The following is a 57,500-nucleotide window of genomic DNA, read 5'->3' as shown; positions in this document are numbered from 1 at the left end:
GCTGCCCACCATGAACGTGATCTCCGGCAAGAAACCCAATGAGTTCGCGCAATGCCTGAGCAAAAAACTCGCTGACAGTCGCGGCGCCTTGCAAATCGAACCCCAGAAGCACGGCGTGCGGGTGATCGTGCCGCAAAAACTGTCATCGGGGCCGGCGGCGGTGTTCGATATCGACGAGCGCTCAGGAGGCAGCAGTATCAAACTCCACGAAAGCATGTCCAATGTGCCGGTGCGCCCTCGGGACGTGCAAAATGCCGCGAATGAGTGCATTTCCGGCTGATAGACTACCGATATTCAATACCAGTGCCGTCGAAGCCAAGCTTTGGCGGCATTGTCATTTCTGGAGTCTGGCATGAAGCGAGAGCGGGTACGGGAGCGGCACGCAGAGGGACAGATCTGTGCGACCCACGTGATTCAAAATCCGGCGAATCTTGGCGAGTGGATCGTGTTTTTCAAGAAAAGCGCAGGCCGCAGTTTTTTTCTGGTGGACGAAAACGACGAAGTCGAATCCTTCGAACGCCTTGATGACCTGATCGAAACCTTGCGTGGCCTGGGCATCAAATTCGCCGAAATCCATATGTAGGGCAGGGTGCCTTACTTGCAGATCACCACCACGCTGCGGTTTTTGTAGTTGCCGACGTCAATGCCCAGGGTCTTGTCGCTTTCCTCGGGCGCAGGGCTACCGTCGGTGCCAACGATGCGATAACCGGTGCCTGCACAAGAGGCATCGGCCTTCTCATAACACGTTGCCCAGGAATTGGCTTCCCCCGAGCAATCGATGGACAGGCCTTGTTCGCCATTGTTCAAGTAGGTGGTCTCGGTTGTCGCGCAGCCACTCAGGGCCAATACCGCAATCAATGGCAAAAATCTGGTCATGTCGTTGTCGTCGTCATAGTGGTGGGCAAAGCCTGTGACAGCGCCGCGGGGCAAAGGTTATAGCCAAAGGCCACTTTCTGTACACGGTCACAAAAAAGCCCTGCACAATGGCAGGGCTTGGGGTGCGTCAATTCTTGTCTTTACCGCGTCGTTTCGGCTCGGGGTGCTCCAGTTCCAGCACCGCCGCCACTTCGGTCGCCATGGCTTCAGTCGGAAACGGGCCGACGATATTCTCGCCAGCGGCGTTACCGATCCACCATTGGCCGTCTTTTGCTTTGTTGATCAGGTACCCGTTGACGCTTTTTGCTGCCGACATCTATTTGCCTCGTTGGCTGGGTTCAATGGCGCCATGATAGCGCCAAATAACGCGACGAGTGTCGATGGATGCGGGGCGGTGTGATTGTTTGTCAGCAGACAAAGCGTGCAAAGCTGGCGGTCTCTGCTATCAATTACAGGTTGCCGAAGGGCGAACGCCGCCTCGCGCGGAACTATCGGCAAGAATATTTCTCCTATGATGGCATCGGTTAGCCAGCGCGGGGCATTGTAAGGTGCGTGCCGCCTGATTAGACTGCGCCGAAACTCGTACACACAGCCCTTTCAAGGACTTATATGATCAAGAAATGCTTGTTCCCAGCAGCCGGTTACGGTACTCGCTTCCTGCCAGCGACTAAAGCCATGCCCAAGGAAATGCTGCCGGTGGTAAACAAGCCACTGATCCAGTACGGCGTCGAAGAAGCACTGGACGCGGGTTTGAACGAAATCTCCATCGTCACCGGCCGTGGTAAGCGCGCCCTGGAAGACCACTTCGACATCAGCTACGAGCTGGAAAACCAGATCAAGGGCACCGACAAGGAGAAATACCTGGTCGGCATCCGCAAACTACTGGACGAGTGCTCGTTCTCTTACACTCGCCAGACCGAAATGAAAGGTCTGGGCCACGCGATCCTGACCGGCCGTCCACTGATCGGCGACGAACCTTTCGCCGTGGTACTGGCGGATGACCTGTGCGTCAACCTCGAAGGCGACGGCGTACTGACCCAGATGGTCAAGCTGTACAAGCAGTTCCGCTGCTCGATCGTGGCCATCCAGGAAGTCGATCCGCAAGAGACCAACAAGTACGGCGTGATCGCCGGCGAGATGATCCGCGACGACATCTATCGTGTGCACAGCATGGTCGAGAAGCCAAAGCCGGAAGATGCGCCGTCGAACCTGGCCATCATCGGTCGCTACATCCTGACCCCGGACATTTTCGACCTGATCGAACAAACTGAGCCAGGCAAGGGCGGTGAAATCCAGATCACCGACGCCCTGATGAAGCAAGCCCAGAACGGCTGCGTGATGGCCTACAAGTTCAAGGGCAAGCGTTTCGACTGCGGTGGCGCTGAAGGCTACATCGACGCGACCAACTTCTGCTTCGAAAACTTCTACAAGACGGGCAAGGCGTACTGATAGCGCGCTCGACTTGCTTGTTCTGAAAAGCCACCCCTTGGGGTGGCTTTTTCATTTCTGACGCTTGCCCGACGAGCGTCCGCGGGTATGCTGTTCACCTGCCGAGGAGATAGACAATGGCCTACGATTTTGACCTTTATGTGATTGGCGCCGGTTCCGGCGGTGTACGGGCGGCGCGGTTTGCCGCTGGTTTCGGTGCGAAAGTGGCCGTGGCCGAGAGCCGTTATCTGGGCGGCACCTGTGTCAATGTCGGCTGTGTGCCGAAGAAATTGCTGGTCTACGGTGCGCACTTTGCCGAGGACTTCGAGCAGGCATCCGGTTTCGGTTGGAGCTTGGACGAGGCGCAATTCGACTGGGCAACGTTGATCGCAAACAAGGACCGCGAGATCAATCGCCTGAATGCCATCTATCGCAACCTGCTGGTCAACAGCGGTGTGACCTTGCACGAGGCCCACGCCAAAATCGTCGACCCTCATACCGTCGAGGTCAACGGCGAGCGCTTCACTGCAAAAAACATCCTGATCGCCACGGGTGGCTGGCCGCAGATCCCGGAGATTCCGGGGCATGAACATGCGATCAGTTCCAACCAGGCATTTTTCCTCAAGGAACTGCCCAAGCGCGTGCTGGTGGTGGGCGGTGGTTACATCGCCGTCGAGTTCGCCGGGATTTTCCACGGTCTCGGCGCGCAAACGACGCTGCTCTATCGCGGTGAATTGTTCCTGCGTGGTTTCGACGGTTCGGTACGCAAGCATTTGCAGGAGGAGCTGACCAAGCGTGGCATGGACCTGCAATTCAACGCCGACATCGAGCGTATTGACAAACAGGCCGACGGTAGCCTGAAAGTGACGCTCAAGGATGGTCGTCAATTGGAAGCTGACTGCGTGTTCTACGCCACCGGCCGGCGTCCGATGCTGGACAATCTTGGGCTGGAAAACACCGGGGTCAAGCTCGACAAGAAGGGTTTCGTCGAGGTCGATGATCAGTACCAGACTGCCGAACCGTCGATCCTGGCGCTGGGCGATGTGATTGGGCGTGTTCAGCTGACGCCGGTTGCACTGGCCGAAGGCATGGCGGTTGCGCGGCGTTTGTTCAAGCCTGAGCAATATCGCCCGGTGGATTACAAAATGATCCCGACGGCAGTGTTCAGCTTGCCGAACATTGGCACTGTCGGTTTGACCGAAGAAGAAGCACGCGATGCCGGGCATGAAGTGGTGATCTTCGAAAGCCGTTTCCGGCCGATGAAGCTGACCCTGACCGAATGCCAGGAGCGCACGCTGATGAAATTGGTGGTAGATGCAAAGACCGACAAGGTGTTGGGTTGCCACATGGTTGGGCCTGAGGCCGGTGAAATCGTCCAGGGTCTGGCCATCGCCTTGAAGGCAGGCGCGACCAAGCGCGACTTCGACGAGACCATCGGCGTACACCCGACGGCCGCCGAAGAATTCGTGACCATGCGCACGCCGGTCGCCGGTTAAACACCTCTGTAGGAGCGAGCACGCTCGCGAAAAACGTCCAGGCGCCGCGTTCATTCAGGCGGGGCGCGTTATCGTTGACGTCCATCGCGAGCGTGCTCGCTCCTACAGGGTTCACCAGTCGCGCGGTCTGTAGGAGCGAGCACGCTCGCGAAAAACATCCAGGCACCGCGATCATTAAGGCAGGACGTTTTATCGTTGACGTTCATCGCGAGCGAACTCGTTCCTGCGTTGGATGCTTTCTTCAAGGCTCGTCTGGGCTTTGGTCAATTCGAGTTCCAGCGCCTTGTTGATCTGCGAGTGCTCCTCGATATCTTGTTTCAGTGACTGACTTTCCAGCAGGGCGACACGCAAGCGTTCCTGGAGGAGGGTGCGTTCGCCGTCAACCCGCGTTGCTTGCTCCAGCAGTTGATCCTGACGGCTGTTGCTCTGCTTGAGTTGTTCCTGCAACAGGCTCAGCTCGCGCAACGTTCCACGGTTTTCGGTCAGCAGCCGTTCGTTGTCGCGATGTAGCTGGGTGATTTCATCCTGACGCACCATCGCGCTTTGCTGCGCCTGACGCAGCTCCATCTGCAGTTGTTGTACCTGGTTTTCGTGACGGCTGTGTTCCTGCTCACGTTGCTCCTTGACCGCATTGCGGTAGTGCTCCAGTGCATCGCGCGCATGCAGGTGCTTTTCTTCTAGCGAGCGGATCTGCTCGTCCTTGTCCTTCAAGCGCAATTCGAAATCCGACAGCGCCTGTTTCAGCCCCGCATTGCGGGTTTGTTCGGACTGTAGGGCGGTGCGGGTTTCTTGCAGTGCTTCGGATTCTTGAGTCAGCGCCAGGCTCTGAATTTCGTATTGCTGTTGCAGCTCGGTGTTGGCTTCCTGGGCCTCTGCCAACTGCTCGTCCAGTGTTTTGCGCTGCGATTCGAATTGTTCGCGGGCCTGATCGATCGGTTCCTGTGCTTGTTCCTTCAAGCGTTGCGCCAGGCGCGATACCAGTGCCAGCAACTCATCGTCTATGGGCTCGGACGGCTCTGTTTGTGCCGGTTGAGGGTCGCTGCCGAGTTCTTTCAGGTACCGGTGAATCGTGGTTTTCGAGCCGGTATTGCCCATTTCGATGCGTATTGCATCGATGCTGGGGTTCTCGCCTCGGGCGAGGATCGCCAAACGCGCAGCCTGTACTACTGCCTTATTTACACCGCCACGGGCCATGACTGCTCCTACAATTTCGTGATGTGGTACGTATTACGTAAATACACATTGTACCATTGATAATTTAAAGTTAAATACAGCATGTTACTCACGCGGGATATACTGGTATTACCCAATGTCAAAGCGATTTCGAGGCCTCTCGTACGTGATTGCCCTGTACAACCCCCCTGTAGGAGCAAGCTTGCTCGCGAAAAAACCGAGAGCGCCACGGAGCAACTGCCGATCAGCGTTATCGTTGGCGTCCATCGCGAGCGTGCTCGCTCCTACAGGTCATTGCCATGAGTGATCTGGATCGCTATCTGCAAGCCGCCACGCGCGACAACACTCGCCGCAGCTATCGCGCGGCCATCGAGCACTTTGAGGTGACTTGGGGTGGTTTCCTGCCGGCCACCAGCGACAGCGTGGCGCGTTATCTGGTTGCCCATGCGGGCGTGCTGTCGATCAATACCTTGAAGCTGCGATTGTCGGCGCTGGCGCAATGGCACAACAGCCAAGGCTTCGCTGATCCGACGAAAGCACCCGTGGTGCGCAAGGTGTTCAAGGGGATTCGGGCGTTGCATCCAGCTCAGGAAAAGCAGGCCGAGCCTTTGCAGCTTCAGCATCTTGAGCAAGTGATCGCGTGGCTGGAGCAGGAGGCGCGCACGGCAATCGCTGAACAAGACCGACCCGCGCTGCTGCGAGCCAGGCGTGATAGCGCGCTGATCCTGCTGGGCTTCTGGCGCGGATTTCGGAGCGACGAGCTGTGCCATTTGCAGATCGAACATGTGCAAGCGATTGCCGGCTCCGGCATTACCTTGTACTTGCCGCGCAGCAAGAGTGATCGGGAAAACCTCGGCAAGACCTACCAGACGCCAGCCTTGCAGCGGTTATGTCCGGTGCAGGCCTATATCGCCTGGATCACTGAAGCGGCTCTGGTACGTGGGCCGGTCTTTCGCGGCATCGATCGCTGGGGCCACCTGAGCGAGGAGAGATTGCACGCCAACAGTGTGATTCCGTTGTTGCGTCAGGCGCTTGAGCGCGCAGGGATTGCGGCTGAGCAATACACCAGCCACTCCTTGCGCCGCGGCTTCGCCTCGTGGGCGCATCAGAGCGGCTGGGATTTGAAATCATTGATGAGTTATGTGGGCTGGAAGGATATGAAGTCGGCCATGCGCTATATCGAGGCCAGCCCGTTCCTCGGCATGACCCAAATCTCGGAAAAAGACACGAACCCTGACCTGTAGGAGCTGCCGAAGGCTGCGATCTTTTTAACAGGTTAAAAGATCGCAGCCTCGTTGCACTCGACAGCTCCTACAGAAGAAATCGTAGAGATCGTTTTCTTCTATTAATACCGTTGGCTAATAGCGAAAGCCAATCAGCGGCATCAGGTTTGCCAATGAGCCAACCGTCCGTCGAGTGGGTAAAGTTCTCTCCATCAACTTCTTAACCCCTGACGGAGAGTCAACGATGCCTATCATCAACAGCCAAGTTAAACCTTTCAAAGCTGATGCATTCAAAAATGGCGACTTCGTAAAAGTCTCGGACGCTGACCTGAAAGGCAAGTGGTCGGTCGTGTTCTTCTACCCAGCTGACTTCACCTTCGTTTGCCCAACCGAGCTGGAAGACCTGGCCGACAACTACGACGCATTCCAGAAACTGGGCGTCGAGATCTACAGCGTCTCCACCGACACTCACTTCGCTCACGCTGCCTGGCACAACACTTCGCCAGCCATCGGCAAAATCCAGTACACCATGATCGGCGATCCGACCCACGCGATCTCCCGCAACTTCGACGTGCTGATCGAAGAAGCTGGTCTGGCCGACCGTGGCACCTTCGTGATCAACCCTGAAGGCCAGATCAAAATCGTTGAGCTGAACGACGGCGGCGTTGGTCGTGACGCGTCCGAGCTGCTGCGCAAGATCAAGGCTGCCCAGTACGTCGCCGCTCACCCAGGCCAGGTTTGCCCAGCCAAGTGGAAAGAAGGCGAAGCCACTCTGGCTCCGTCCCTGGACCTGGTCGGCAAGATCTAAGTCCGTGACACGCTCCACAGGGCGGAACTCCGCGCCTACTCAGTAAGCTGCACCGCCCAATAAAAACGCCCGGGCGAGATTCGCTCGGGCGTTTTTTATGCAAGAAATTCAATAAAGGAAATCGCCCGTATGTTGGACGCCAATCTTAAAGCCCAGTTGAAATCGTACCTGGAACGGGTCACCCAACCGATCGAGATCGTTGCCTCCCTCGATGACGGTGCGAAATCCCGGGAAATGCTCGAACTGTTGAAAGACGTTGCAAGTCTTTGCGCCCAAATTACTTTGCTCGACAACGGTGAAGATGCGCGCAAGCCATCGTTCTCGATCAATCGACCCGGTCAGGACATCGGCCTGCGATTCGCCGGCATCCCGATGGGGCACGAATTCACCTCGTTGGTGCTGGCCCTGCTGCAAGTCGGCGGCCACCCTTCGAAAGCCAGTGCGGAAGTGCTCGAACAGATCCGCTCGCTCAAGGGTCAGTTCAGCTTCGAGACATACTTCTCGCTCTCCTGCCAGAACTGCCCGGACGTGGTCCAAGCGTTGAATTTGATGTCGGTGCTGAACCCGAATATCCGCCACGTCGCCATCGACGGCGCGCTGTTCCAGGCCGAAGTCGATGAGCGCAAGATCATGGCTGTGCCAAGTATCTACCTCAACGGCGAAGTGTTCGGCCAGGGCCGCATGGGGCTGGAAGAAATCCTTGCCAAGATCGACACCAGTGGCGCCGAGCGCCAGGCCGAGAAAATCAGCGCCAAGGACGCCTTTGACGTGCTGGTGGTTGGCGGTGGCCCGGCCGGTGCTTCGGCAGCGATTTACGCTGCACGTAAAGGCATTCGCACCGGTGTGGCGGCTGAGCGTTTCGGTGGCCAGGTGCTCGACACCATGGCCATCGAGAACTTCATCTCCGTGCAAGAAACCGAAGGGCCGAAACTGGCCAGTGCACTGGAAGAACACGTCAAGCAGTACGACGTCGACATCATGAACTTGCAGCGGGCCACCTCGCTGATCCCGGCGAAGAATCCCGGCGAGTTGCACGAAGTTCGATTCGAAAGCGGAGCCAGCCTGAAAACCAGGGCGCTGATTCTTGCCACCGGCGCCCGCTGGCGTGAAATGGGTGTGCCGGGAGAGCAGGAATACAAGGCCAAGGGCGTTTGCTTCTGCCCGCATTGCGACGGCCCGTTGTTCAGGGGCAAGCGCGTAGCGGTCATCGGCGGCGGCAACTCCGGCGTTGAAGCGGCAATTGACCTGGCGGGCATCGTCAGCCACGTCACGCTGCTGGAATTCGACAGCAAGCTGCGCGCCGATGCGGTGCTGCAACGCAAACTGTTCAGCTTGCCCAACGTCGATGTCATCACCAGCGCGCTGACCAGCGAAGTGAAGGGTGACGGCGAGAAGGTGAGTGGTCTGGCCTACAAGGATCGCGACTCAGGCGAGTTCAAAACGATCAACCTCGAAGGCATCTTCGTGCAGATCGGTTTGCTGCCCAATACTGACTGGCTCAAGGGCACTGTCGAGTTGTCGCCCCGTGGCGAGATCATCGTCGATGCGCGTGGCGAGACTTCGCTGCCGGGCGTATTTGCTGCCGGCGACGTGACCACCGTGCCGTACAAGCAGATCGTGATCGCAGTGGGCGAGGGCGCCAAGGCTTCTTTGAGTGCATTCGATCACCTGATCCGCACCTCCGCCCCGGCATAAAACACAAAACCCCATGAGCGATCATGGGGTTTTTTGTGGATCGAAAGATCGCAGCCTGCGGCAGCTCCTACACCGATCAATGTAGGAGCTGCCGCAGGCTGCGATCTTTTGATTTTGTTTACAGCGGCGCAGGCTGGATGATTTCGACCCAGTAGTTATCCGGATCCTTAATGAACGCCAGGCTCTTCATGCGGCCATCGGTCAGGCGTTTCTGGAAATCGCAGCCCAATGCTTCGAAGCGCTCGCACGCAGCGACGACATCCGGCACCGAAATGCAGATGTGGCCGAAACCGCGCGGGTCGGTGTTGCCGTTGTGGTAGGCGAACTCCGGATCGTTTTCGGTGCCGTGGTTGTGGGTCAGTTCCAGAATGCCGGGGATGGATTTCATCCACTCGGTACGCGCGGCGGCATCGGCCGGGACTTGGTTTTTATCCACGAGAGCGAGGAAGTACAGGCTGAATTCGGCTTCCGGGAAATCGCGTTTTTCTACCAGTGTGAAGCCCAGGATTCGGGTGTAGAAATCCAGGGATTTGGTGATGTCCTTGACCCGCAACATGGTGTGGTTGAAGACGAATTTCTGGGTGGCGGTGTCAGGCTGTGCGGTGACGCCGGGGAAAGTGCTTAGTTCGTGCAGGCTCATGGGCCCTCCGGAAAATAAGTGGGGCTGACGATTGGCGACCATGATACGCAAGGGTTAGGACATCACCAACCGAAAGCGTCGGCTATTGCCTGGCAGCCGCACTGGGCTCAGACTTCACGGCTCAAAATCTGAGTGCTTATTGCAATGATTCGATTCGGTAAATCGGTGTTCATCCTGATGGGCGTTCTGTCCGGTATCGCCTGTGCTTACGCCGAAGCACCGGTCATGACCTGGCCTGCCGGATGGCAGGTCGAAGCGATTGATCAGGGCGCCGCCACTACCGGCGTTTCCCGTCAGCGTGCGGTGAAAATCGATCAAAGCGGCACACCGGTCATGGTGATGGAGTTGACCATCTCGCAAGTGGAAAGCGGGCACCAGGTCAACCTCGAAGGCGTGTTGCTGGAGATGCGTAAGTCGGTGCAGAAAGACTTTTTCCAGGGCGGCTATCAAAGTGTCTGTAACCGGATTCATCCGGCCACGTTAAGTCGGTTATCGGCGCTGGAAACCACCTGCACCATCACGCAAAACGGCCGGCATGTGCTTTCTCAAACTTTGGTCGCGGCTGTGGATGCCGATAAAGCCTACGTTCTTTCCTACGCGGGGCAGGCCGAGGCTTATAAGGCCAGTCAGGATGAAATAGAGGCGGCGCGTAACGCCTTGAAACTTTAATAGAAGACTTTAGTAACTGCAGGCTTTGGCTCTGCCTCGAAATATTTAGATACCCAAAGGGATTAAGCACAAAGTTAATCCGCAAGTTGAGAGTTGACCGTTCAAGATCGTTGAATGTAGAAGGCACACATGAAAAAGCCCTGCATTGGCAGGGCTTTTTTATAGCGCGTGTGCTTATCCACGCAGCCAGGAGTCAACGGTGGCTGCACCGTATTGTTCCTTCCAGGCCTTGAGGCCGCGATGGTTGCCGCCCTTGGTTTCAATCAGCTCACCGGTGTGTGGATTCTGATAAACCTTGACCACACGAGCGCGGCGGGTTTTAGGCGCTGCGGTATGTTGAAGGCCAGATTTTGCCGGGTTCGGATCGAGAATGGCGATGATGTCGCGCAGGCTCTTGCCGTAGGTTTTCATCAGCCCCTGGAGCTTCTCTTCGAATTCGATTTCTTTCTTGAGCCCGGCGTCGTTCTTCAGGGATTCCAGCTGTTTGAGCTGCTCTTGAAGGGCCTTTTCAGCTGCACGAAATTCAGCGAGTCTGGACAATATCTTTACTCCAATAGTGTGTTTGGCTGATACCAACCGCAAACAAAGCTATAAGCCAAGAGCCTTGAAGCGACTCGGTGATTAAATGGCTCACCTGCCCAATTACCGCAGGCATGAAAAATTGTAGTAGTTAATGAGCCAAGAGTAAATCATGTCTTTTTTTTCATGTAACGAGAGTAGGCTTTTGATTCAAATTGGTGCGCTGTAATGCCGTCCAGACGCTAAAAACTACTAATTAATGCCTACTTAATGCACTAATGAACTCCGCGCCAGGCATCGGTCGCCCGTACAGATAGCCTTGCAGGAAGTTAACGTTATGGGCGGTCAGGTAATCACTTTGTTCCTGGGTCTCCACGCCTTCGGCAACCATCGCCAAGTCGAGCTTGGCGGCCAGTTCCATGATGCTGTCCAGTATGTGGCTGGACAGCGAGTCTATGCCGATCATGGCGACGAAACTCTGGTCGAGTTTCAAGTAATCGACATTGAACTGACGCAGATAACCGAGGCTGGAATGGCCGGTGCCGAAGTCGTCGATGGCGATCTTCACCCCCAGTTCATGCAATTGCTCGAACAGTTGATGGGTAATCGCCGTGGGTTCGATCAGTTCGCGTTCGGTCAGCTCAAGCACCAGATGAATGGAGCCCGGGGCAAAATTCGCGAGAAATTGTCGGCAATCCTCGACCAGTTCCAGGTCATGGCAGTGGCTGGCGGTGATGTTAATACCAATATGAAAGGGCTCCTCAAACGACGCGGACAACGGCGCGAGCAAGGCGGCAGTCTGTTGCATCAATGAGCGGGTCATCGGCACGATCAGCCCGGAGTGTTCGGCGAACGGAATGAATAGATCGGGACGCACCAGGCCTTCTTTTGGGTGGTTCCAGCGCATCAACACTTCAACGCCCGAGAGCTTTTTACTGTCGCCATGCACAACGGCCTGGAAATAAGGAACGAACTCCGCCGCGTCCAGCGCACGCTTCATTTCATGGGTCGGTGACGATGTACGTTTCTGCAGAACATAGCCGATCAGCCCCGACACAACGCCAAAGAACATCAGCAGGCTGAACAGCGGCGGGTATTGGCTGCTCATGTAGCGCCAGGTTTCGCCCTCGGGAAACCCGGCCTGAACGCCAAAGGCATAACGTGAAGAGTCGAGCCTGGTTTGCGCCACCGGGAAGGCGTGGAGAGGGCCGTTATGAAACTGGCCATCGGCGGTCAACCAACTGGGGCCGACCCGCAGGGCCAGCATCGTATGACGGCCGATCAGGCTCAGTACGTTGCTCAGGTGGTAGCCATCGAGTGTGCTCAGCGCGCCTCGTTTGCCTTCGCCGAGTCGATACACCAGCAATGAGGTATCGGGTGTGATCGGATTGCCCTTCATCAATAGCAGGCGGCCTGCGGAGTAGTCCCCTGGCTCGATTTTCTCGTGATAGTCACCAAACAAGGAGCTGCAATAAATGGCGTCGTCCCACACCAGATTGGTCGAGCGTACAAACGGACGGCGAGTGACTTGCTCGCGCAAGGCGAGGTTGACGTCGATGCAACTTTGTCCGGCCAGCGGCAGCAGTTCCCGAGCCGCTTGCGCCGTGTTGTCGAGCATCAGCTCGAACTGGCGAATGGCTTCTTCGGCGGTTTGTTGCGTACTTCGCTGGAGCGTGCGCTCAGCCTGCACATAAAGAATGGCGGCGCCGAGCAATACCGGGAGCAATCCGCTGGCTAGGGTGATCGCAATTCTGATGCCGCGGCTGCGGGTCTTGGCTTTGAGGGGCATTTGCGAAACCTGTGACGATCAAATAGGGCTCCCAAATGCTGGCGGGGCGAAACACCCTGCAAAAAGAGATCAAGTTCGAACCATGATAGTTGGCCCATGGCATTTATGCCGCTCATCGATAATCCAGGTGCTGGGCGAGTTAAATAAGATCTGTAGCCGCCGGTCATGCCAATGCCGGGGGTGGCGCTCTCGCTCTGTTGTTGAGCGAACAGCTGACGCTGGCGATGTATCTGGGAGGAGGGCTGATTCTGGCGGGCATTTTCCTGTGCAACAAACCCCTTGCGTCCGTGGGGGAAAAGGGGATTTTATACAGAAGGCGGACAAACTGATTTACGCTGTGTAGAATCAAGTTACGCATACAAGAATACGTCTCCTGGCAACAGGAGCTTCGCCCGCAAGAGCCTTGGGTCGACCATGAAGTTATTAGGGTTTCAATTGATCTACGGTGATTTTCTCGCCCGCAGCGTGCGGGGCATCTCCTGCGCGCCACCCTCAGGTCTCAGCATCGCTAGTCACTAACGTTCCGTTAATTTCTAAACGCATGATGAGGCGCCAACCATGGCAGATTTATACGAAAACCCAATGGGCCTGATGGGCTTTGAGTTCATCGAATTCGCATCGCCAACACCCAATACCCTGGAGCCGATCTTCGAGATCATGGGCTTCACCAAGGTCGCGACACACCGCTCCAAGGACGTGCACCTGTATCGCCAGGGCGCGATCAACCTGATCCTCAACAACGAACCCCACAGCGTCGCTTCGTACTTCGCCGCCGAGCACGGCCCGTCGGTGTGCGGCATGGCGTTTCGCGTCAAGGATTCGCAAAAAGCCTACAAGCGCGCCCTGGAACTCGGCGCCCAGCCGATCCACATCGAAACCGGCCCGATGGAGCTGCACTTGCCGGCGATCAAAGGCATCGGCGGCGCGCCGCTGTACCTGATCGACCGTTTCGGCGAAGGCAGCTCGATCTACGACATCGACTTCGTGTACCTGGAAGGTGTCGACCGTCACCCGGTGGGAGCGGGCCTCAAGATCATCGACCACCTGACCCACAACGTGTACCGCGGCCGCATGGCCTACTGGGCGAACTTCTACGAGAAGCTGTTCAATTTCCGCGAGATCCGCTACTTCGACATCAAGGGCGAATACACCGGCCTGACCTCCAAGGCCATGACCGCCCCGGACGGCATGATCCGTATCCCGCTGAACGAAGAATCGTCCAAGGGCGCAGGGCAGATCGAAGAGTTCCTGATGCAGTTCAACGGCGAAGGCATCCAGCACGTGGCCTTCCTGTCCAATGATCTGGTCAAGACCTGGGATCACCTGAAAAGCATTGGCATGCGCTTCATGACCGCGCCGCCGGACACCTACTACGAAATGCTCGAAGGCCGTTTGCCGAACCACGGCGAGCCGGTCGGTGAACTGCAGGCGCGGGGTATCTTGCTGGACGGTTCGTCCGAGGCGGGTGACAAGCGTCTGCTGCTGCAGATCTTCTCGGAAACCCTGATGGGGCCGGTGTTCTTCGAATTCATCCAGCGTAAAGGCGATGATGGTTTCGGCGAGGGCAACTTCAAGGCGTTGTTCGAATCGATCGAGCGTGATCAGGTTCGTCGAGGCGTGTTGTCCACTGATTAAGCTGTAGGAGCGAGGCTTGCCCGCGATGACGCCTGCACATCCAACATCAGTGTTGGCTGACATTCCGTCATCGCGGGCAAGCCTCGCTCCTACATCGGTTTGCGTTTCTGACGCACCAGATGCTTGAACCCTTCAAACACCAACACCAGCACCGCCATCCAGATCGGGATATAGGTCAGCCATTCACCGGCCTTGATGCTTTCCCCCAGAATCAGCGCGACGCAAAGCAACAGCACCGGCTCGACGTAGCTCAACAACCCGAACAGACTGAACGGCAGCAAGCGACTGGCGATGATATAGATCACCAGCGCCGAAGCACTGATCACCCCTAGCAACGGGATCAACAGCGAAAGCCACGGGTGCTGATCGAACACAGTGAAACCCTGTTCACCACTCTGAACGAACCAGAATGCCACCGGCAGCGTCAGGGTCATGTCCAGCCACAAGCCACCGAGATTGTCTGTCGCCAGACGTTTGCGCACCACAAAATAGGTGGGGTAGCCAATGCACACCAGCAAGGTCGCCCAGGAAAACCCACCCACCTGATACACCTCATTGATCACGCCGAGGCAGGCAAAAAACACCGCTATTTTTTGCAGATAGGAAAGGCGCTCGCCATAAGCCAACCGGCCAGTCAGGACCATGGTCAGCGGCAACAGGAAATAACCCAGCGACACATCCAGGCTGTAGCCGTTGAGCGGGGCCCACATGAACAGCCAAAGTTGCACGCTGAGCAGGGCCGAAGAGGCGATCAGGGCGATGAACAAGAGCGGTTGAGCGCCCACGCGTCGCAGAATCTCCACCACGCGCTTCCATTCCCCCGACACCACCATGAACACCGTCATGCACGGCACGGTCAACAGCATGCGCCAGCCAAAAATCTCCACGCCGCTCAAGGGCGTGAGCAGCGACGTGTAGTAATACATGACGGCAAACAGCACCGAGGCTGAAACCGATAGAGCGATACCTTTAGACAAGCTGTCCTCGCGAGGTTGAACGTAAAACGGGGTGCGGAGGATACGCGGTTTTTGTGTTGAATATTGGCCGGGTGATCGGAATTTTCAACATTGCGTGGGCACGCTAAACCCTGTAGGAGCCGGCTTGCTGGCGATGATGTGTCTGTTACACAGGTATTGACTGACACGCCATCGCCAGCAAGCCGGCGCCTACAGTGATTTTGAGTTTCTTCAGTTGTTGCGGGATTTACGCCCTGACACGAAATGGCTCACATCATTGAACCCAGGCGTCGACGCATGCCCCGGCGTCACCAGCGAATCGATGAACGCCTCGTCCTCAACCGTTATCTTCACCGCCTGCGCCTTAGTGTAGGCATCCCACTGGTCTTCAGTACGCGGACCGACAATGGCCGAGGTGACCGCGCTGTTGTTCAGCACCCAGGCAATCGCGAACTCGACGATGCCCACGCCACGATCCTGCGTGTACTGCTGGATCTGTTGGGCGATACGCAAAGATTCCATGCGCCATTCGGTTTCAAGAATGCGTTTGTCCGCACGGCCAGCGCGGCTGTCGGCATCGGGTTTAACATCTGGCGCGTACTTGCCACTGAGCACGCCACGGGCCAGCGGGCTGTAAGGCACCACGCCCAGACCATAGTTTTGCGCGGCGGTGATCTGCTCGGTTTCAGCCTGGCGGTTGACGATGTTGTACAGCGGCTGGCTGATCACAGGCCGGTCGACACCCAGCTTATCGGCCACGCGAATGATTTCGGCGATGCGCCAGCCTCGATAATTCGACAATCCCCAATAGCGGATCTTGCCTTGGCGAATCAGATCGCCGATGGCCGACACCGTGGTCTCCAGCGGTGTGTTGTGGTCCTCTCGGTGCAGGTAATAGATATCGAGATAGTCGGTGCCCAAACGCGTCAGGCTGGCATCGATGCCATTGAAGATGTGCTTGCGACTCAGGCCACTGCGGTTGGGCACGCCATCCACCGGACCGAAGCCGACCTTGGTGGCCAACACCCACTCATGGCGGCGGCTGGCGATGGCTTCGCCGACGATTTCCTCGGAACGGCCGTTGGTGTAGACGTTGGCGGTGTCGATGAAATTGATGCCCTGGTCCCAAGCCTTGTCGATGATCCGCAGGGAGTCTTCGGTGTTGGTTTGTTCACCGAACATCATGGTGCCCAGGGTCAGGGTGGAGACCTGCAAACCCGAATGACCCAGCGTGCGGTAGCTCATGTCGAAATCCTTTTGCCAGTGGGAAAGGCCTAATCAAATACCAGAAACATCCTGCGTATCAAAATGAATTATCGGCTCGTTCAAGGGCAGGGTGGTCAGCCAGGCAGGGGGTGTCGGGTGCGCCGCATAGAATCCGCGCATTTTGTTCATGTCTCGCACAAACCAACTGTTCATCCAGTGACGATACTGGCTCTGGAACTGTTGGCGCTGGGTGGCGTGATCAAGGCTTTTAACCACGGCATGGGCGGCCATCATTCCCGACATGATCGCCTTGAGCACGCCATGGGCGCTGCCGGGGTCGAGGATGCAGGCGGCGTCACCGACGATGAAATACCCGGCCCCGGCACATTGGCGACAGGCTCGCCAAGTCACGTCCGCCCCGCGTGTTCTGGAAAGATCATGCAGGTGTACGAATTCCAAGGGGGGATGTCGATGGGATTGCCGCGGGTCGAACCGTAATCGGGTCCACGCATAGACGTCGATGCCGATGTTGGCGAGCCAGTACCAGCCGCCTTCATCGGCAATGATATGGGGGGCGTCCTCACAGGTGGCGCACTGGCCATTCCCGTAGCCATACAGGGCAAGCAACGACCCGGAGAACGCAGGACGGCCCAATGGCAGTTGGCGAGCGAGCCAGCCCCTGGCACCACTGGCGTCAATCAAATGCGAGCAATGGAACGCACCCAGATCGGTTTGAACGCCGATCACGCGGTTATCTTGCAGGATGACCTCGTTGGCGCGGCAAGGTCTTACGGCAGACACACCCAAGGCTTGCACGCGATCGAGCAACAGAGTGTCGAGCAGGCGTCGGGGAATCTGAAAGCCACGCCACGGATCCTCCACGCCACCGCCAAACTTATTGAAATGGCGAGCCGCCCCCCATTGCACCCAGTGTCCGGCATGTCGAATAACATCCCCCGGCAACACTACACCCAATTGCTGCAACAACGGCTCGATGCCCGGTGGCAAGGTTTCGCCAGGACGATCACGGCAAACCGCTGACTGCTCCAGCAAGGCCACGCTCAAACCTTGTAGTGCGCAGTAAATCGCGGCGGCGCAACCTGCCGGGCCGCCGCCAATAATCACCACATCATGGTTGGGCAATGTCCTGCGCCTGCCATTGGCCGTGTTCGCGTTTAATCAACAACACTGTCGGGCCGACAAACAGATCAACCATTTCAAGCACCACGGCATGCCGCTTGGTGAAGTCATGGGGCGGTGTCGTTGTGTTCGGAATGTCGTTTTTATAGATTCGATAGCCATGTACAGGCGCTTGCAGCACGGCTCCCGTGGCTGATTCCGCCAGTGCCAGATCAGCGTCGGGGCGTTCGACTTTGCGAAAAGACAACACTGACCACGCCGCTTTTTCCACGCGTTCGACAGCGCCCAGAGACTTGTAGGCATTGTGCAAGGATAAGATGCGCGACTGATAATCGTCGGTCGTGGTTTGTGCCAGGTGGTACACCGAGATCAGGCCGGCGAGGGCGTTTTTTGTGAGATCGACGTGATCGAAACTCATGTACTCCACGACGCGCTTTCCCGCAGCGTCGATCAACTGCGGGGAAGGGACGCCATCCCATGAATCATGCGGATTTTTGTCATCCGTCAACGGGATGATCGCGATCCAGTCGGCCCTGGGTTCATAGGTCCTCGATGCGTCTGGGGACACCGCGGGCCAATAGCCACCGATCGAAGCGCAGATCTTCACATCGTCGGTAAAGGGGCTGCCTAATTCATAGGCACACAAGGATTCGGGACGAAACCCGCCATCGTGGGGAATACCGATGTCCCAGCCTGGACTGAAGGTGCCAGCGGCGGCATCGGGTAAGCATGCCTGGCGTTGCCCGTGGGTGACGGTTGCGCTGGCTGCCTGCTCTGATGGGTCTGTTGGTTGCGAGACGATGGCGGTGACGCTCTTATCATTCTTATCAAAATGCTCACCCGGCAAGTCGAGGTTACCGGCGGCTCGGGTGTCGGCCAGAACCCTCAGGGTTTGCCCGAAAAACACCTGAGGAAATGTTTGTTGAACACTCCAGTCGAGCAAGCGACGTTGAGTACACAGAGGGTAAAAACTCGGCGGGGCAATCACTGAGTAAGCGGCAACGCAGTGCGAAACGTCGCTGTCGAGTGGTGGGCAATGGGCGAGCACCCAGCCGTCGGCAGTGAAGTCGATGAAGTGCAAAGCGTGATAGCCGCCGTCCTCTACGATTTTCGCGACATCGGGATGCACATTCAGATCCTCGACCGAGCCATCGTCGCGCTGTTTGAAGCGTCGGTTAATGATGTAGCCACCATAATTTGGCTTGCTCGGAATCGAAAAGAACACCTTTTTACCGTTGTAAACGGCTTCTTCCACCAGTCGAGCCTTGGGTGTGGGGGTTAGCAAGCCTTTACCGAACGCCTGTTCATCTGCCCATTGCGCAAGGCCCTCGGTAATGACGAACGGAGGGTTGTTTATGTCCGGCACGTCCCAACCGCTACCGGGGAACCGGCGATGAAAGCGGCGAAGTTTTTCATTGATTTGAAAGCACCTCATGTTCACCTGCAGGTCGCGACCGGCGATGCACTCGGGGCCGTCAAACAGCTTATGCAGGGGAACCCAGAAATCCCGCGCATCATCGCCCGCTTGAAACGGATGTGGCCCAAAAGACAATTCATCGCCTTTTTTCTGCATGGCGATGTAGGCGCTGTACCGCGCCGGCGTGACACAAATCGACTGGGGGTCGTATTCCATCCAGGGCAAAAAGCCGCGCCGTGCAGCGTCGTACCCCGCCGGCGCGGTCCCGACACGAGCAATGCCCGTGCGGGAAAAACAAAGGTCGGCATGCTTTTTATGACCGGTGTCCGACCCGGGTCGGTACTCAACCGAAAACACAACAATGCCCAGTAGTGCTCCAGCTCCCGCTTGCTGTTGCAGCGCTGCCAGTGTTGGCGGTTGCACCCCATAAACGTAGTTCAACACATGCTCGATTTCGGCGGCCGTCGGGTACAGCGACAATGCGCTGCCACCAGGGTCGGTGGTGACATTGGGCGAGGCGAGGGCGTGATACAAAAGACTGCGCGAAGGGATACCCGCTTCGATGCCACGTCGGCCCTTCAAGGCGAAGTCCTCGAAGCCGCTGAGCGTTCGATCCACCGACAAGGGTCTTTTTAATTCTGCCGCCAACGGGCGCGCCTTGATATCCAGCCCATGGTGCAACATCAACGCGTGCCAACCGCTGTCGGTTGCCAGACGCGTGCAGACGGCTTCGACGCTATCGATCAATCCCATGATGCGGCCCTGCCCGAGTGAATGTGGTTGCACAAAACCGGGGCTGGCTTAAAGGCAGGAAAGCCGATCCGATACCGAGTGTGGCGCTGTGGATCAGCCTAGTTCAAGGCGATGGTCGCGCAACAAGGACTATCAGAACTGATAGGCGCCGGGGCAAAAGCCTGCGGCGCCCGGGGATCACTGGTTACGCAACGTACGCGTCATGCGCAACGCCAGCACACTACCGCCAACAGTCACCCCCGCCAGCCAATACAACGCCGCATCCGTCGAGCCCGTGCTGTCCTTGACCCAACCCACCAGGTACGGGCTGAGGAAACCCGCCATCTGCCCCATGGAGTTGATCAACGCCAGCCCACCGGCGGCAGCTCCCGCGCTGAGCATCGCTGTCGGCACCGGCCAGAACATTGGCAAGCCGGTGAGGGCGCCCATGGTGGCCAGGGTCAGGCCGAGGATGGCAATGGCCGGGTTGGCGGCAAAGTTCACCGCAATCAACAGGCCCAGCGCGCCCATCAGCATCGGCACCACCAAATGCCAGCGACGTTCATTACGCAGGTCCGCCGAGCGACCGACCATCAGCATGAACAGCGCGGCCAGCAGGTAGGGAATCGCACTCAGCCAGCCGATCACCAGGTTATCGCTGAAACCCAGGTTCTTGATGATCGAGGGCAGCCAGAAGTTGATCGCATACACACCGCTCTGGATACAGAAGTAGATCAAGCCGAAAGCCCAGATCGCCGGGTTCTTGAACACCGCCAGCAGCGAATCGGAAGTGGTTTTCGGCTTGTTCGCCAGGTCCTCGGCGTGATCGGCTTCCAGCACCGAGCGCTCGAACGACGTGAGCCATTTCGCATTGGCATAGCTGTCGCTGAGCAGGAACCAGGCGAGGGCGCCGAGGATGACCGTTGGAATGCCTTGCAGCAAAAACATCCACTGCCAGCCCGCCAGGCCACCTTGGCCGGCGGCGAAGTGGTTGAGAATCCAACCGGAAAACGGACTGCCCAGCAAGCCCGAAACAGGAATCGCCGACATGAACAGCGCCATGATCCGGCCGCGGCGGAACGTCGGGAACCACTGCGAGAGGTACAGCACCACACCGGGGAAGAACCCGGCTTCGGCGGCACCGGTGAACAGGCGCAGGGTGTAGAACTCGGTGGGCGTGGTGACGAACAACAGGCAGGTCGACAGCGCGCCCCAGGTGATCATCATCAGCGCGATCCAGCGCCGTGGGCCGAATTTAGTCAGCGCCAGGTTGCTCGGCACACCACACAGCACGTAGCCGATGAAGAAGATCCCGGCCCCGAGGCCGTACACGGTTTCGCTGAACTTCAGCGCATCGAGCATCTGCAACTTGGCGAAGCCAACGTTGACCCGGTCGAGGTAGTTGAACAGGTAGCAGATGAAAATGAAGGGGATCAAACGCAGGGTAATGCGTTTGTAGACGGCGTTTTTTTCGTCAGCGATGGCCTGTGTGGCAGCGGCGCTCTGTGACATGGCGGCTCTCTCTTTTTTATGATTTTTTGCGATGCAAAGGGTAACGTTGATCGCCCTGCGAGTCTCGGCCACCGTCCCCGGGCTTGTCTTTGTGCCCGCGCACAGGGTTTGCCACCCAGCCCTGTGCGGGCGAACAATGCCCCCTCATGCATTCAAGGAACACCGTCATGTTCGAACTCGATCACGACCTGGCCCAGGACATCGTCGACCGGGCGATGGCCATCCTGCCGTACAACGTCAACGTCATGGACAGCCAGGGGTTGATCCTCGGCAGCGGCGAGCCCGAGCGGGTCAACACCCGGCATGAAGGTGCGCAACTGGTGTTGGCCAATGGACGCGTGGTGGAGATCGACGCGCAAACCGCGATGCATCTGAAGGGCGTGCAGCCGGGGATCAATTTGCCGTTGATGCTCGACCAGCGCCTGATCGGCGTGCTGGGCATCACTGGCGAACCCGAGCAGTTGCGCACCTACGCCGAACTGGTTCGGATGACCGCCGAGATGCTGGTGGGTCAGCGTAACCAACAAGTGGAACAGCAATGGCGACGCCAGCGATGCGATGATTTGCTGGCGTTGCTGCTCAGCGATGCGGGGGACTCGCCACGGCTGATTGACGAAGCGCAACAGCTGGGGCTCAAGCCGCAGATGACCCGTGTGCCGTATTTGTTCGAGCTGGGCCTGGAACACGGGCCGGGGCAAACCGTCGACGCGCTCAGCGCTTGGCTTACCTCGCGTTATCCCGACAGTTGGTGCGTGAGTTCGGCCAAGTCATCGTTGTTGTGGTGTCGCCCGGCGAACCAGAACGTCGAGAACGAGCGCTTGCTGGAAAAGCTCGATGCCCAAGGCTGGAACATCCTGCGCATTGCCGTGGGTGGGCAAGCCGATGGTCTCACAGGACTGCGCCGCTGCTATCGGCGGGTCGGCGACCTGCTGGCCTATGGACGTGAGGTCTTGCCTCAAACGCGCATGCTGATTCTTAACCGCTATCGATTGCCAGTGATGCTCTGGCGCCACCGCAACGACGATGCCCTGGATGAATTGCTTAATCCCTTGCGCAAAGTCATCGCCAAGGACAGCAATGGCCAACTGTTGGCAACGCTGCGCAGCTGGTGCGACCACGACGGCCAGAGTCAGGCCTGTGCCGATGCACTGGGCATTCACCGCAACAGCCTGCGTTACCGCATGGAGCGAATTGCCGAACTCAGCGGCGTCGACCCGCTGAAGCTCGATGGCATGCTCGCCCTCTACCTCGGCGTGCAATTGCTCCCCCAGACCGATGCAAATATGTGACATACACAACCCCCTTGTAGGAGCACGGCTTGCCGGCGATGGCGTATTCAAGATCGCCATCGCCGGCAAGCCGTGCTCCTACAGAGGGTTGTGTGAATCTGCGGTTTTGTGGAAATGAACAATAATCCCCATGACCGCTTGTGCAGCGGAACGGCGTCACCGCGCTTGCCGGCTGGCAGCATGGGCGCATTGGAACTGGAGAATTCCCATGAAAATCGTGATTGCCCCCGATTCGTTCAAAGACAGCCTCGGTGCCCAAGGCGTGGCGGATGCCATCGCCCTGGGGCTGTTGGAAGTCTGGCCCGATGCGCAGTTGATCAGATGCCCGATGGCCGACGGCGGGGAGGGCACCATCACCGCCGTGCTGGCGGCGTGCGGCGGGGAACACCACCATTGCGAGGTACGCGGCCCCCTCGGTGATACAGCCCACGCGAGGATGGGCTGGTTGCCTGAAAGCCGTACCGCAATCATCGAAATGGCCGAAGCCAGCGGTTTGCAATTGGTACCGGTCAATCAACGTGACGCCTGCAACACCAGCACTTTCGGCACTGGCCAATTGATCGGTTTCGCCCTCGACGCAGGCGCCCAGCGCATCATTCTGGCCATCGGCGGCAGCGCCACCAATGACGGTGGTGCCGGCGCCATGCAGGCCCTGGGTATGAAGCTGTTCGATGCACAAGGGCAGCTTCTGCCGCCAGGCGGCCTGGCCTTGGGCAAGCTGTTTCGCATCGATCTGAGCGAACTCGATCCGCGCCTTAAGGGCGTGCGCTTCGACATCGCCGCCGATGTCGATAACCCGTTGTGCGGTCCCCAGGGTGCGTCGGCGGTATTCGGGCCGCAAAAAGGTGCCACGCCGGAACAGGTTCAACTGCTCGATCATGCCCTGGGGCACTTTGCCGATCATTGCGCAAAGGTATTGGGTAAAGACGTGCGCGACGAGCCGGGCAGTGGTGCGGCGGGCGGGTTGGGTTTTGCTGCCAAGGCGTTTCTCGGTGCGCAGTTCATGCCGGGAGTCGAAGTGGTTGCCGAATTGGTTGGGCTGGCCGAAGCCATCGAAGGCGCCGATCTGGTGATCACCGGAGAAGGGCGATTCGATGCACAGACCTTGCGCGGGAAAACGCCGTTTGGTGTGGCTCGCGTTGCCAGGCAGTACGGCGTGCCAGTCATTGTGATCGCCGGCACCTTGGGCGAGGATTATCAGGCGCTGTACGACCACGGCATCGATGCCGCATTCTCCCTGACGAGCGGGCCCATGCCACTGGATGAGGCGTGCATGAATGCACCGCGGCTTCTGCGCGAGCGGGCCAGTGATATTGCGCGGGTATGGCGGCTGGCCGCTAAACGCAATCCCGCGTAGAAGCTGCCGAAGGCTGCGATCTTTTGATCTTGATCTTCATTGAAAATCAACATAAAAAGATCGCAGCCTCGTTTCACTCGACAGCTCCTACAGCTCCTACGTCGGTGGATCGATCTGATCCAGCACCCGATTTGCCGTAATCTCCGCCAGCATCACACTGTTGGAAATCCCCAACAGCGCATGGCGGTCGCCACCTTCCAGATGATCCACTAACTGATGGACCATCACATCCACCGACGCCAGTGTCTCCACCAGATACACCATCAGCGTTTCGCTCGTGGCCTCGGGGTCGACGGTAAACAGTGTGCTGGGCGCACGCGGCGTGGCCTTGATGTCGGCCGAGAAAGGGAGGTGAAAATCGAGCGCGCGCTCGGCAGCGTCGTTGAGTTTGTTTGAGTCGGATTCGTAGGGGGAGGTCGGATCTGTGTCCGGGGAATTGGGTGTGACTTTGAACATAGCTAAATTCCCTCATTGGGTGCCAACCCTCTTGCTGCTAAACGAGAGGGGAGGCAGCTGTGCGCAGGTTAGCAGACCGAGGAATTTAGCAAAGCCGGCGCCCCCGAAGGTGCCCTGCGCACAACCACCATCTTGTTTGTTTAAACAGTGCCGGGCGTTTGAATGTCGAGACGATGCCGTCGGGGCGCTGTTGGGTGAGGGGGCGTTACTGTGCCTCGAGAGGGGGCGATTCCAGGAGGCACGTGGGGGAGGGAATATGAGAGAACTCTCAGTTTCGGATTGTATAGAGTTTGATGTTGAACAGTAGGTAGAGTTGTGTGTTTTTGAGCGCGCGCTTCGTTGCTTGTTCGGGAAGTGCTAAAAAGCCAAGTGCGCACTTTTGAAGATTGCGCACTTGGAAGAGGGGGTTTAAGAATTAACTAAAGAATTTAATAATGGGAACTTCACTTTGATTTTTGTATGTTTATGCCCAGGTTTTAAGTTCTTGTATCAAACTCTCGGTTTGATTGTTGTAGCGGCGTCTCTTTTGATTTTGAGTGATATTTACAGGTGGGCTTGGCGTGCTTTGGATTGAACCTGTAATGCCGGTACTTTCTCCGCTAGGAGCATAATAACGTCGAACATTGTCATTGGATTGAGAGTCATTATCGATGGCAGGCTCAAGTCCTCTCAGGTCTTGCTGGGATGATGTGTCACCTCGATAATTTAAGTCAGAGCTATCGGGTGTTACCCTGTTCGTTCTTGAGTTATCGGACGAAAAATCACTACGTGCCCTACTAGAACTTCCCGATGCACTCGACCGAGACGTAGTGGCCTTGGGTGTCGCCACATCTCCTTTAGGCTTCATCCCCATCGCAGCGCCACTGATCAATCCGCCGACCACTGTCAAAATAGGTGGCCCTCAGCGCCTTTGACGAACACGGCAACCAGACCGAACAGGTCGAGCCCAACGGCCTCAAGACCAGTTACAGCTACTACGCCAAGGCGGGCGAGGATGGCTGCCCCCCGGACCGTTTCGTGCGCAACCTCAAGACCACCACCGTCACGCCGTCGCCCGACGGCGAACCGGGTGCACCGACCCTGCTCACGCGTTTGCGCTACGCCGCGCACAAACCTTTGACCGACAGTGGCCTGCAGGACTGGCTGGCGATCGAGAGCGAAACGCTGGTGCAAATCGAAGGTGGCAGTGAAACCACCTTGCAAGTGACGCAACGCACTTACCATGAGCTGCCGGGGGATGGTTTTTTGCATGGGCGTCCACTGGCCGAACGAATGACCATGAACGGCAACACCAGCACCAGCGAATACTCGTATCGCATACTCAATAGCATTCTGGCCGGCGAAACCGTGCTGGAAACCAATGAAACCTTCAAAGGGTTTGATTATGTTGAAGGGGCTGGAGAAGACTTAAAAAAAATCGTTTTCACTGAAGACTCGATTCTTCATGGCAAACCACTGCTGACCCGTGAGGAAAACGGCGACAAAAATGTAAAAATTCGCTACACCTATGACGTTTTGCTCCGGGTACTGACAGAAACCGTATCGCCAGACAATCCGAAGTTAATTGCCACACGCAGTTATGAGTACTGGCTGACATCGATGGACGGTCAGCAGGCCAGTCAGATTGTGACGGATGTCAAGGGCGTGAAGACCCGCTCGCTCGTCGATGGGCTCAATCGCCCGGTTTACGAGGAGCGTCAGAACGCCGACAGCAGCGTCAAGGCGAATGAGTTTCGTCCCACCTGGTCGGCGAAATACGATGTGCTGGGCAACCTGATCGAAACCACGGAAGAAGATTGGGAGGGCGAGCAGCAAGTGCGCCTGACTAGCCGATTCGAGTTCGACTCGTGGGGTGAGCAACGGTGCACGATTGGTCCGGATGGCGTCAGGACCTATGAGGAAACCGATCCGATCGGCACGGTCGAGTGGCAGGGACCGGTCAAGCGTGAGTGGCGCGAGGGCACGGGCATCCAGCCACGGATCAGCGGCACCACCGTAACTTGGCTCAACCTGTTTGAAAAGCCGGTTCAACTGGAGCGATTTGGGGCCAACGGCAGTCGCGTCAGCAAACAACGCTATGTTTATGACGGCCTGGGGCAAACCGTTGAAGAGGTCGATGCACGCGAAGCCTCCACCCAATATCGCTACGACGCATATGGCCGTATGACCACCAACATCTTGCCGGGTGGTGCCACCGTCCGACGCAACTATGCGGTGCACAGCAGCGAAGATTTGCCAATTGAGATCAGCGTCGACAACAAAGTGTTGGGCCTGCAGGAGTTCGATGGCCTGAATCGTATGAAAAAATCCATCACCGGTGGTCGAGAGCAACGCTTCACCTATGCGCCAGGACAAACCCGGCCAGCGACAGTTCTGACCCCGAGCCAGCAGGAAATACATTACGAGTACGAGTTCCAGCTCGGAGAAGAACCGAATCAGCGGCGGCTATCGGGCAGTGTCACCGCTGACTATGAGTTCGACCCCAAGAATGCTCGGCTCCTCAATTGTACCGAGCAGGGGCTGACGCTATCGCGCGAGTATTTCAGCACCGGGGAGCTGAAAACCGAGCAGCGTCAGCAGGATGGCCAGGTCTTCAGCATGACCTATGACTACAGCTTGAAGGGACGCTTGCTGAATTACACCGATGTGCTCGATCAGGTGCAGTCCTATACCTATGACTGCGCCGCACGCCTGATCCAGACCCGACTTGGTTCTACGTGTTCGACTTTTACCTATGACAGCCTGGGGCAAGCTTGCACGATCAGCACCGAAGACAGTGGCAGCGGCCAGCACGTCACCATCAGCCTGGAGTACGACGATTTTGGTCGGGAGATCAAACGCACTTTTGACCTCGATGGCACTGAACAGACGCTGACGCAGGTGTACAACGAAGTCGATCAATTGGTGCAGCGTACGCTGCGCGAAGGCTCGACGCTGTTGCGTGATGAAATCTACAACTATGACCCTCGCGGGCGCCTGGTGATGTATGAATGCGATGGCAGTCAACCGCCGCTGGACCCGTATGGAAAAGCCATCATCAACCAGATTTTCCGCTTCGATGCGTTGGATAACATCACCCGGGTCACCACGACGTATCCGGGGCCAGGGGGTACCCGAAGCACAAACATCGCGACCTACAGCTACACAGGCGTCGACCCGGCGCAATTGTCCCAAGTGAGCAACAGCGCCACAGGGGATGGATACCCGGCGGTCATCGATCTTGAATATAACGAAGATGGTCATCTGACTTGTGATGAACAGGGGAGGATTCTCGACTACGACCCACTGGGCCGCCTGATCAGTGTCAGTGCCTTGCCGGGCGAGGCGCCAGGCAGTTATCGCTATGACCCGCTGGACTCGCTCGCGGGGAGCGAGGGTGCAGAGGGGAAGGAGCAGCGGTTTTATCAGAATGGGGAATTGGCCAACCTGGTTCGGGGCGGCACGAGTAGCACGTTTATGAAAGGTGATGGAGTTGTGCTCGCTGAGCAGCAGGTTGGTGCTGGCCCAAAGTCGTTGTTGTTGGTCAGTGATTATAAAAATACGTGATTGAATGAGGTAGAAAATGGCCAGGTCAATGGCGTAGCACATACGGCCTATGGTCATCTCAGTGCGCAGCAGCCAGTCAGTGCGCAACTGGGGTACAACGGAGAATTTCACGAGCTCTTGGGCGACGGGAACTCCTGAAAACTAGGTAATTCGGTCAGATGGTTATCCAGAAACGGATCACCACTCACTTCGTTGATAAGCTAAGTAAGCAAATGTATCGAATTCATCCCAATCCACTCACTCGCGCAAACTCCAGCAACCCACCGTCATGGCCAAGTCCCAACTTGTCCATGGCGGTTCTTTTTTGTCGGCTGATGGTTTTCTCGCTTCGATTCAATCGCGCGGCAATCTGTCGGCCGGGCAAACCCTGCACAAACAATCGAACCACTTCCAGTTCCCGTTCGGAGAGGCTTGTCGCTCGAGTACCTCACAGAAAGTGACCATGGCCTGAGCATCGATCACTGTGGCAAAGGTCGGGCAAAGATAGCGACGGCCCCTGGCAACTGTGAGTGCTGTTTGCTTCAACTCAGTCAAGGGACTGCATTTGTCGAACAACCCGCGAGCGCCTGTGTTGAGCAGTGCCTGAAGCAGCGCAGGATTGTGCATCATGGTCATCACGATCAGCGGAATATGGCGGAAGTGACGTTGCAGGTAGCCCATCAACGCCAGGCCATCGGGAAAATCACCGCAAGGCATCGAGTAACCACGGATCAACAAGTCGCAGGGTGTGCATTCGAGATGAGCGATCAGTTCATCGGCACTGTTGGCACAGCCAACAATCAAGAAGGAGGAGCCAGGCACTGCACACAAGGCCACTTCGGCTCCCTTCAGCACCACGGGATGGTCGCCGGCGAGGATGATGCGCAGTGGCCTGTTACTGCGGTGCCCGTACGATAATGGCGTATCGTCACAGGCACTCTCGCGGCAGAGTTTTAGCAAAGAACGATGAGGCGTCTGATGCAGGTTCATGAAATTTTCAACAGGGATCGATGACACGCCGATCTCTGTGGTGACACGGGTTCAAGGCATACGGATCAAACCTTGCTCCAGCGCCATGGCCATGGCGATCCAGCGCGACCTCACACCAAATTTTCGGCGGATATTGCAAAAGTGGTAGTTCACGCCCGCTTCACTGCATTCGCAGATTCGGGCGATTTCCCAGGACGACTTACCGGCCACGCACCATTTCAAGACTTCTTTTTCCCTGGTCGTCAGCGTGATCGCTTCCGGCTTTGAGAATGACTGAGACTGGGCGTTGATCGGGGCGGGCGATGATCGAACTGAAGCAGTTGTAGAGCGATACATATACGAATCTCCCATTCATCATCATTGACGGCGTGGGCGCGGCAGAATCTTCCTACTTCGTAATGGCATGGTTCGCGCGACCGTCCTTCAGGCACCTGAAACGGGCTGTAGGAACGGTTTCCTTATAGCGCGATTGATCTGTCTTGGAACCTGTCACAAATTACAGGGGCGGCACTTTAACCAGGCATTTTAAGAGGGTCTGTCAGCGGATGCGTCCATGGTTGTATGAGAAATCCCTGGTTTTTCTGCCCAGATTGGTGAGCGCTAATATTTTGATTAATCGGCTTTTTGTTTTCTGTGAATAGGAGAGGCGGTGAACAATGCACGCTGGCAACGCACATGAGTACAGCCGGCTTTCCACTCAAGGGGACCGTGTCCGTCCGTCGATCTAAATACCCCGCTGGCGAGTTTCGTGATTTGAGATAGGGTAGAGGCTGGATCCCGCGCGAATGGAGAACGAAATGCGCTATTCAGCCTTGACCCAACGAATTGCCGGCGACGGCGCAGCGGCCTGGCAGATTCACGATCGAGCGCTGCAATTGCGCGAACAGGGTGTCGATGTATTGCTGTTGTCCATCGGCGATCCGGATTTCGATACACCACCCCCCATCGTTGAGGCGGCCATTGCCAGCCTGCTGGCCGGAGACACTCACTATCCGGCGGTTCGCGGCAGTCACGGGCTGCGCGACAGCATCGCCCGACGTCATAGGCAACGCAGTGGCCAAAGGGTAGATGGCGACCATGTGATCGTGATGCCCGGGGCGCAGTGTGCGGTGTACTCGGTCGCGCAATGCCTGCTCGATCCCGGTGACGAGGTGATTGTCGCTGAGCCGATGTACGTGACCTACGAAGGGGTAATCGGAGCCTGCGGGGCGAAAGTAGTGGCGGTGCCGGTGCGTCCGGAGAACAGTTTTCGGGTCGATCCGTGGGATGTCGCGGCACGTATCACCAAGAGAACACGGGCGATTCTGCTCAACAGCCCGAACAACCCGTCGGGTGCGAATTTGCCGTTGATGGTCTGGCGAGAATTGGCGGCGTTGTGCATTCGCCACGACCTGTGGCTGATCAGCGATGAGGTCTACAGCGACCTGCTGTACGAAGGCGAACACACCAGCCCGGCCAGCCTGCCGGGCATGGCCGAGCGCACGGCGACCATCAACAGCCTCTCCAAATCCCACGCCATGAGTGGCTGGCGGGTGGGCTGGGTGATCGGACCAAAGCCTTTGGCCGAGCACTTGGTGAACCTGTCGTTGTGCATGTTGTTCGGCATTCCCGAGTTCATCCAGAACGCCGCACAACTGGCGCTGGATGAGGATCTGCCGGAAGTGGCGCTGATGCGCGAGGAATACCGCCAACGTCGCGATCTGGTGTGTTCGAGCCTGAACCAATGTCCGGGCCTGCGGGCGATTTGGCCGGATGGCGGGATGTTCGTGATGGTCGATGTGCGTCAGACCGGTTTGTCCGCCCAGCATTTTGCCGAGCGGTTGCTGGAGGGGTATGGCGTGTCGGTGCTGGCTGGCGAGGCGTTCGGGCCGAGCGCGGCGGGGCATATTCGTCTTGGTTTGGTCGTGGATCGGCCGAAACTGGCCGATGCCTGCCGGCGGATTGCGTTGTGTGCGATGAATCTTTTGGAGGCGCGTCGGGCTTGAGGGGCTCTTCGCGGGCAAGCCTCGCTCCTACAGAAGATCGCATATCAACTGTAGGAGCTGCCGCAGGCTGCGATCTTTTGACCTTCAGCTTTTCCAGAGGGCTGAATTCACCAGATTCTTCGGCCGCTCACCCGCCAACGCTGCCACCAGATTCTCCACCGCGCATCGAGCCATGGCTTCCCGCGTCTCATGGGTCGCCGAGCCGATGTGCGGGGTGGCCACCACATTGTCCAACCGTAATAGCGGCGAGTCCGGATTGAGCGGTTCGCGCTCAAAAACATCCAGCCCCGCCGCGCGAATCTGCCCTGCGCGCAACGCCTCGATCAGCGCCGCTTCATCCACCACCTTACCCCGTGAAATATTGATGAAGATGCTCTCGGGGCGCATTTGTGCGAACTGCTGCGCACCGATCAACCCTTGAGTTTCAGCGGTCAACGGCAACGTCAGGCAAACGAAATCCGCCTGCTGCAACAACTCCGGCAAGCTGCGGTACTGCGCGTTAAACCTCTGTTCCACCGCCGGTTTCGGCGAGTGGCTGTGGTAGATCACCGGCATGCCAAAGCCGAAGTGCCCGCGCTGGGCCAACGCCTCACCAATGCGCCCCATGCCGATGATGCCCAGGGTTTTGCCATGCACGTCGGTGCCGAACTGTGCCGGGCCGATGTTGCGTTGCCAAAGGCCTGCGCGAACTATGCTGGCCAGTTCCACGACACGTCGGGCAGTGGCCAGGATCAGAGCGAAGCCGGTGTCAGCGGTGGTTTCTGTGAGCACGTCCGGGGTGTTGGTGAGCCGGATTCGCCGTTCGGTGAGGTAGTCGATGTCGTAGTTGTCCACGCCCACCGAGACGCTGGCGATGGCTTCGAGGTTGGGTGCAAGGTCCAGTAGTTCTGCATCGAGTTTCAGACTGGCGCCCAGCAAGCCATGGGCACGGGGTAGGGCGGCGCGCAGCCGGGCCAGGCCATCGACATCGAGGCTATCGATCAGTGTCACGTCGACCTGTTCCTCAAGGCGAGCCATCAGCGCCGGTGAGAGTTTCTTGTACAGCACAACCTGCTTTTTCATCGTGAGGTTCTCTACTTCTTTAATTCAGGAATGGGCGTGGCGGGTCATGACCACCGAGGGCCGCTCCCGATCACTGGCGCCGGGCTTGAGGAAAATCGTCAGCACCACCGAGAACATCAACGCACCGCTCATCAACAGATACGACGCGCCAGGCGAGCCGGTGGCGCTGTTCAGGTAACCGACCAGATAGGAACCGCCAAACGAACCGAGGGCACCCATGCTGTTGATCAAGGCCATGGCACCACCGGCGACGTTGGCCGGGAGGATCTCGGGGATGATCGCGAAGAACGGCCCGTAAGGCGCGTACATGCAGGCCCCGGCGATTACCAGCAGGGTGTATGACCACCAGAAATGCTCGGCGCCCAGGGCGTAGGAGCCGTAGAAGGCAATGGAGGCAATCAACAGCGGTGGCCAGACGAAGCGTTTACGTTTCTGCAATTTGTCCGAGCCCCAGGACACCAGCAACATGCCGATTACCGCCGCCAGGTACGGCAGCGCCGACAGCCAGCCAGCCTGGATCATGTCCATCTGTGCACCGGCCTTGAGGATCGACGGCAGCCACAGCACAAAGCCGTAGACGCCAATGCTCCAGCAGAAAAACTGCAAGGCCAGGATGATTACTTTCGGCGAGCGAAACGCTTCGGCGTAGTTTTTCACGGCCTTGATGCCGACCTGTTCGGCGGCCAGGGCAGTTTCCAGATCCTGTTTTTCCTGTTCGCTGAGCCACTTGGCTTGCGAGGGACGATCATCAGCCAGTTTCCACCAGATGAACGCCCAGAGCACCGCCGGCAAACCTTCGATGATGAACATCCAGCGCCAGCTGTAATGCTGCACCAGATAGCCTGAGACCACCGACATCCAGAGCATGGTCACCGGGTTGCCAAGGATCAGGAAGGTGTTGGCCCGCGAGCGTTCGGCACGGGTGAACCAGTGGCACAGGTAGATCAACATTGCTGGCATCACCGCCGCTTCGACCACGCCGAGCATGAAGCGGATGACGATCAGCCAGTAGGCATTGGAGACGATCCCGGTCAGGGTCGCGAGGCTGCCCCACAGGATGAGACTGACGAAGATCAGCTTCTTCACGCTGTGCTTTTGCGCGTAGATCGCTCCCGGCACCTGGAAGAAAAAGTAGCCGAGGAAGAACAGCGCGCCGAGCATCGACGACAGGCCCGGGGTGATCATCAGGTCGGCGGCCATGCCGGACGCGGCAGCAAAGCCGTAGTTGGCGCGGTCCAGGTACGCCAGGCTGTAGGTGATGAACACGATGGGCATGATGTACCACCAGCGGCGGGCGGCGAGGGTTGCGGTTTTCATCAGTGGTGCTCCTGAGCTTGTTGTTTTTGTCGCAGCAGGTAACGGTTTAGATTTGCGGTGTTAGTGCCGGCCTCATCGCGGGCAAGCCTCGCTCCTACAGAGGAATGCATTGCTCGCGAATAACCTCATATTCGACGGACATCTCGGATCGGGTCGGCAATCCCTCCATATCCCCCCGACTCTGTACTGCCCGGCTGCCAATCCAGTTGGCCCGCTTCACGGCGTCGGCCATGCTCTGGTTTTCCAGCAGCGCGCTGATCAGGCCCACGGCAAACCCATCACCGGCGCCCACCGTGTCCACCACGGTTTCCACGGGCACGCCTGCCACAAAACCTTGATCCAGCTGCGTGCGGTAGTAAGCACCGTGTGGACCGAGTTTGATCGCTACCGCTTCGACACCCTTGTCGAGGTAGAACGCGGCGATGTCGGCCGGGTCTTCGAAACCGGTCAGCAAACGACCTTCGCTCAACCCCGGCAGCACCCAGTGGGCGAGGGCGGCGAGGCGGTTGATCTCGCTGATCATCTGTTGCGGGCTGGACCACAGGCTCGGGCGCAGGTTGGGGTCGAACGACACGCTGCGCCCGGTATTGCGCATGCGGGTCATCAGCTCGAAGGACATTTCCCGCGCAGTGGCGGACAACGCAGGAGGAATGCCGGTGGCGTGCAAATGCCGAGCATTGAGCAGTTCGGGAACGATCGATTGCGGCGACAGATGACTGGCTGCCGACCCGCGCCGGAAATACTCGACCCTTGGATCGTCGCCATCGTCCGTACGAGACTTGAGTTGAAAACCGGTCGGGTGCGCGGCGTCGATGGCCACGTTGCTGCAATCCAGACCTTCCATTTTTAGCGTATCGACCACGAAGCGTCCCAGCGAGTCATCGCCGACCCGACTCAGCCACGCCACCTTGAAACCCAGGCGCGACAGGCCAATGGCAACGTTACTGTCCGCCCCGGCAATACGCTTGTGGAAGTGGTCGACATTGGCCAGATCACCGTTTTGATCGGCCACGAACATCGCCATGGTTTCGCCGAACGAGAGGATATCGATTTCAGACATGGGCGCTCTCCAGGCGCGCCAGGACGGCGACATGCTCGGTAGTGAGCTGCACCAGATCATCGCCTTGCAGCGGATACTCCGCCGCACGCATCACGTCTGGGGTCATGTGTGCCAGCAGTTGTTCCCACTGGTGCAGGTCACTGGTGGCGGGGGGAATGGCAATCAATTTGCCGTCGGCACGACGCGTGACCGCTTTGCAATGAACGTAGCCGACATAGCGACCCAGTAAGCGCGCGGCACTGGTGGCAGATTGATCCTGCCAGTGCCAGTTGCCGATATCGAAGGTCATCTTGATTGGAAGCTGCTGTTGTTCGACTTCAGTGAAGAAACGCTGGAAGGGTTCTATGCGACCGCCGTGCAAGGTCTGGTCGTTTTCCACCAGCAGTTGTACCGGGCTTGCGCTCAGCAGTCTGGCCAGCGCTTGCAGGTCATTGTTGTCGGTGAAATAGCCCAGGGAAACTTTCAGCCATTGGGCGCCAAAGCTTTGGGCACGCTGTAGGGCGCTCATCAACTCGGGGTTGGGTTTGGACTGGCCGGCCAGCCACAGCTCCATGGGTGAGGAGTACACGCTTTGCAGCCCATTGGCCTGGGCCGCGTTGGCCAGTTGCTCAGGTGCTTCACCGCTGAGCAATTCTTCGCGCCATTCGATGTGCGTGGCGCCAGCGGCGGCCAGTACATCGATGAAGCTGCCCTGGCCGCGTTGGCGTACAAGGTCGGCGCCGTAGCTGGAAAGGCTGATGGAAACGGCGGGTTTGTTCATTGTTTTTATACCTCTGAAACCGGTTTCATTTTTGTTCAAAAAAAATTGCAGTGATCATTCTGACCTCTTCGCGGGCAAGCCTCGCTCCTACGAGTCGTGTGTTGATTCAACTATAGGAGCGAGGCTTGCCCGCGAAGGCGGCCTCAATTTGAAACGCGTGTTGTCGAACCCCGCACAACCAACCGCGCCGAAAAATCCAGGGTCCTCACCGGCCCGTCATCCCCGCGCAAACGCTTGAGCAGACACTCAAAGGCTCGAGCGCCAATCTCTTCGGTCGGCTGGGCGAGGGCGGTGATGCCGCTGCCCACCAGCGGATACCAATCCAGGTCATCGAGGGCGATCAGGCCTACGTCTTCGAACAAGTTGCAGTTGAGTTCACGTAGCGCATGGGTGCTGGCCAGTGCCGCAATGCCGTTGGCGCAGAACAGTGCTTTGGGGCCGTCGCCGGGAGCGTCCAGGAAGGCTTTGAGGTGTGTGGTCAGTTCGCTGCCGGTTTCGCTGATCGTCCCGCTGAGCATCGGTCGCTGTGCGATCTGCTCATTGAAACGGCTTACCCGTTCGATCCGCGAGCTGGTGCCATCGAACGGCTCGGTCACCATCAGCACATCGCGATAGCCACGTTCTTCAAGATGATCGAGGGCCATGTCGACGGCCTGCGGGTTATCCAGCCCGACTATGTCGCTTTCAAGGTGCTCGACCTTGCGATCCACCAGCACCAGCGGCATTTCCCGGTGCAGTTCATGCAGCTCGTCACGGTGATGGCCCAGGGTGTTCACGATCAGGCCTTCGATGTTGTACGAGCGCAGCAGGGCCAGGTGCTGGCGTTCTTGCTCGTCGTCGCGGTCGGTGTTGCACACCACCAGGCTGTAACCGTGCTGACGGCAGGCGGTTTCCACCCCGTGCATCACGGCAATCGAATAGGGGTTACGGATATCGGCTACCAGCATGCCGATCAGGCGAGTACGCCCGCGTTTCAGGCCGCGAGCCATCTGGTTGGGGCGATAGCCGAGTTCGGCAATCGCCTGCTCGATGCGTTGGGCAATGGCATCGGATAGCAATGCGCGGTCTTCGCCGATGAACCGCGAGACGCTGGCCTTGGACACCTTGGCGTGTTCGGCCACATCGAGCATGGTCACGCGGCTGCGCTGGGCGGCGGAGAAATCGTTCACGGGCTGAAACCTTGTTATTGGATTTATAAGGTTTGTGCGTTGCACTGAAACCGGTTTCAGAAGACACCAGAAGCGGATTCGCCGTCAAGCCTCTAGTTAAAAATTGTCAGACAATGGCCGACGAGTGGGGTCTCACGCCAATACGCTCAACCACGCCGAGCCCAGCAGCAAAAGGGCCATGCAGCGGTTGAAGCGTTGCATGGCGTGAGGCGAGCGCAACCACCGGCTCGAACCCGCGCCGAGCAACGCCCAAACGCTCATGCATGGCAGGGAAATCAGAAAAAACGCCAGGGACAGGTACATTACATGCAGCAGCCGATCTTCACCCACGCCAGCGAAGACGCTGACCACCGCCAGTGCCATCATCCAGGTCTTCGGGTTAATCCATTGCAGGCCTGCGGCGCCTAACACGCCGAGGCGGGTATCGGTGTTCTGCGCCGTGATGGCAACGGCCGGGGCACGGAAAATCTGCCAGGCCAGATAGCTGAGCCACGTCACACCCGCCCATTGCATGATCGTTTGCAACAAGGGCCAATGCGTCAGCGAGGACCCGGCGCCAGTCCCCACCAGCAGCACCAGGCCTGCGGCGCTGGCACAAGCACCAAAAATGACCGGCACGGCGGCAACCAGACCGAATCGGGCGCTGTTGCTCAGCACCAGAATGTTGGTTGGGCCGGGCGTGATCGCCGCTACGAAGGCAAACAGCAGGAAGGGGAGAAACGTCGGGAAAGAGGAGAACATCGCAGGCAAACTCCGTTGAAGATCAGTGAATTCGATCTTCACAATTGACGGGGTTACCTGTCTGGAAGATTTGAGCAGCGCTTGCGATACAGCGCCGGTGTCATGCCGTAAGCGCGCACGAACCAACGGCCCAGATGACTCTGGTCGGCAAAGCCCAATGCCATCGCCACGCTCGCCGGTTGATCACCTCGGGCGAGCATTCGCCGGGCCGTGGCCAGGCGCAACTGCACCAGATAGGCATGGGGCGCCATGCCGTACGCAGCCTTGAAGGCGCGGGTCAGGCGGAAGCGGTCCACGCCCGTTGCGGCGGCGAGCTGGTCGAGCCCCATGTCCTCGTGTGCGTGGGCATGCAAATACTCCCGCGCCTTTTGCGCCACTAACGGCAGGCGCGGGTCCTCGCCATCACGGGTGCGCCAGTGCAGATGGCGGGTCAAGGATTCCAGCAAACCATCGAGCGCAGTCTGACGAACAATCTTCAACTCGCCGCGATGCAGGGTTTCAAACGCAAGGCTGGTGGCGCGAACAAGACGCGCATCAGTGGCCATCGTGTTGGCGAAACTCAACTCGCTGTTGTCCGGGACCTTGTCGAACACCGCGCCGAGTTCGCGAGTCAACCACTGCGGATCGATATACAACATGCGGTAGGTGAAGCCGTCTGCGGTCGGCGCCTCACCGTCATGAATATCCCCCGGCTCCAGCAAAAACACCTTGCCCGGCGTGCTCTGGTGTTTGGCCCTGCGGCAGTTGAACTGCTGCACCCCTTGCTCGGTGACGCCCACCAAATAGCTGTCATGCCAGTGCGGGTCATAGGCGTGACCCTGGAAATGCGCGCGCAAGGTTTCGATGCCAGTGTCGGCGTCATGGGACAGGTCGATCCAGTTGTGAGTATTCATGTGACGCCTGCGGGACGGATTGCCGATCTATTTAATACCGGCATAGATCGCGATGACTAGAACGTTTGTGCACGGATCAGTTGAACAGTCCGGCGGCGATGTTGATCGAAAATCCGAGGATCGCTGTGTTAAACAGAAAGCCGATCAACGACTGCGCCAGGACAATCTTACGCAACTCCCGTGTCGCAACGCCGACGTCTGAGGTCTGCACTGCCACGCCAATCGTGAACGAGAAATACAGAAAGTCCCAGTAGTTGGGCGTGGTCAAACCTTCGGCAAAGCGTAGCGCCGGGTCCTTGCCAGCCCAGGTGTAGAACAGCCGCGCGTAGTGCACGCTGAAGATCACCCCGATCAGCAGCCATGAACCGATCACTGTCAGTGCGGTGAAACCGTAATGCAACAACTTGCGAGTGGTTTCCAGGTCTTTGCTACCAGCCAGTTCGAAGGTGATGGTCGCCAGGCTCGCGATTGCCGCGATGCACACCACCAACAGCACCAATCCCGCATTTTCATCTTCGATCTCGGCGATGCGCTTCACATCCGACGCCTTGGAACGCACTGCGAGCCAAAGCATCAACACCAGATAGGTCCAGACCCCGACGTTCCAGCCGATGAGGATTTTGCTGATGACCGAACCGCCTGGAATCAGGATGCCGGCCGCAATGCCCAGCGTCGTGGCGACAGACAGGCGAGGGTGGGTGTGGGTGAGGTAGGGCATGTGGACTCACGTTGGCAGGACATCGCTGCACCATAGCTCACACAAACCAGCTTTTGTAGGAGCTGCCGCAGGCTGCGATCTTTTGATCTTGTTTTTAAAAACCAAAGTCAAAAGATCGCAGCCTGCGGCAGCTCCTACAGGGGGGGGTGTTAATTGCGCTTGCGCACCCGCTTCATGACCACCACAAAAAACACCGGCACAAATATCACCGCCAAGGTCGCGGTGATCATCCCGCCAATCACGCCGGTGCCGATGGCTTGCTGGCTCGCCGAACTGGCGCCGGTGGCGATGGCCAGCGGCACCACGCCGAGGATGAATGCCAGGGAGGTCATGACGATGGGCCGCAAGCGCAGGCGCGCGGCTTGCAGGGTGGCGTCGATCAGGTCGTGGCCTTCGTCATACAGGCTTTTGGCGAATTCGATGATCAGGATTGCGTTCTTCGCCGACAGGCCGATGATGGTGATCAAGCCGACCTTGAAGAACACGTCGTTGGGCATCCCGCGCAACGTCACCGCCAGTACGGCACCGAGTACGCCAAGAGGCACCACCAGTAATACCGAGGTTGGAATCGACCAGCTCTCATACAAGGCCGCCAGGCACAGGAACACGATCAGCAATGACAGCCCTAGCAGGATGGGCGCCTGGCTGCCGGACAAGCGTTCCTGCAACGACAACCCGGTCCACTCCTGACCTAAACCCGCCGGGCCTTGCGCCACCAGCCGTTCGATTTCCGCCATGGCCTCACCCGTGCTGAACCCTGGCTTTGGCTCACCGGAAATACTGATTGCCGGATAGCCGTTGTAGCGGGTCAATTGCGCCGGGCCCTGGGTCCATTTGGCCTGGACGAACGCCGACAGCGGCACCATGTTCCCGGCGTTGTTGCGCACATGAATCTTCAACAGGTCTTCAACCTGACTGCGCTGGTCGCCTTCAGCCTGCACCACCACCCGTTGCATCCGCCCCTGATTGGGGAAGTCGTTGATATAGGTCGAACCGACCGCCGTAGACAGCACACTGCCGATATCGGCAAAGGACACGCCCAGCGCATTCGCCTGTTTGCGGTCGACGATCAACTGCACCTGCGGTGCTTCGGCCAGGGCGCTTTCGCGCACGTTCATCAGGATCGGGCTTTTCTCGGCGGCCTCCAGCAACTCGGTACGCGCCTGCATCAAGGTGGCATGGCCGAGACCGCCACGGTCCTGCAAGCGGAACTCGAATCCGCTGGAGGTGCCGAGGCCGTCCACTGGCGGCGGCAACACGGCAAAGGCCATGGCGTCCTTGATCTGACTGAGGGCGATGTTGGCGCGGTCGGCAATCGAACTGGCCGTATCGTCGCTGCCGCGCTTGGACCAGTCTTTCAACGTGGTAAACGCCAACGCCGCGTTCTGGCCACTGCCGGAGAAGCTGAAGCCGAGAATCACCGTGCTGTCGCCCACGCCGGGTTCGGTAGCGTTGTGTGCTTCGATCTGTTCGACCACCTGCACCGTACGGTTTTTGCTCGCCCCCGGTGGCAGTTGAATGTCAGTGATGGTGTAGCCCTGATCCTCCACCGGCAGGAACGAGGAGGGCAGACGACTGAAGCACAGCCCCAGACCCACCAGCAATACGACGTAGATCAGCAGGTAACGCCCGCTGCGTTTCAACGCGTAGGCAACCCAGCCTTGATAGCGCGTGGTCAGTTGCTCAAAGCGGCGATTGAACCAGCCAAAGAATCCGGTCCTCTCGTGATGCTCGCCCTTGGCAATGGGCTTGAGCAGCGTTGCGCACAGCGCAGGGGTCAAGGTCAGGGCGAGAAACGCCGAGAACAAGATCGAGGTGGCCATCGACAACGAAAATTGCCGGTAGATCACCCCGACCGAGCCTTGCATGAAAGCCATCGGAATGAACACCGCCACCAGCACCAGGGTGATGCCGATGATCGCGCCGGTGATCTGCTGCATCGCCTTGCGTGTCGCTTCCTTGGGCGATAAGCCTTCGGTGGCCATGATCCGCTCGACGTTCTCCACCACCACGATGGCGTCATCCACCAGGATGCCAATAGCCAACACCATGCCGAACATGGTCAGCACGTTGATCGAATACCCTAGGGCCAACATGGTCGCGAACGTGCCCATCAGCGCCACCGGCACCACCAGCGTCGGGATCAGCGTGTAGCGGATGTTTTGCAGGAACAAAAACATCACCGCGAACACCAGCACCATCGCTTCGAGCAAGGTGTAGACCACCTTGGTGATCGAGACTTTGACGAAAGGTGAGGTGTCGTAAGGGATCTTGTACTCAACGTTGGCCGGGAAGTAGCGCGACAGCTCATCCATCTTCGCCCGCACCAGCGTCGCAGTGCTCAGGGCATTGGCGCCGGGGGAGAGTTGCACGCCGACGGCGGTGGAGGGTTTGCCGTTCAGGCGCGTGCCGAACTGATATTCCTGACTGCCGATTTCGACCCGCGCCACGTCACCGATACGCACGGTCGACCCATCGGGGTTGGCCTTGAGCACGATGTCGGCGAATTCTTCAGGGGTCGACAACTGACCTTTGACCAGAATGGTCGCGGTGATTTCCTGGGTGGTGCGACTCGGTAAGTCACCGATGCTGCCGGCGGACACCTGGGCGTTCTGCGCGACGATGGCGGCGTTGACATCGGCCGGTGTCAGGTTGAAACCGATCAGCTTGCGCGGGTCGATCCAGATCCGCATCGCCCGTTCCGAACCATACAGCTGCGCCTTGCCAACACCGTCCAGACGCTTGATCTCGTTCATCACGTTACGCGCCAGGTAATCGCTGAGCGCAACATCATCGAGCTTGCCGTCCGTGGACGTCAGCGTGATCAGCAGCAGGAAACCTGCTGAGACTTTCTCCACTTGCAAGCCCTGCTGATTGACGGCTTGCGGCAGGCGCGACTCCACGACTTTCAGACGGTTCTGCACATCCACCTGGGCCATTTCCGGGTCGGTGCCGGGCTGGAAAGTCGCCTTGATCGTCGCGCTGCCGAGGCTGCTCTGCGATTCGAAATACAGCAGGTGGTCAGCGCCGTTGAGTTCTTCCTCGATCAGACTGACCACGCTCTCGTCCACGGTTTGCGCCGACGCGCCGGGGTATACGGCATAGATTTCGATTTGCGGCGGAGCAACGTCGGGGTATTGCGCCACCGGCAACTGCGGGATGGCCAGCGCACCGGCCAGCAGGATGAAGAGCGCGACCACCCAGGCGAACACTGGGCGGTCGATAAAGAACTGCGGCATAAACAAGCGTCCTGCTACTGACCAGAAACCTGGGCAAGGGGAAGGGGGGAGTCGTCGATCTGCACTTTGTCGCCGGGCTTGGCGTGTTGCAGGCCTTCGATGACGATGCGGTCGCGGGGCTTGAGGCCGCCGGTGACGATCCAGCGGTCGTTCTGCACCGGGCCCAGCTCCACCGGTTGCAGGCCAACCCGCTGTTCATCGTCGAGCAGCAGCACGTGCGCGATGCCGGCGCTGTCACGCTGGATCGCCCGTTGCGGCACGCTGATGCCTTGCTGGTTCACTGCTTGCTCCAGACGCACCCGCACGAAACTGCCGGGCAGCAGGTCGAGGTCGGGGTTGGGGAATTCGCTGCGCAGGATGATCTGGCCGGTGCCAGGGTCGACCGTGATGTCGCTGAACAGCAGCTTGCCCGGCAGCGGATAGAGGCTGCCGTCATCCTGAATCAGCGTGGCTTTGGCCTGCCCCTGTCCCACGGCTTGCAACTGGCCGGAGCGCAAGGCGCGGCGCAGGTCGTTGAGTTCGCGGGTCGATTGGGTCAGGTCGGCATGGATCGGGTTCAGCTGTTGAATCAGCGCCAGTGGCGTGGTTTCGTTCTGTCCGACCAAGGCGCCTTCAGTGACCAGCGCGCGGCCGATGCGACCGGAAATCGGCGCGGTGACGGTGGCGTAACCGAGGTTCAGTTTCGCCCGTTCCACAGCGGCTTTGCTGGCGGCGACGTCGGCGGCGGTCTGTCGTGTGTTGGCCCGGGCGTTGTCGTAGTCCTGGCCGCTGATGGCCTTGTCGTCGATCAACTGGGCGTAGCGTTGTTCTTGCAGTTTTGCCTGGAAGGCATTGGCTTGGGCCTTGCGCAACACGGCTTCGGCGCTGTCGAGGTCGGCCTTGAAGGGGGCCGGGTCGATGCGGAACAGCACATCGCCTTTTTTCACGTCGCTGCCTTCGTGGAAGGTGCGTTCCAGAATCACACCGGCGACACGGGCACGGACTTCGGCGATGCGCGGCGCGGCGATGCGTCCGCTTAGTTCGCTGCTGATCGACAGCGGGCGAGCCTGGATGGTTTCGATGCGAACGGTGGCCAGTGGCGCCTGTTCTTCGGCGTTCGAAGATTTGTCGCACGCGCTCAGCGTCAGCGCCAAGGCTACAAGGCTGAGCCCGGCAAGCAGATTCTTTGACATGAATGACCCCAATAATGACCCCCCGCATCCTACTGGGCGGCGGGGAGGGTAGCGGTGAAGCTTTGTTGGGGGTGTGTGAAATTGTGTAAGGGTTTTACTCAGGTGCGGGTGAGGGCGTATATCCTTTGCAGCTTGATTCCTTTTGCGCTTGAGAGGCTGCCTTCGCGGGCAAGCCTCGCTCCTACGGAATTGTTGTCGATCATCGATTTTGTGCACGACACAATCCCCGTAGGAGCGAGGCTTGCCCGCGAACAGGCCGGCCCGAGCGCCATAGCACTTTCTGGAAACACCCCATGCCCAACATCCTCCTGGTCGAAGACGACGCCGCCCTCGCCGAACTGATCGCCAGCTACCTGGAACGCAACGGTTACTCCGTCAGCGTGATCAGCCGTGGCGATCAAGTGCGTGAGCGCGCCCGGGTCACGCCGCCGGACCTGGTGATTCTCGACCTGATGCTGCCCGGCCTCGACGGCCTGCAAGTTTGCCGCCTGCTGCGCGCCGATTCCGCAACGCTGCCAATCCTGATGCTCACCGCCCGCGACGACAGTCACGATCAGGTGCTGGGCCTGGAAATGGGCGCCGACGACTACGTCACCAAGCCCTGCGAACCACGGGTATTGCTGGCCCGGGTGCGCACCTTGCTGCGGCGCAGCAGCCTCAGCGAACCGCAGACCGCCAACGACCGCATTCTGATGGGCAACCTGTGCATCGACCTGTCCGAGCGCACCGTGACCTGGCGCGAACAACCCGTGGAACTGTCCAGCGGCGAATACAACCTGCTGGTGGTGCTGGCCCGGCACGCGGGCGAAGTGCTGAGTCGCGACCAGATTTTGCAACGCCTGCGCGGCATCGAGTTCAACGGTACCGACCGCTCGGTGGACGTGGCGATCTCCAAGCTGCGGCGCAAGTTCGACGACCATGCCGGCGAGGCACGCAAGATCAAGACGGTGTGGGGCAAGGGGTATTTGTTCAGCCGTTCCGAGTGGGAATGCTGAGCCGATGTTCAGAATCCTCTTTCGCCTGTACCTGGTGACTATCGTTTCGTTCAGCGCCGCCATTTATCTGGTGCCGGATCTGGTGATCAAGGTCTTCCACGAGCGGTTCTTGACCTACAACCTCGATTATTCCCGTGGCCTGCAAACCCTCATGGTGAAGCAGTTCAAGGCGGTGCCAACCGAGGAGTGGCCAGCTTTGGCGGCGGAAATGGACCGGGAGTTTCATCCGCTGCATATCGTGCTCAGCGCCAAGGACGATCCTGAATTTTCTGTCGATGAGCAGGCGCGCTTGCAGCGTGGCGAAAACGTCGTACGCATTGGCGATTGGGGCTGGCGCACCTTGGCAGTCACGCCGCTCAACGAAAAAACCGTGGTGCAAATGGTCGTGCCACCGGACCCGATGGACGTCAGCCTGTTGTACTGGAGCATCAACGTACTGATCGGTGCGACCATGCTCGCCTGCCTGTTGCTCTGGTTGCGGCCTCACTGGCGGGATCTGGAGCGGCTCAAAGGCACCGCCGAGCGCTTCGGCAAGGGCCATTTGAGCGAACGCACGCAGATCGCCGCCAGTTCCAACATCGGCAGCCTGGCCAACGTCTTCGATACCATGGCCGGCGATATCGAGAATCTGTTGAACCAGCAACGCGATCTGCTCAATGCCGTCTCCCATGAACTGCGCACACCGCTGACCCGCCTGGACTTCGGCTTGGCCCTGGCCCTGTCCGACGATCTGCCCGCGGCCAGTCGCGAACGCCTGCAAGGGCTGGTGGATCATATTCGCGAGCTTGATGAGCTGGTGCTGGAGCTGCTGTCCTACAGTCGCCTGCAAAACCCGGCGCGGGTGCCGGAACAGGTCGAGGTGTCGTTGGATGAGTTCATCGACAGCATTTTGGGCAGCATCGATGACGAGCAATCACCGGACATCGTCATCGACGTGTTGCTGCACGGCCAGCTCGAACGCTTCAGTCTCGACCCGCGCCTGACCGCCCGCGCCCTGCAAAACCTGCTGCGCAATGCCATGCGTTACTGCGAAAAGCGGATCCAGATCGGCGTGCAGGTGTGCGGCAAAGGGTGTGAAATCTGGGTCGACGACGATGGCATCGGCATTCCGGACGACGAACGCGAGCGGATTTTCGAACCGTTCTACCGACTCGATCGCAGTCGCGATCGCGCCACGGGTGGGTTTGGCCTCGGGCTGGCGATCAGTCGACGAGCGTTGGAGGCGCAGGGCGGAACCTTGACCGTGGAAACCTCGCCGTTGGGTGGCGCGCGGTTTCGGTTGTGGTTGCCAACATCGGTATAAAGCCGCGAGACCTGTCAAAGCTGACAGTAGTCACCTTGGCCATTTAGGCGTTTCATTCCCCCCATGCTGGCAGTTTGTCGCGCCTTGCACTGACGAGGAGAGGATGGAGATGGGAGCGCCAATAGCAAGAATGGGAAAAGGGACGATCAACGCGATCAGGATCGTTTGGGTCGATGCCTCGTGGACGAAATTCGCCATGGTTTTGCCGGATGATGGCCTTTCCAGGCTGGCAGTGAAGATTGGCGCTAATCTCACGGCAGGGGGCGAGGATTTTTTCTTCGTGGGCGACGAGGTGAAATACACCCTGGTCCTGGACTCGTCTGGGGAGTTTCCGAGGGCACAGGATCTAGTGAAGGCTGGCAGCAGACGTGTCTAAACAGCGGCTTTCTTTAAATTCCAAAATCCCCTGTAGGAGCTGCCGAAGGCTGCGATCTATTGATCTTGCTTTAAAAGATCGCAGCCTCGTTGCACTCGACAGCTCCTACAAGGTCAGGCGCTCAGCCGGGTACGCAACACCTTGGCCATCTCCGCCAGATCCGCCATCGGATGGCGCCCGATCAACATCCACGCATGCTCCATGTCGGCCCAATAGACAATGTTCATTTCGTGCCGGATCTCCTGGGAAAAATGCCGACTGCCGCTGTTGGAGCGGGTGATGCACAGCGCCAATGGGCCATGGATCGGATCCAGGTAGGTGATCTGGGCGATGGGTATGCCGTCGTACTCGAGGATTTGCGCGCGTTTGAATTCGGCACCGGGCAAAGTCAGTTGCGCGGGCGCAAGGCGCAGGCCCAGGCGTGCATCGATGGTGCGCAGCTGCGTGCGTTGGGCGGCTTCGTCGCTGGGCAGGTGGTCGAGGGTTTGCGGAACATAAAGCACCATGTAGTCCGCCACCAACTGCCGCCAAGTGGTTTTTTCCCGACTCATTTGCCAGCCGAGGAACAAACGATCCGCCAGCACGCCACCCGCCACCAGCCCAGCTGCCGCCGCGAGGAACCAACGGCGATTAAGCGCCGGACGGGCCGGTGAGGGCAGGGTATCGAGCATGGCCTGCAGGCGATCCACCGGTGCCTGGCGCCCCAGTTCGTCGTAGGCGGCCTTGAACGGCAGGCTGCTGCGGTTCAGCCATTGCAGGCGCAAACCGAGCATCGGATCTTCGGCCACGGCCGCATCGATACGCTGACGCTGTTGGGCATCGAGTTGGTCGTCCAGATAAGCCACCAGTTGCTCATCCGGAATGCGCACGTTCATCGACGTTCTCCGCTGGAAGGGTTGGGGACGGACTGTAGCGGCGGGTATTCGGCCAGTTTGCCCCGGGCGGCGGCCAGGCGACTCATCACCGTGCCGATGGGCACTTGCAGCACCTCGGCGACTTCGCGGTAGGACAAGCCTTCGACATAGGCCAGGAACACCGTTTCGCGCTGGGCCTCAGGCAACGCATCGACACGACGGATGACCTGCGCCGCCATGACATGGGTTTGCGCCGCGTATTCGCCATCGAACGACAACACCTCTTCGCCCTCCATCGTGCCTTGCCCGTGCCGCACCCGACGGGCACGTACTTCATTGAGCCAGATCGAATGCAGAATGCTCATCAGCCAGCGGTCCATGCGCGTGCCCGATTCAAACTGTCCAGCCCGCTCCAGCGCGCGCACGCAGGTGGCCTGCACCAAATCCTCGGCGACATGCCTTTGTCTGGACAACAGCAAGCCATAGCGCCACAAGCGCGCCAAGTGCTGGCCTAGCTCTGTGCGTATTGCCTGATCGCTGGCGATAACAGCCTCCGATATTTCAGGGTGTCAGGTTTTCGATGAGTCGTTGATGGCTTCTGCCAGGTCCTGGTATTCCTCGCAGGCGGTGCTACCGCAAATCGATTTGATCTGCTGCAACTGTTCCTGGGCGAGATCCAGCTGTCCCTTGACCACATAAGCTTCGCCGAGGTACTCGCGGACCTTGGCGTACTGCGGGTCGAGCTTGACCGCTTTCAGGTAATAGCCGATGCCTTCATCGGTGCGCCCCAGTTTGCGCGTCGCATAGCCACGATAGTTAAGCGCCTTGGGGGTGTTGGGGTCTTTGAGCGTGTCGAGCAGGGCCAGGGCCTCTTCGTAACGTCCATCCTTGGCCAATTGATAGGCGTAATCGGTACGGTCAGCGTCCGGCAGCAGTTTACTGGTTTGCAGGACACATTTCTGGACCTTCCTGTCGAAGACCTGGCCTTTGGGGCATTGGGGTTTGGCAGGGGTGTCGTCCTCGCCGTGGGCCCAGGCTTGGGTGCCGGCCAACATGACGGTCAGTATCAACGGTGCGGTGAAAATCGAATAGCGGTAGTTCATGAACATGCTCCATGAGTGTTGGTGGCCAGCAATCAATGAACACCGCACTGTGAACAATTATTCATTTTTTTTGCGGCGTTTCACCCAAGGAAAGCTCATTTCGTCGGGTTATGCTCGTTGGCATCCTTCATCGAAGCGGAGTTGCGTCATGAAAGATCATATTCACCACTCGGCGGCTGCAGGCTACAAAACCGGCGCCGATACTTATGTGCGCGGCCGCCCGGATTATCCGCCACAAGTGGCCGACTGGCTGACAGGCGTCTTGGGATTGAACAAGGACACCGCCGTGATCGACCTCGGAGCCGGCACCGGTAAGTTCACGGCGCGATTGGTGGCGACCGGTGCGCAGGTGATTGCCGTGGAACCGGTGGCGCAGATGCTGGAAAAACTGTCCCAGGCTTTCCCGCAGGTATTGGCCGTGAACGGCACCGCAACGGACTTGCCGTTACCGGATGCCTCGGTGGATGTGGTGGTCTGTGCCCAGGCCTTTCACTGGTTCGCAAGCGCGCAGGCACTCGACGAAATAGCCCGCGTGCTCAAGCCTTGCGGCAGGCTGGGATTGGTGTGGAACCTGCGCGACACCCGCGTCGGCTGGGTGCCGAAGCTGGATGCGATCGTCAATGCGCTGCAAGGCGATACGCCACGTTATTACACAGGTGCCTGGCGCCAGGTGTTTCCACATCCGGCGTTCGGGCCGTTGCAGGGGCAGCGTTTCAGCCATGGGCACACCGGTTCGCCGGAGGATGTGATTTTCAATCGAGTGCGATCGACCAGTTTTATCGCGGCGTTGCCGGAGGCCGAGCGGGCGAAGGTGGATGAACAGATTCGGGCGATGATTGCCGATGAGCCAGAGTTGCGGGGGCGGGAGGTGATTACCGTGCCTTATGAAACGGCTGCATTTATGGCGGTGAAGGGCAGTTAGATTAGTGGTGCGGTCATCGCTGGCAAGCCAGCTCCCACAGGATCTGCGTTGACTTGAAGGCATCCCGAATCCTGTGGGAGCGGGCATGCCAGCGATGAGGCCGGCCCGGACAATCCATCTCTAAAAGCAGTCCCGTTTTTGGCCGAACCGCCACCTCGTGGCCTTGATATAGTCCAGCCTCATTTTTTGCCTGCTAAAAGGAAACACCGGCATGTCTCAATACACCGCGTTCAACGTCGAACTGGTCGATAAAATTGCCCATGTGCAGATCAATCGCCCGGAAAAGATCAACTCGATGAATGCCGCGTTCTGGAGCGAGATCGTCGAGATTTTCCAATGGATCGACGACACCGACGAAGTGCGCGTGGTGGTCCTGAGCGGAGCCGGCAAGCACTTTTCCTCCGGCATCGACTTGATGATGTTGGCGAACGTAGCCAATGAACTGGGCAAGGACGTCGGGCGCAACGCACGACTGCTGCGACGTAAGATCCTGAATCTGCAAGCCTCGTTCAACGCCGTCGACAACTGCCGCAAGCCAGTACTCGCCGCCATTCAGGGCTATTGCCTGGGTGGCGCCATCGACCTGATTGCCGCGTGCGACATGCGTTACGCCGCCGAGGACGCGCAATTCTCGATCAAGGAAATCGACATTGGCATGGCCGCCGACGTCGGCACGTTGCAACGCTTGCCGCGCATCATTGGTGACGGCATGCTGCGTGAACTGGCTTACACTGGTCGCAACTTCGGTGCCGAAGAAGCCCGTGGCATGGGCCTGGTCAATCGCATCTACAGCGACACCGCCAGCCTGCTCGACGGCGTCATGGGCATTGCCCGCGAGATTGCGAGCAAGTCGCCGATTGCCGTGACCGGTACCAAGGAGATGATCAGCTACATGCGCGACCATCGCATCGATGACGGTCTCGAATACGTCGCTACCTGGAACGCCGCCATGCTGCAATCCACTGATTTGCGCGTGGCCATGGCCGCCCATATGAGCAAACAGAAACCCGATTTTGCGGATTGATTGAACAATGATTCCACGCTGGACGACTGCAGTTCTGGACACCGATCAACCGGGCGGCTGGGCCGTGGCCCGCAGCCCTGAAGGCTTCCTGTTCGATGACAATGGCGCGTTGTTCCCCCGTGAATGGCTCAAGCGCCAGGATCTTTCGATTCTGGCCGAGCACGGCATCGGTCACCTCGACGGCGAACCGGTGTATTTGCTGGAGTTGCGCACTCACAGCGAGCTGCCGGGCTGCAACTGGAAAGGCCTGCGGGCGTTCATGCTCGAGGGTGACCACACCGTCTACAAAGTGCTCGGTTATGCCGCGCAGATCGGCACCTGGGCCCGTGAACACCGTTTTTGCGGTAACTGCGGTCAGGCCATGACCCAGGTGCCGCGTGAGCGGGCGATGTATTGCAAACCGTGCGATTTGCGCAGCTATCCGCGTATTTCGCCGAGCATGATCGTGCTGGTGACCCGTGGCGATGAAGTGCTGTTGGCACGCTCGCCACGCTTTGTCACGGGGGTCTACAGCACGTTGGCGGGGTTCGCGGAGCCTGGGGAGTCGGCCGAGGATTGCCTGGTTCGCGAGGTGCGTGAAGAGGTGCAAATCGAGGTCAAGAACATCCAGTACATGGGCAGTCAGTGCTGGCCGTTCCCGCACTCGATGATGCTCGGCTTCCATGCCGAATACGCCGGGGGCGAAATCGTCTGTCAGGAAGACGAGATCGAAGACGCCCAGTGGTTCAACGTCCATGCGCTGCCGCCGTTGCCGGCGTCGCGCTCGATTGCCCGTTACCTGATCGACGTCTATGTGGCGCGGCGTTTAGGCCATGCTGAACCAGTGCTGCCAGGCTAGCCGCACGGTCAAGCCCAGCACCACGGTGATGAACACCGGACGAATGAACTTCGCGCCGCCACTGATGGCGGTGCGAGCGCCGAAGAACGCGCCGACCATCACCGACAGGCCCATGCACAGGCCGATGATCCAGTCCACTTGTCCCGAAAAAACGAACACCGACAGCGCCGCAATGTTGCTGACAAAGTTCATGCTGCGCGCCACGCCGCTGGCCTTGACCAGATCGATGGGGTACATCAGCAGGCTGCTGACCGTCCAGAACGCCCCGGTGCCGGGACCGGCCACGCCATCATAGAAACCGAGGGTGAAACCCTGGGTTGACTGCCATTTCTTCTTGATTGGCGCGTCGCTGTCCAGCGGCGCTTTCGGCGTGCCACCAAACAACAGGTAAAGGCCGCAGGCGAAGACGATCACCGGCAGCATCTTGTTCAGCCACTCGGCGGGCAGGAAATGCGCGACCCCGGCACCGGTCAGTGCACCGACCAGGGTGCCAACGATGGCGTGCATCCACTGTTTGGGGTGGAACAACTTGCGACGGTAAAAGGTGAAACTGGCGGTGGCCGAGCCGAAGGTCGAACTGAGTTTGTTGGTGCCCAGCACCAGGTGTGGTGGCAGGCCGGCGGTGAGCAAGGCAGGCGTGGTCAACAGACCGCCACCGCCAGCGATGGCGTCGATGAAGCCGGCAATAAAAGCGACAAGGGCCAGAATGGACAGGGTGGTGAGGTCAACACTGAGTTCGAAAGGCATGGAATCGGCTTAATCGGCAGGGTGCAGCAAAGGGGCTGCGGGGAAGGGCCGATATCTTACCCGCATCCAATCCCGCGGGCGACCGAATGCTTTGTGTAGGAGCTGCCGCAGGCTGCGATCTTTTGACTTTCAAGATCAAGAGATCGCAGCCTGCGGCAGCTCCTACGGTTCAACGGTGTTTACAGGCCAAGGTCCGACAGGCCCGGATGATCGTCGGGGCGCCGGCCCAGCGGCCAACGGTATTTGCGCTCGCTTTCCTTGATCGGCAGGTCGTTGATGCTGGCAAAACGATTGGCCATCAAGCCATTCTCGTCGAATTCCCAGTTCTCGTTGCCGTAGGAACGGAACCAATTGCCCGAATCGTCGTGCCATTCATAGGCATAACGCACGGCGATCCGGTTGTCGGTGAACGCCCAGAGTTCCTTGATCAAGCGATAATCCAGTTCCTTGGCCCATTTGCGGGTCAGGAAGGCCTTGGCCTCTTCTCGGTTGTTAGCGAACTCCGCACGGTTGCGCCATTTGGTGTCCAGGGTGTAGGCCAGCGACACGCGCTGCGGATCGCGTGAGTTCCAGCCATCTTCGGCCAGGCGAACTTTTTCGATGGCCGATTCACGGGTGAAGGGCGGCAATGGCGGACGAACTTCGGCGTTTGACATTTCAGATCTCCGTAAAATTAACGATCAAGCTAGTTGTCGGGCTTGATTAAGCTATTACAGGTCCAATAATTTACGCGCCATGCATTGCGCATTATCGGCGGCACTGTGATCACCCATTACAAGCGCCACGGTAATGGCACCGTCAATCAGGATCAGCAGCTGTTTGGCCAGCAACTGCGGATCTTCGGCGCCCTGTTCAGTGCACAGCTCGCACAAGTAGTCGAGCAGTTTCTGTTTGTGGTCCTTGGCGACCAGCCGAACCGGATCTTGCGGGTCGCCGGTTTCGCCACTGGTATTGATGAAGGCGCAGCCGCGAAAACCTTCGGAATCGAACCAGGTCTTGAGCACGGAAAACAGGTTAAGCAGGCGCTCGGCCGGGCTTTGTGCCTGATTCACCGCACTTGTGTACCAGTGCATCCAGCGCTGGTCCCGCCGTTGCAGGGCCGCGACGGTGAGCTCCTCCTTGTTGGCGAAGTAGCGGTAGATGCTTTTTCTGGAGACGCCGGCGGTTTTCACCAGAAGATCCATGCCCGTGGCGGCGATGCCACTTTTGTAGATCAACTTTTCGGTGACATCCAGAATGATGTCGCGTGTGCCATTGTTGTTTAATTCGTTCATGCGGCCAACAGTAGAACGATCGTTCTCCATTGGCAAATAATATTTCACGCTCCTGATAAATGGCCCTGTAGGAGCTGCCGCAGGCTGCGATCTTTTGATTTTAAAAACAAGATCAAAAGATCGCAGCCTGCGGCAGCTCCTACATGAGAATGCGTTCATCCATCAATCCATCGGGAAGACCCGAACCCATCCATGGTGTAAGCTCTCAAACTCTCTGGATTCGACCCGATTGCGAGCCCTATGCCGTTGCTTTTCAAACGCTCCCTGCTGCCCAAATTGCGCAGTTTTCCGCTGACCGCCGATGCCGTCACCATCCTCTCTGGCGCTGCCGAGTTCCGTCGTAGCCTGCTGGAGAAAATTGCCAGCGCCACCCAACGCATCTATATCGTTGCCCTGTATCTGCAACAGGATGAGGCCGGCCAGGAAATCCTCGATGCCTTGCACGCGGCCAAACTGGCGCGTCCACACCTGGACGTGGTGGTGGTCGTCGACTGGCTGCGCGCCCAGCGCGGCTTGATCGGTGCCGGTAAACAGCCAGGCAACTCGGCCTGGTATCAGGAAATGACCCGCACCCACGAAAGTGTGGTACCGGTGTATGGCGTACCGGTGCAGACCCGTGAGTTGTTCGGCGTACTGCATCTGAAGGGCTTCGTCATCGATGACTGCGTGATCTACAGCGGCGCGAGCCTGAACAACGTCTACCTGCACAAGTTCGACAAGTACCGCTACGACCGCTATCACCTGCTACGTAACCAGGCCTTGGCTGACTCCATGCATCACCTCGTTCAACATGGTCTGGTGGCCTCCAAAGCAGTACACCGCCTCGATCTGCCGAACCTGCCGACCACCCGCAGCCTGCGCAACGACATTGGCGATCTGCGCAGCCGCCTCAAGCATGCCACGTACGACACCACCCAAGGCACCACGGAAAAAAGTGGCCTGTCGGTCAGCCCATTGCTCGGCGTTGGCAAGAACAACCCGCTGAACCGGGCGATCTGCGAATTGATCGCCAGCGCCCAACAGCAACTGACCATCTGCACGCCGTATTTCAACCTGCCGCTGGCGATTATCCGTGAGATCAATCGGGCACTGGCCCGTGGCGTGAAAATCGACATCGTGGTCGGCGACAAGACCGCCAACGACTTCTATATCCCGCCCAGCGAGCCATTCAAGGTGATCTCGGCGCTGCCGTATCTCTATGAAATCAGCCTGCGTCGTTTCGCCAAGCGCCATCAGCGCAACATCGACAGCGGTCAACTGAACCTGCACCTGTGGAAGGATGCCGACCACACCTACCACCTCAAGGGCATGTGGATCGACAAGCGCTACACCTTGCTGACCGGCAACAACCTCAATCCGCGAGCGTTCCGCCTGGATCTGGAAAACGCCTTGCTGATCGATGATCCCAAAGGCGAATTGCTTGAGCCGCGTGGCAAGGAACTGAAAGAGATTTTCCAGCACACCACGCGCATTCAGCGTTATCAGGACCTGGAAACACTGCCTGAATACCCGGCGGGGGTGGCCAAGTTTCTCAAGCGCGTGAGTCGAGTCCGGATCGAACGGTTGCTGTACCGCATTCTGTGAGCATCAACGAACCTTCAATCCTGTATCGAGCGCCTCAAAAGGGGAGCTGACTCTGAGCGTTTTCTTGTAGTGTGCTGACGACGAGCCAGCTAACGTTGTGGCGAACTCAGTGCCGCAAGGAAGCGCGCAATGCTCAACTCACGCCCGATCAACGCCACTCATATCCCGACAAGCTCCAATCCCTCCAGTACGCCCCTTTTTCACACACGCCTATCTGCCCAGGTATTGACTACCCATCAAGGGCAGCGGTCCCCGAAACTCCCTGACAATCACGCTCGACACGGGGCGACGGGGCCTGCTGTGGAAAAAGGCGGGATCGTTTTTCCTGCTTACTGTGGTGGGGGTATCGAAACCCCATGGGACGTTATCAAGGATCAGCAGTCTTTCAATGAGACCTGCACGTTTGTAGAGACGTACCTGAGCACCCATCAGATTTTAGAAGAAGAGTTTCTCTACGCGCTGGATACCGGTTTTTTTCAACGGCCCTTGGGCAGGGCGTCGGCAGATCTGTTCGTCGACGCGGTGATGCGTTCAATCAGGCCCCTGGGGGAATGGACGACGGGGCAACTGCGCGAAATGGTGGAAGCGCTCTGTAAACTGCCTCCCGGCGAATGGGCCAATGCGTTCGGTGAGCGCCTGAGTTTCTCTCCAGGTAACACAAGCAACAGCGTCGCAGGGTTCATCCAATCGCAATTGGCGCTGTCACGCCTGCAACGCGACGGGAAAATTGCCAATGATGAATTGTTGACGGATGTGCAATGGCAGGAGCTGCAAGCGGTGGTCAAGGATTGCCGATCCTCCATCAGGCCCTGGGTCGAGGGGCGACTGAACAGCACGCTGATGAAACTGGAAGACTGCGCAAAGGACCGGCGATCTCCTGAAGAAATAAAATTCCTGCTGGGCGAATTTCTACAGCGCTTGAATGAACCTCGCGGAGAACGGTTTCCGGAGCGGCACAAGCGTGCAGTCGAAGGTCTCTGGCAGAGCATCAGGCTCAAGCCGACTCCGACATTGCTGGACGAATTCAAAGAGTGGATTGATCCCGCCTGGGTGCAGACAGGCATGCAACGCGTCGTTAAGCATACAAACTCTGCACTGAATTCGCTGGGTGCCTTGACCGCCAAAGACCTGGGACAGGCGCTTTATAAAGGGGCGAATTCAGTCATCACCCCCCTTGTCAGTACGGCATCGATGGCAAGTTTCGCCTTTCGTACCGCTCCCAGGCCACAGGCAAACGAGGACAAGGTAACCGACAGCGAAAACGACTTTTCATTGATGCAGACGCTTGAGGAAATCGAACGCAAGGGCGATTACTACACGCATGTCCACATCAATGGACCGCGTATGCCGAACGGTTTGGCGGCTCGGTTGTTGTATGCCGGGTACATCGCCCATGAGGCATCGGGTATTGCCAGCAGTTTGCGTCCCAACAGTCCCAAACCTCCCAAGGCGCAGACGTCACCATTGCCCCCTGAACCGCAGAAGCCCGCATCGGTTTCCATCAACCCTTTCGCGCAACTTGAACCGTTGGTGCTTGCGATCGATGAATTCTTTACCCGAACCGTACAGGGTGTAACCGGCTGGAGTCCCGTTGCAGCCGTGAAGTTCGACGATCTCGGCAAGCCGTACAAAGAGATCAAGGAACAGCTGATGCAGGCGCAAATTAAAACACCATTTGCATCTGCTCCATCCTCTTCTTACGGTTCAGTCGGTAATCCCTACGTCGATACCGTGGAGCAACTTCAGGCCGATTCCCTGGAGACCTTGCGCGCCGGGCTCGCACATTGGCTGCAGGCCACCGCCGGTTACCTGACGTCCGCTGGCGTGGCGACATGGAAGATTGCGACCATCGCCGTCGAGCAGCATCCATATGCCACTGCTACGGCAGCGCTGATTGCGATTTACGCCGCTGTGAACGAGTTTTACAAACGATGGTTCGGTCAAGCAGCGATGCACCCACAGGCGCACTTCGCAACGGAAGCGCCCCCCAGGCAACCAGAAATGATTGTTGATGAATTGGGTTCAATCCAGTCGTATCGCTCGGACGCCGAGCTGGTCGACGAGCGTATCTTCGAGCCCCGAAATCACTACGCCCACTTGCAGTTTTCCAGACTGGAAGTCGACGAGAATGGAAATACCTATATCGAGACGGAGGAGATCGCCGCCAGCTCCGATCAAAAGGACCCCGCCGACGACAGCTCACTCTGGGTGCCGGAGGCACTCAGTGATGCGCAGATCACGCAGCAGGCTGATCAAAACCTGCAAACCCGTGTGCAGGAACGGTTGGAGGCGAGTCAGGACAGGCCTCTGTCTGTCCCTGAAGACAGTTCCATGAACCGGCCGCTGGCGCTTTTGCGGCAGACCCTGAATGATCCTGCCGTGCTTGCCTGGTTCGAGTCCAAAGGATTGGTGCTCGATACATTGAGCATCTATCGAGACTCAGTTTCAGGAACGGTCATCCGTGACGGGGTGAGCAGTACCCAAACATTCAGCCTATGGGATGACTCGGGGTGGTGGAGGGTTTCCACATCCGTACTCGCTGCGAGGCAAGTGCTCGATCCTGGCAATTTTGGTCTGCCGTTCGTGGACGACAATCAGAACCTCATTCCGTGTGCCGTGATCCTGGATTTTTTCAAGGTCGTGCCTCCCACCAGCGATAAGGAAGCCGGCACGTTGGCTGATCGTCTGAAAAAAGAAGGGTGGCCGCCATTCACTTCTGATGACAAGGCGGTGATCGATCAGGAATGTAATGAAGTTACGACGCTGATCGCTGAGACGAAGGGGCGTGCCCAATTGGGGTATGAGTTGAAAATGGCGGTGGAAAACTTGCCAGACGACGCGCCTCTTTTGTTGTCGGGGCGGTATACCCGAAGCGCCAACTATTTGCCGCTGGCGGATAAGTGCGCGGAAAAAGTTGAAGTTTTGAACAAGTTTCTAACGTTGCCGAGGATGCTTGAAATTTGTGAGGGGCTGAGTATCGATTGTTCCAACTCGCCGGTACGGATCAGTGATAACAAAATCCAGGTCCAACGTTCGATGCAATGGTACGACTTGACGGCGCTGGTCAGCGCTGAAAGTTCGTTGAGCATCCCATTTGCTCAGTTGCTGCAAGCAGTCAAGGAAACGGGGAATACCCTGTATTCAACGTTATCCATGGACTTGCAGCAGGTGATCAATTACCGAGGTTTCGGCTCACCCAAAACAGCGGGTGAGGTACGTAACGTCATGCATTGGCTCAATACAACATTGCCGGGTGCACCGCCATTGGGCGACTACGGCGCTGATCTGCTTGGGGATGCTCAATCCATCATCAGCCTGACGCCCGAAGACCGAGCCAAAATCATTAATCTGCAGGCGGGTTTTTTCAACGATGCCAGCTCGATTATCGATGCATTGGGCGCCGACCTGCTGGGCGATACGTCCGTTGAATACCGTCGCACTCACGTCGATCAATTGCTGGAAGCGATGTTTGAAAAAGACCAGGCCGTTGCCTGGGGGCACGAACTGCTCAATACGCTGGACTGGTATGGAGCAGGTCAAACGGCGTTACCCGAGCACTATCAGAAACTGTTGCTGGCAGCGATCAAAGTCAAAGTGGACCCCGACGTACCCGGTAGGCCAGGCACTGTCGCCGGGTATGACGTTTACCAGCCTAAGAACCTGGGGCGGGATCTGGCCGCCGTGCGCGCGGAAATTGAACGTCACCTGGTGGACAACAAGGGTGTCAGTGCCCGGGCGGCGCCGCTGATTGCGCATGTGTTCCTGGCCGACGCGGCACCCGAATTCCTGACGCGCGATACTGACAAAGGACTCCAGATGGGCACTGCGAACTG

Annotated in this window: 52 protein-coding genes (2 of these 52 only partly in view); 21 read left to right on the top strand and 31 right to left on the bottom strand. The window is 58.4% G+C overall.

What is annotated here, in order from left to right:
- Positions 1-280, top strand: partial view of a hypothetical protein gene (locus tag ABTV22_RS15455; protein ID WP_433735382.1) — the 3' portion only. The gene continues 77 nt to the left of window position 1, outside the view; only the last 280 of its 357 coding nucleotides appear in the window; its start codon lies off the left edge, out of view; it ends in the stop codon at positions 278-280.
- A gap of 72 nt (positions 281-352) precedes the next feature.
- The gene (locus tag ABTV22_RS15450) at positions 353-583 is read left to right on the top strand and encodes a hypothetical protein (protein WP_433735381.1); all 231 of its coding nucleotides are present in this window, start codon (positions 353-355) and stop codon (positions 581-583) included.
- An 11-nt stretch (positions 584-594) separates the two neighbouring features.
- Here the strand turns inward: ABTV22_RS15450 and ABTV22_RS15445 are convergent, their stop codons facing one another.
- Both ABTV22_RS15445 and ABTV22_RS15440 read right to left on the bottom strand, forming a co-directional pair.
- Positions 595-876: a hypothetical protein gene (locus ABTV22_RS15445; protein WP_433735380.1), complete on the bottom strand. Its 282-nt coding sequence runs from the start codon at positions 874-876 to the stop codon at positions 595-597.
- 127 nt (positions 877-1,003) lie between these two features.
- Positions 1,004-1,192, bottom strand: coding sequence for a hypothetical protein (locus ABTV22_RS15440; protein ID WP_433735379.1), 189 nt, complete (start codon positions 1,190-1,192; stop codon positions 1,004-1,006).
- A gap of 293 nt (positions 1,193-1,485) precedes the next feature.
- Between ABTV22_RS15440 and galU the strand changes: the two genes are divergently transcribed.
- On the top strand, positions 1,486-2,325 hold the full coding sequence (gene galU, locus ABTV22_RS15435) for a UTP--glucose-1-phosphate uridylyltransferase GalU (RefSeq protein ID WP_011061681.1): 840 nt from the start codon (positions 1,486-1,488) through the stop codon (positions 2,323-2,325).
- 116 nt (positions 2,326-2,441) lie between these two features.
- Entirely contained in the window at positions 2,442-3,800 is a 1,359-nt protein-coding gene (gene gorA, locus ABTV22_RS15430; protein ID WP_433735378.1) for a glutathione-disulfide reductase, read from the top strand.
- A gap of 189 nt (positions 3,801-3,989) precedes the next feature.
- Here the strand turns inward: gorA and ABTV22_RS15425 are convergent, their stop codons facing one another.
- Positions 3,990-4,994 carry a DNA-binding protein gene (locus ABTV22_RS15425; RefSeq protein ID WP_433735377.1) on the bottom strand — a complete coding sequence of 335 codons (1,005 nt, stop codon included), beginning with the start codon at positions 4,992-4,994 and terminating at the stop codon, positions 3,990-3,992.
- Positions 4,995-5,272: 278 nt separating this feature from the next.
- On the opposite strand from ABTV22_RS15425, the gene ABTV22_RS15420 reads away from it, so the two are divergent.
- The 3 genes from ABTV22_RS15420 to ahpF all read left to right on the top strand — a co-directional run bounded on the left by ABTV22_RS15420 (position 5,273) and on the right by ahpF (position 8,699).
- Positions 5,273-6,217 carry a site-specific integrase gene (locus tag ABTV22_RS15420; RefSeq protein ID WP_433735376.1) on the top strand — a complete coding sequence of 315 codons (945 nt, stop codon included), beginning with the start codon at positions 5,273-5,275 and terminating at the stop codon, positions 6,215-6,217.
- 223 nt (positions 6,218-6,440) lie between these two features.
- Positions 6,441-7,004 (top strand): alkyl hydroperoxide reductase subunit C, encoded by a 564-nt coding sequence (ahpC, locus tag ABTV22_RS15415; protein WP_007975937.1) that lies wholly within the window; start codon positions 6,441-6,443, stop codon positions 7,002-7,004.
- A gap of 129 nt (positions 7,005-7,133) precedes the next feature.
- Entirely contained in the window at positions 7,134-8,699 is a 1,566-nt protein-coding gene (gene ahpF / locus ABTV22_RS15410) for an alkyl hydroperoxide reductase subunit F (RefSeq protein ID WP_433735375.1), read from the top strand.
- 118 nt (positions 8,700-8,817) lie between these two features.
- Here ahpF and gloA read toward each other — a convergent pair whose 3' ends face one another.
- On the bottom strand, positions 8,818-9,339 hold the full coding sequence (gene gloA / locus ABTV22_RS15405; RefSeq protein WP_433735374.1) for a lactoylglutathione lyase: 522 nt from the start codon (positions 9,337-9,339) through the stop codon (positions 8,818-8,820).
- Positions 9,340-9,483: 144 nt separating this feature from the next.
- Between gloA and ABTV22_RS15400 the strand changes: the two genes are divergently transcribed.
- Positions 9,484-10,008: a DUF4946 domain-containing protein gene (locus ABTV22_RS15400; RefSeq protein WP_433735373.1), complete on the top strand. Its 525-nt coding sequence runs from the start codon at positions 9,484-9,486 to the stop codon at positions 10,006-10,008.
- A gap of 174 nt (positions 10,009-10,182) precedes the next feature.
- Here ABTV22_RS15400 and ABTV22_RS15395 read toward each other — a convergent pair whose 3' ends face one another.
- Positions 10,183-10,548: a histone-like nucleoid-structuring protein, MvaT/MvaU family gene (locus ABTV22_RS15395; RefSeq protein WP_157711237.1), complete on the bottom strand. Its 366-nt coding sequence runs from the start codon at positions 10,546-10,548 to the stop codon at positions 10,183-10,185.
- 235 nt (positions 10,549-10,783) lie between these two features.
- Positions 10,784-12,316, bottom strand: a complete 1,533-nt coding sequence (locus ABTV22_RS15390) for an EAL domain-containing protein (protein ID WP_433735372.1) — start codon at positions 12,314-12,316, stop codon at positions 10,784-10,786.
- A 558-nt stretch (positions 12,317-12,874) separates the two neighbouring features.
- Between ABTV22_RS15390 and hppD the strand changes: the two genes are divergently transcribed.
- On the top strand, positions 12,875-13,951 hold the full coding sequence (hppD, locus tag ABTV22_RS15385; protein ID WP_433735371.1) for a 4-hydroxyphenylpyruvate dioxygenase: 1,077 nt from the start codon (positions 12,875-12,877) through the stop codon (positions 13,949-13,951).
- An 89-nt stretch (positions 13,952-14,040) separates the two neighbouring features.
- Here the strand turns inward: hppD and rarD are convergent, their stop codons facing one another.
- The 5 genes from rarD to ABTV22_RS15360 form a co-directional block, all read right to left on the bottom strand.
- On the bottom strand, positions 14,041-14,928 hold the full coding sequence (gene rarD / locus ABTV22_RS15380; protein ID WP_433735370.1) for an EamA family transporter RarD: 888 nt from the start codon (positions 14,926-14,928) through the stop codon (positions 14,041-14,043).
- A 210-nt stretch (positions 14,929-15,138) separates the two neighbouring features.
- Positions 15,139-16,152, bottom strand: a complete 1,014-nt coding sequence (locus ABTV22_RS15375) for an aldo/keto reductase (RefSeq protein WP_433735369.1) — start codon at positions 16,150-16,152, stop codon at positions 15,139-15,141.
- A 33-nt stretch (positions 16,153-16,185) separates the two neighbouring features.
- Complete coding sequence (locus ABTV22_RS15370) at positions 16,186-17,256, bottom strand: NAD(P)/FAD-dependent oxidoreductase (RefSeq protein WP_433735368.1); 1,071 nt, start codon at positions 17,254-17,256, stop codon at positions 16,186-16,188.
- Complete coding sequence (locus ABTV22_RS15365) at positions 17,243-19,423, bottom strand: hypothetical protein (protein WP_433735367.1); 2,181 nt, start codon at positions 19,421-19,423, stop codon at positions 17,243-17,245. Before ABTV22_RS15365 ends, ABTV22_RS15370 begins: the two co-directional genes overlap by 14 nt.
- Positions 19,424-19,600: 177 nt before the next feature.
- Positions 19,601-20,914 carry an MFS transporter gene (locus tag ABTV22_RS15360; RefSeq protein ID WP_433735366.1) on the bottom strand — a complete coding sequence of 438 codons (1,314 nt, stop codon included), beginning with the start codon at positions 20,912-20,914 and terminating at the stop codon, positions 19,601-19,603.
- Positions 20,915-21,081: 167 nt separating this feature from the next.
- Between ABTV22_RS15360 and ABTV22_RS15355 the strand changes: the two genes are divergently transcribed.
- Both ABTV22_RS15355 and ABTV22_RS15350 read left to right on the top strand, forming a co-directional pair.
- A complete protein-coding gene (locus ABTV22_RS15355) occupies positions 21,082-22,203 on the top strand; it encodes a sugar diacid recognition domain-containing protein (protein ID WP_433735365.1) in 1,122 nt (373 codons plus the stop codon).
- A 208-nt stretch (positions 22,204-22,411) separates the two neighbouring features.
- A complete protein-coding gene (locus tag ABTV22_RS15350; protein ID WP_433735364.1) occupies positions 22,412-23,560 on the top strand; it encodes a glycerate kinase in 1,149 nt (382 codons plus the stop codon).
- 96 nt (positions 23,561-23,656) lie between these two features.
- Here the strand turns inward: ABTV22_RS15350 and ABTV22_RS15345 are convergent, their stop codons facing one another.
- Positions 23,657-24,016, bottom strand: coding sequence for a DUF6124 family protein (locus tag ABTV22_RS15345; protein WP_433735363.1), 360 nt, complete (start codon positions 24,014-24,016; stop codon positions 23,657-23,659).
- Positions 24,017-24,910: 894 nt separating this feature from the next.
- Here ABTV22_RS15345 and ABTV22_RS15340 point away from each other — a divergent pair.
- Positions 24,911-27,562 (top strand): RHS repeat domain-containing protein, encoded by a 2,652-nt coding sequence (locus ABTV22_RS15340; RefSeq protein WP_433735362.1) that lies wholly within the window; start codon positions 24,911-24,913, stop codon positions 27,560-27,562.
- Positions 27,563-27,785: 223 nt separating this feature from the next.
- Here the strand turns inward: ABTV22_RS15340 and ABTV22_RS15335 are convergent, their stop codons facing one another.
- Genes ABTV22_RS15335 through ABTV22_RS15325 form a run of 3 tightly spaced genes read right to left on the bottom strand, consistent with a single transcriptional unit; the run spans position 27,786 to position 28,867 of the window.
- Positions 27,786-27,935 (bottom strand): LuxR C-terminal-related transcriptional regulator, encoded by a 150-nt coding sequence (locus ABTV22_RS15335; protein ID WP_433741413.1) that lies wholly within the window; start codon positions 27,933-27,935, stop codon positions 27,786-27,788.
- Entirely contained in the window at positions 27,896-28,531 is a 636-nt protein-coding gene (locus tag ABTV22_RS15330) for a response regulator (RefSeq protein ID WP_433735361.1), read from the bottom strand. The genes ABTV22_RS15335 and ABTV22_RS15330 overlap by 40 nt, the downstream gene beginning before the upstream one ends.
- A 51-nt stretch (positions 28,532-28,582) precedes the next feature.
- Positions 28,583-28,867 carry a LuxR family transcriptional regulator gene (locus ABTV22_RS15325; RefSeq protein WP_433735360.1) on the bottom strand — a complete coding sequence of 95 codons (285 nt, stop codon included), beginning with the start codon at positions 28,865-28,867 and terminating at the stop codon, positions 28,583-28,585.
- A 461-nt stretch (positions 28,868-29,328) separates the two neighbouring features.
- Here ABTV22_RS15325 and ABTV22_RS15320 point away from each other — a divergent pair, with 461 nt between their 5' ends.
- Entirely contained in the window at positions 29,329-30,516 is a 1,188-nt protein-coding gene (locus ABTV22_RS15320; RefSeq protein WP_433735359.1) for a pyridoxal phosphate-dependent aminotransferase, read from the top strand.
- An 84-nt stretch (positions 30,517-30,600) separates the two neighbouring features.
- Here ABTV22_RS15320 and ABTV22_RS15315 read toward each other — a convergent pair whose 3' ends face one another.
- The 10 genes from ABTV22_RS15315 to ABTV22_RS15270 all read right to left on the bottom strand — a co-directional run bounded on the left by ABTV22_RS15315 (position 30,601) and on the right by ABTV22_RS15270 (position 42,647).
- Positions 30,601-31,578, bottom strand: a complete 978-nt coding sequence (locus tag ABTV22_RS15315) for a 2-hydroxyacid dehydrogenase (protein ID WP_433735358.1) — start codon at positions 31,576-31,578, stop codon at positions 30,601-30,603.
- Between the two features lie 24 nt (positions 31,579-31,602).
- Positions 31,603-32,895, bottom strand: coding sequence for an MFS transporter (locus ABTV22_RS15310; RefSeq protein WP_433735357.1), 1,293 nt, complete (start codon positions 32,893-32,895; stop codon positions 31,603-31,605).
- A 94-nt stretch (positions 32,896-32,989) separates the two neighbouring features.
- Positions 32,990-33,955 carry a sugar kinase gene (locus ABTV22_RS15305; RefSeq protein ID WP_433735356.1) on the bottom strand — a complete coding sequence of 322 codons (966 nt, stop codon included), beginning with the start codon at positions 33,953-33,955 and terminating at the stop codon, positions 32,990-32,992.
- Positions 33,948-34,715, bottom strand: a complete 768-nt coding sequence (locus ABTV22_RS15300; RefSeq protein WP_433735355.1) for a sugar phosphate isomerase/epimerase family protein — start codon at positions 34,713-34,715, stop codon at positions 33,948-33,950. Before ABTV22_RS15300 ends, ABTV22_RS15305 begins: the two co-directional genes overlap by 8 nt.
- Before the next feature lie 143 nt (positions 34,716-34,858).
- Positions 34,859-35,884, bottom strand: a complete 1,026-nt coding sequence (locus tag ABTV22_RS15295) for a LacI family DNA-binding transcriptional regulator (RefSeq protein WP_433735354.1) — start codon at positions 35,882-35,884, stop codon at positions 34,859-34,861.
- 132 nt (positions 35,885-36,016) lie between these two features.
- A complete protein-coding gene (locus ABTV22_RS15290) occupies positions 36,017-36,625 on the bottom strand; it encodes a LysE family translocator (protein ID WP_433735353.1) in 609 nt (202 codons plus the stop codon).
- A 53-nt stretch (positions 36,626-36,678) separates the two neighbouring features.
- Positions 36,679-37,518: an AraC family ligand binding domain-containing protein gene (locus tag ABTV22_RS15285; RefSeq protein ID WP_433735352.1), complete on the bottom strand. Its 840-nt coding sequence runs from the start codon at positions 37,516-37,518 to the stop codon at positions 36,679-36,681.
- A gap of 76 nt (positions 37,519-37,594) precedes the next feature.
- A complete protein-coding gene (locus tag ABTV22_RS15280; RefSeq protein WP_433735351.1) occupies positions 37,595-38,236 on the bottom strand; it encodes a DUF1345 domain-containing protein in 642 nt (213 codons plus the stop codon).
- 149 nt (positions 38,237-38,385) lie between these two features.
- Positions 38,386-41,475 (bottom strand): multidrug efflux RND transporter permease subunit, encoded by a 3,090-nt coding sequence (locus tag ABTV22_RS15275; RefSeq protein ID WP_433735350.1) that lies wholly within the window; start codon positions 41,473-41,475, stop codon positions 38,386-38,388.
- 14 nt (positions 41,476-41,489) lie between these two features.
- Positions 41,490-42,647: an efflux RND transporter periplasmic adaptor subunit gene (locus tag ABTV22_RS15270; RefSeq protein ID WP_433735349.1), complete on the bottom strand. Its 1,158-nt coding sequence runs from the start codon at positions 42,645-42,647 to the stop codon at positions 41,490-41,492.
- A gap of 293 nt (positions 42,648-42,940) precedes the next feature.
- On the opposite strand from ABTV22_RS15270, the gene ABTV22_RS15265 reads away from it, so the two are divergent.
- The 3 genes from ABTV22_RS15265 to ABTV22_RS15255 all read left to right on the top strand — a co-directional run bounded on the left by ABTV22_RS15265 (position 42,941) and on the right by ABTV22_RS15255 (position 45,321).
- Positions 42,941-43,642, top strand: a complete 702-nt coding sequence (locus ABTV22_RS15265; protein WP_433735348.1) for a response regulator — start codon at positions 42,941-42,943, stop codon at positions 43,640-43,642.
- A 4-nt stretch (positions 43,643-43,646) separates the two neighbouring features.
- Positions 43,647-44,945, top strand: coding sequence for an ATP-binding protein (locus ABTV22_RS15260; RefSeq protein ID WP_433735347.1), 1,299 nt, complete (start codon positions 43,647-43,649; stop codon positions 44,943-44,945).
- A gap of 109 nt (positions 44,946-45,054) precedes the next feature.
- On the top strand, positions 45,055-45,321 hold the full coding sequence (locus tag ABTV22_RS15255) for a hypothetical protein (protein WP_433735346.1): 267 nt from the start codon (positions 45,055-45,057) through the stop codon (positions 45,319-45,321).
- A gap of 113 nt (positions 45,322-45,434) precedes the next feature.
- Here the strand turns inward: ABTV22_RS15255 and ABTV22_RS15250 are convergent, their stop codons facing one another.
- The 3 genes from ABTV22_RS15250 to ABTV22_RS15240 all read right to left on the bottom strand — a co-directional run bounded on the left by ABTV22_RS15250 (position 45,435) and on the right by ABTV22_RS15240 (position 47,278).
- On the bottom strand, positions 45,435-46,196 hold the full coding sequence (locus ABTV22_RS15250) for an anti-sigma factor family protein (protein ID WP_433735345.1): 762 nt from the start codon (positions 46,194-46,196) through the stop codon (positions 45,435-45,437).
- Complete coding sequence (locus ABTV22_RS15245) at positions 46,193-46,678, bottom strand: RNA polymerase sigma factor (RefSeq protein ID WP_433735344.1); 486 nt, start codon at positions 46,676-46,678, stop codon at positions 46,193-46,195. Before ABTV22_RS15245 ends, ABTV22_RS15250 begins: the two co-directional genes overlap by 4 nt.
- A gap of 66 nt (positions 46,679-46,744) precedes the next feature.
- The gene (locus tag ABTV22_RS15240; protein WP_433735343.1) at positions 46,745-47,278 is read right to left on the bottom strand and encodes a tetratricopeptide repeat protein; all 534 of its coding nucleotides are present in this window, start codon (positions 47,276-47,278) and stop codon (positions 46,745-46,747) included.
- A 148-nt stretch (positions 47,279-47,426) separates the two neighbouring features.
- Between ABTV22_RS15240 and ABTV22_RS15235 the strand changes: the two genes are divergently transcribed.
- The 3 genes from ABTV22_RS15235 to nudC all read left to right on the top strand — a co-directional run bounded on the left by ABTV22_RS15235 (position 47,427) and on the right by nudC (position 50,062).
- Positions 47,427-48,200: a class I SAM-dependent methyltransferase gene (locus ABTV22_RS15235; RefSeq protein ID WP_433735342.1), complete on the top strand. Its 774-nt coding sequence runs from the start codon at positions 47,427-47,429 to the stop codon at positions 48,198-48,200.
- Positions 48,201-48,411: 211 nt separating this feature from the next.
- Positions 48,412-49,224 carry a crotonase/enoyl-CoA hydratase family protein gene (locus ABTV22_RS15230; protein WP_433735341.1) on the top strand — a complete coding sequence of 271 codons (813 nt, stop codon included), beginning with the start codon at positions 48,412-48,414 and terminating at the stop codon, positions 49,222-49,224.
- Between the two features lie 7 nt (positions 49,225-49,231).
- Positions 49,232-50,062, top strand: coding sequence for an NAD(+) diphosphatase (nudC, locus tag ABTV22_RS15225; RefSeq protein ID WP_433735340.1), 831 nt, complete (start codon positions 49,232-49,234; stop codon positions 50,060-50,062).
- Here the strand turns inward: nudC and ABTV22_RS15220 are convergent.
- The 3 genes from ABTV22_RS15220 to ABTV22_RS15210 form a co-directional block, all read right to left on the bottom strand.
- Positions 50,030-50,809 (bottom strand): TSUP family transporter, encoded by a 780-nt coding sequence (locus tag ABTV22_RS15220; RefSeq protein ID WP_433735339.1) that lies wholly within the window; start codon positions 50,807-50,809, stop codon positions 50,030-50,032. The two genes, nudC and ABTV22_RS15220, sit on opposite strands and share 33 nt — an antisense overlap.
- A gap of 179 nt (positions 50,810-50,988) precedes the next feature.
- The gene (locus tag ABTV22_RS15215) at positions 50,989-51,465 is read right to left on the bottom strand and encodes a DUF1348 family protein (RefSeq protein ID WP_433735338.1); all 477 of its coding nucleotides are present in this window, start codon (positions 51,463-51,465) and stop codon (positions 50,989-50,991) included.
- Positions 51,466-51,519: 54 nt separating this feature from the next.
- The gene (locus ABTV22_RS15210; RefSeq protein WP_433735337.1) at positions 51,520-52,083 is read right to left on the bottom strand and encodes a TetR/AcrR family transcriptional regulator; all 564 of its coding nucleotides are present in this window, start codon (positions 52,081-52,083) and stop codon (positions 51,520-51,522) included.
- A gap of 240 nt (positions 52,084-52,323) precedes the next feature.
- On the opposite strand from ABTV22_RS15210, the gene pssA reads away from it, so the two are divergent.
- Both pssA and ABTV22_RS15200 read left to right on the top strand, forming a co-directional pair.
- Positions 52,324-53,667, top strand: coding sequence for a CDP-diacylglycerol--serine O-phosphatidyltransferase (gene pssA / locus ABTV22_RS15205; RefSeq protein ID WP_433735336.1), 1,344 nt, complete (start codon positions 52,324-52,326; stop codon positions 53,665-53,667).
- Between the two features lie 129 nt (positions 53,668-53,796).
- Positions 53,797-57,500 carry the 5' portion of a hypothetical protein gene (locus tag ABTV22_RS15200; protein ID WP_433735335.1) on the top strand. The gene runs 1,801 nt beyond the window's last position, so only the first 3,704 of its 5,505 coding nucleotides appear in the window; it begins with the start codon at positions 53,797-53,799; its stop codon lies beyond the right edge, outside the window.

The organism is Pseudomonas putida, assembly GCF_050990305.1.
Lineage (GTDB): Bacteria > Pseudomonadota > Gammaproteobacteria > Pseudomonadales > Pseudomonadaceae > Aquipseudomonas > Aquipseudomonas putida_AH.
Note: the sequence above shows the minus strand (reverse complement) of the source record. Positions and strands in the feature narration are given on the sequence as shown.

Bases quoted from the DNA above. Each gene is read 5' to 3' on its own strand.
- ABTV22_RS15450 (WP_433735381.1), top strand. From the start codon at position 353: ATGAAGCGAGAGCGGGTACGGGAGCGGCACGCAGAGGGACAGATCTGT.
- ABTV22_RS15445 (WP_433735380.1), bottom strand. From the start codon at position 876: ATGACCAGATTTTTGCCATTGATTGCGGTATTGGCCCTGAGTGGCTGC.
- ABTV22_RS15440 (WP_433735379.1), bottom strand. From the start codon at position 1,192: ATGTCGGCAGCAAAAAGCGTCAACGGGTACCTGATCAACAAAGCAAAA.
- galU (WP_011061681.1), top strand. From the start codon at position 1,486: ATGATCAAGAAATGCTTGTTCCCAGCAGCCGGTTACGGTACTCGCTTC.
- gorA (WP_433735378.1), top strand. From the start codon at position 2,442: ATGGCCTACGATTTTGACCTTTATGTGATTGGCGCCGGTTCCGGCGGT.
- ABTV22_RS15425 (WP_433735377.1), bottom strand. From the start codon at position 4,994: ATGGCCCGTGGCGGTGTAAATAAGGCAGTAGTACAGGCTGCGCGTTTG.
- ABTV22_RS15420 (WP_433735376.1), top strand. From the start codon at position 5,273: ATGAGTGATCTGGATCGCTATCTGCAAGCCGCCACGCGCGACAACACT.
- ahpC (WP_007975937.1), top strand. From the start codon at position 6,441: ATGCCTATCATCAACAGCCAAGTTAAACCTTTCAAAGCTGATGCATTC.
- ahpF (WP_433735375.1), top strand. From the start codon at position 7,134: ATGTTGGACGCCAATCTTAAAGCCCAGTTGAAATCGTACCTGGAACGG.
- gloA (WP_433735374.1), bottom strand. From the start codon at position 9,339: ATGAGCCTGCACGAACTAAGCACTTTCCCCGGCGTCACCGCACAGCCT.
- ABTV22_RS15400 (WP_433735373.1), top strand. From the start codon at position 9,484: ATGATTCGATTCGGTAAATCGGTGTTCATCCTGATGGGCGTTCTGTCC.
- ABTV22_RS15390 (WP_433735372.1), bottom strand. From the start codon at position 12,316: ATGCCCCTCAAAGCCAAGACCCGCAGCCGCGGCATCAGAATTGCGATC.
- hppD (WP_433735371.1), top strand. From the start codon at position 12,875: ATGGCAGATTTATACGAAAACCCAATGGGCCTGATGGGCTTTGAGTTC.
- ABTV22_RS15375 (WP_433735369.1), bottom strand. From the start codon at position 16,152: ATGAGCTACCGCACGCTGGGTCATTCGGGTTTGCAGGTCTCCACCCTG.
- ABTV22_RS15365 (WP_433735367.1), bottom strand. From the start codon at position 19,423: ATGGGATTGATCGATAGCGTCGAAGCCGTCTGCACGCGTCTGGCAACC.
- ABTV22_RS15360 (WP_433735366.1), bottom strand. From the start codon at position 20,914: ATGTCACAGAGCGCCGCTGCCACACAGGCCATCGCTGACGAAAAAAAC.
- ABTV22_RS15355 (WP_433735365.1), top strand. From the start codon at position 21,082: ATGTTCGAACTCGATCACGACCTGGCCCAGGACATCGTCGACCGGGCG.
- ABTV22_RS15350 (WP_433735364.1), top strand. From the start codon at position 22,412: ATGAAAATCGTGATTGCCCCCGATTCGTTCAAAGACAGCCTCGGTGCC.
- ABTV22_RS15345 (WP_433735363.1), bottom strand. From the start codon at position 24,016: ATGTTCAAAGTCACACCCAATTCCCCGGACACAGATCCGACCTCCCCC.
- ABTV22_RS15330 (WP_433735361.1), bottom strand. From the start codon at position 28,531: ATGAACCTGCATCAGACGCCTCATCGTTCTTTGCTAAAACTCTGCCGC.
- ABTV22_RS15325 (WP_433735360.1), bottom strand. From the start codon at position 28,867: ATGTATCGCTCTACAACTGCTTCAGTTCGATCATCGCCCGCCCCGATC.
- ABTV22_RS15320 (WP_433735359.1), top strand. From the start codon at position 29,329: ATGCGCTATTCAGCCTTGACCCAACGAATTGCCGGCGACGGCGCAGCG.
- ABTV22_RS15315 (WP_433735358.1), bottom strand. From the start codon at position 31,578: ATGAAAAAGCAGGTTGTGCTGTACAAGAAACTCTCACCGGCGCTGATG.
- ABTV22_RS15310 (WP_433735357.1), bottom strand. From the start codon at position 32,895: ATGAAAACCGCAACCCTCGCCGCCCGCCGCTGGTGGTACATCATGCCC.
- ABTV22_RS15305 (WP_433735356.1), bottom strand. From the start codon at position 33,955: ATGTCTGAAATCGATATCCTCTCGTTCGGCGAAACCATGGCGATGTTC.
- ABTV22_RS15300 (WP_433735355.1), bottom strand. From the start codon at position 34,715: ATGAACAAACCCGCCGTTTCCATCAGCCTTTCCAGCTACGGCGCCGAC.
- ABTV22_RS15290 (WP_433735353.1), bottom strand. From the start codon at position 36,625: ATGTTCTCCTCTTTCCCGACGTTTCTCCCCTTCCTGCTGTTTGCCTTC.
- ABTV22_RS15285 (WP_433735352.1), bottom strand. From the start codon at position 37,518: ATGAATACTCACAACTGGATCGACCTGTCCCATGACGCCGACACTGGC.
- ABTV22_RS15280 (WP_433735351.1), bottom strand. From the start codon at position 38,236: ATGCCCTACCTCACCCACACCCACCCTCGCCTGTCTGTCGCCACGACG.
- ABTV22_RS15275 (WP_433735350.1), bottom strand. From the start codon at position 41,475: ATGCCGCAGTTCTTTATCGACCGCCCAGTGTTCGCCTGGGTGGTCGCG.
- ABTV22_RS15270 (WP_433735349.1), bottom strand. From the start codon at position 42,647: ATGTCAAAGAATCTGCTTGCCGGGCTCAGCCTTGTAGCCTTGGCGCTG.
- ABTV22_RS15265 (WP_433735348.1), top strand. From the start codon at position 42,941: ATGCCCAACATCCTCCTGGTCGAAGACGACGCCGCCCTCGCCGAACTG.
- ABTV22_RS15260 (WP_433735347.1), top strand. From the start codon at position 43,647: ATGTTCAGAATCCTCTTTCGCCTGTACCTGGTGACTATCGTTTCGTTC.
- ABTV22_RS15255 (WP_433735346.1), top strand. From the start codon at position 45,055: ATGGGAGCGCCAATAGCAAGAATGGGAAAAGGGACGATCAACGCGATC.
- ABTV22_RS15250 (WP_433735345.1), bottom strand. From the start codon at position 46,196: ATGAACGTGCGCATTCCGGATGAGCAACTGGTGGCTTATCTGGACGAC.
- ABTV22_RS15240 (WP_433735343.1), bottom strand. From the start codon at position 47,278: ATGAACTACCGCTATTCGATTTTCACCGCACCGTTGATACTGACCGTC.
- ABTV22_RS15235 (WP_433735342.1), top strand. From the start codon at position 47,427: ATGAAAGATCATATTCACCACTCGGCGGCTGCAGGCTACAAAACCGGC.
- ABTV22_RS15230 (WP_433735341.1), top strand. From the start codon at position 48,412: ATGTCTCAATACACCGCGTTCAACGTCGAACTGGTCGATAAAATTGCC.
- nudC (WP_433735340.1), top strand. From the start codon at position 49,232: ATGATTCCACGCTGGACGACTGCAGTTCTGGACACCGATCAACCGGGC.
- ABTV22_RS15220 (WP_433735339.1), bottom strand. From the start codon at position 50,809: ATGCCTTTCGAACTCAGTGTTGACCTCACCACCCTGTCCATTCTGGCC.
- ABTV22_RS15215 (WP_433735338.1), bottom strand. From the start codon at position 51,465: ATGTCAAACGCCGAAGTTCGTCCGCCATTGCCGCCCTTCACCCGTGAA.
- ABTV22_RS15210 (WP_433735337.1), bottom strand. From the start codon at position 52,083: ATGAACGAATTAAACAACAATGGCACACGCGACATCATTCTGGATGTC.
- pssA (WP_433735336.1), top strand. From the start codon at position 52,324: ATGCCGTTGCTTTTCAAACGCTCCCTGCTGCCCAAATTGCGCAGTTTT.